The organism is Microseira wollei NIES-4236 (assembly GCF_020521235.1).
In the GTDB taxonomy this organism is placed as follows: Bacteria; Cyanobacteriota; Cyanobacteriia; order Cyanobacteriales; family Aerosakkonemataceae; genus Microseira; species Microseira wollei.
Map to the genome: position 1 here is coordinate 1 of NZ_BLAY01000017.1, position 57,671 is coordinate 57,671.

Annotated in this window: 40 protein-coding genes and 8 pseudogenes (1 of these 48 running past the window's edge); 14 read left to right on the forward strand and 34 right to left on the reverse strand. The window is 45.2% G+C overall.

The window, feature by feature from the left end; genetic code table 11:
* On the forward strand, window positions 1-196 hold a 196-nt coding region (locus MiSe_RS07490; protein WP_226576873.1), incomplete at its 5' end, for a hypothetical protein.
* A gap of 242 nt (window positions 197-438) precedes the next feature.
* Here MiSe_RS07490 and MiSe_RS07495 read toward each other — a convergent pair.
* Window positions 439-3,858, reverse strand: coding sequence for a CHAT domain-containing tetratricopeptide repeat protein (locus tag MiSe_RS07495; RefSeq protein ID WP_226576876.1), 3,420 nt, complete (start codon window positions 3,856-3,858; stop codon window positions 439-441).
* 94 nt (window positions 3,859-3,952) lie between these two features.
* Here MiSe_RS07495 and MiSe_RS07500 point away from each other — a divergent pair, with 94 nt between their 5' ends.
* The 3 genes from MiSe_RS07500 to MiSe_RS07510 all read left to right on the forward strand — a co-directional run bounded on the left by MiSe_RS07500 (window position 3,953) and on the right by MiSe_RS07510 (window position 7,244).
* On the forward strand, window positions 3,953-6,211 hold the full coding sequence (locus MiSe_RS07500) for a caspase family protein (protein WP_226576880.1): 2,259 nt from the start codon (window positions 3,953-3,955) through the stop codon (window positions 6,209-6,211).
* Window positions 6,212-6,582: 371 nt separating this feature from the next.
* The gene (locus tag MiSe_RS07505) at window positions 6,583-6,816 is read left to right on the forward strand and encodes a DUF433 domain-containing protein (RefSeq protein WP_226576883.1); all 234 of its coding nucleotides are present in this window, start codon (window positions 6,583-6,585) and stop codon (window positions 6,814-6,816) included.
* On the forward strand, window positions 6,813-7,244 hold the full coding sequence (locus MiSe_RS07510; RefSeq protein ID WP_226576886.1) for a DUF5615 family PIN-like protein: 432 nt from the start codon (window positions 6,813-6,815) through the stop codon (window positions 7,242-7,244). Before MiSe_RS07505 ends, MiSe_RS07510 begins: the two co-directional genes overlap by 4 nt.
* 40 nt (window positions 7,245-7,284) lie before the next feature.
* On the opposite strand, the gene MiSe_RS07515 is transcribed toward MiSe_RS07510, so the two are convergent.
* The 3 genes and pseudogenes from MiSe_RS07515 to MiSe_RS07525 form a co-directional block, all read right to left on the reverse strand.
* Complete coding sequence (locus MiSe_RS07515) at window positions 7,285-7,614, reverse strand: XisI protein (RefSeq protein WP_226576889.1); 330 nt, start codon at window positions 7,612-7,614, stop codon at window positions 7,285-7,287.
* Window positions 7,602-8,018 (reverse strand): annotated as a pseudogene (locus tag MiSe_RS07520) (XisH family protein). Before MiSe_RS07520 ends, MiSe_RS07515 begins: the two are co-directional and overlap by 13 nt.
* A gap of 15 nt (window positions 8,019-8,033) precedes the next feature.
* Window positions 8,034-8,285 carry a hypothetical protein gene (locus MiSe_RS07525; protein ID WP_226576893.1) on the reverse strand — a complete coding sequence of 84 codons (252 nt, stop codon included), beginning with the start codon at window positions 8,283-8,285 and terminating at the stop codon, window positions 8,034-8,036.
* A gap of 409 nt (window positions 8,286-8,694) precedes the next feature.
* Between MiSe_RS07525 and MiSe_RS07530 the strand changes: the two genes are divergently transcribed.
* Window positions 8,695-9,243, forward strand: coding sequence for a hypothetical protein (locus MiSe_RS07530; RefSeq protein WP_226576896.1), 549 nt, complete (start codon window positions 8,695-8,697; stop codon window positions 9,241-9,243).
* A 136-nt stretch (window positions 9,244-9,379) separates the two neighbouring features.
* On the opposite strand, the gene MiSe_RS07535 is transcribed toward MiSe_RS07530, so the two are convergent.
* The 8 genes from MiSe_RS07535 to MiSe_RS07570 all read right to left on the reverse strand — a co-directional run bounded on the left by MiSe_RS07535 (window position 9,380) and on the right by MiSe_RS07570 (window position 15,122).
* Complete coding sequence (locus MiSe_RS07535) at window positions 9,380-9,706, reverse strand: XisI protein (RefSeq protein WP_226576899.1); 327 nt, start codon at window positions 9,704-9,706, stop codon at window positions 9,380-9,382.
* Window positions 9,697-10,296, reverse strand: a complete 600-nt coding sequence (locus MiSe_RS07540) for a XisH family protein (RefSeq protein WP_307731248.1) — start codon at window positions 10,294-10,296, stop codon at window positions 9,697-9,699. The genes MiSe_RS07535 and MiSe_RS07540 overlap by 10 nt, the downstream gene beginning before the upstream one ends.
* Before the next feature lie 48 nt (window positions 10,297-10,344).
* Entirely contained in the window at window positions 10,345-10,512 is a 168-nt protein-coding gene (locus tag MiSe_RS07545) for a type II toxin-antitoxin system HicB family antitoxin (RefSeq protein ID WP_226576902.1), read from the reverse strand.
* A gap of 31 nt (window positions 10,513-10,543) precedes the next feature.
* Window positions 10,544-11,686 carry a pentapeptide repeat-containing protein gene (locus MiSe_RS07550; RefSeq protein ID WP_226576905.1) on the reverse strand — a complete coding sequence of 381 codons (1,143 nt, stop codon included), beginning with the start codon at window positions 11,684-11,686 and terminating at the stop codon, window positions 10,544-10,546.
* A 117-nt stretch (window positions 11,687-11,803) separates the two neighbouring features.
* Window positions 11,804-12,076 (reverse strand): hypothetical protein, encoded by a 273-nt coding sequence (locus tag MiSe_RS07555; RefSeq protein ID WP_226576908.1) that lies wholly within the window; start codon window positions 12,074-12,076, stop codon window positions 11,804-11,806.
* Window positions 12,077-13,034: 958 nt separating this feature from the next.
* A complete protein-coding gene (locus MiSe_RS07560) occupies window positions 13,035-13,997 on the reverse strand; it encodes a methyltransferase domain-containing protein (RefSeq protein ID WP_226576912.1) in 963 nt (320 codons plus the stop codon).
* A gap of 279 nt (window positions 13,998-14,276) precedes the next feature.
* A complete protein-coding gene (locus tag MiSe_RS07565; protein ID WP_226576915.1) occupies window positions 14,277-14,513 on the reverse strand; it encodes a hypothetical protein in 237 nt (78 codons plus the stop codon).
* A gap of 336 nt (window positions 14,514-14,849) precedes the next feature.
* Window positions 14,850-15,122 carry a hypothetical protein gene (locus tag MiSe_RS07570; protein WP_226576918.1) on the reverse strand — a complete coding sequence of 91 codons (273 nt, stop codon included), beginning with the start codon at window positions 15,120-15,122 and terminating at the stop codon, window positions 14,850-14,852.
* A 442-nt stretch (window positions 15,123-15,564) separates the two neighbouring features.
* Between MiSe_RS07570 and MiSe_RS07575 the strand changes: the two genes are divergently transcribed.
* Together MiSe_RS07575 and MiSe_RS53705 are read left to right on the forward strand one after the other, a co-directional pair.
* Entirely contained in the window at window positions 15,565-16,131 is a 567-nt protein-coding gene (locus MiSe_RS07575) for a Uma2 family endonuclease (protein WP_226576921.1), read from the forward strand.
* Between the two features lie 13 nt (window positions 16,132-16,144).
* Window positions 16,145-16,549: pseudogene (locus tag MiSe_RS53705) on the forward strand (transposase); the annotation flags it as partial.
* A gap of 190 nt (window positions 16,550-16,739) precedes the next feature.
* Here the strand turns inward: MiSe_RS53705 and MiSe_RS07585 are convergent.
* The 5 genes and pseudogenes from MiSe_RS07585 to MiSe_RS07605 form a co-directional block, all read right to left on the reverse strand.
* The gene (locus MiSe_RS07585; protein ID WP_226576928.1) at window positions 16,740-18,083 is read right to left on the reverse strand and encodes a serine hydrolase; all 1,344 of its coding nucleotides are present in this window, start codon (window positions 18,081-18,083) and stop codon (window positions 16,740-16,742) included.
* 749 nt (window positions 18,084-18,832) lie between these two features.
* A pseudogene (locus MiSe_RS07590) lies at window positions 18,833-19,111 on the reverse strand (zeta toxin family protein); the annotation flags it as partial.
* 80 nt (window positions 19,112-19,191) lie between these two features.
* Window positions 19,192-19,437 (reverse strand): annotated as a pseudogene (locus tag MiSe_RS07595) (ClpB D2-like domain containing protein); the annotation flags it as partial.
* Between the two features lie 23 nt (window positions 19,438-19,460).
* On the reverse strand, window positions 19,461-20,639 hold the full coding sequence (locus MiSe_RS07600) for an FAD binding domain-containing protein (RefSeq protein WP_226576934.1): 1,179 nt from the start codon (window positions 20,637-20,639) through the stop codon (window positions 19,461-19,463).
* Window positions 20,640-20,644: 5 nt separating this feature from the next.
* Window positions 20,645-21,289 (reverse strand): DsbA family oxidoreductase, encoded by a 645-nt coding sequence (locus MiSe_RS07605; protein ID WP_226576937.1) that lies wholly within the window; start codon window positions 21,287-21,289, stop codon window positions 20,645-20,647.
* A gap of 128 nt (window positions 21,290-21,417) precedes the next feature.
* Between MiSe_RS07605 and MiSe_RS07610 the strand changes: the two genes are divergently transcribed.
* A complete protein-coding gene (locus tag MiSe_RS07610; RefSeq protein ID WP_226576940.1) occupies window positions 21,418-22,350 on the forward strand; it encodes a LysR family transcriptional regulator in 933 nt (310 codons plus the stop codon).
* A gap of 112 nt (window positions 22,351-22,462) precedes the next feature.
* Window positions 22,463-22,549, forward strand: a pseudogene (locus MiSe_RS50810) (XisI protein); the annotation flags it as partial.
* A 26-nt stretch (window positions 22,550-22,575) separates the two neighbouring features.
* On the opposite strand, the gene MiSe_RS07620 reads toward MiSe_RS50810, so the two are convergent.
* The 15 genes and pseudogenes from MiSe_RS07620 to MiSe_RS07680 form a co-directional block, all read right to left on the reverse strand.
* Window positions 22,576-22,971, reverse strand: a complete 396-nt coding sequence (locus MiSe_RS07620) for a pepsin/retropepsin-like aspartic protease family protein (protein ID WP_226576943.1) — start codon at window positions 22,969-22,971, stop codon at window positions 22,576-22,578.
* The gene (locus tag MiSe_RS07625; protein ID WP_226576946.1) at window positions 22,964-23,188 is read right to left on the reverse strand and encodes a hypothetical protein; all 225 of its coding nucleotides are present in this window, start codon (window positions 23,186-23,188) and stop codon (window positions 22,964-22,966) included. The genes MiSe_RS07620 and MiSe_RS07625 overlap by 8 nt, the downstream gene beginning before the upstream one ends.
* Before the next feature lie 122 nt (window positions 23,189-23,310).
* A pseudogene (locus MiSe_RS07630) lies at window positions 23,311-23,436 on the reverse strand (type II toxin-antitoxin system PemK/MazF family toxin); the annotation flags it as partial.
* Between the two features lie 2 nt (window positions 23,437-23,438).
* Window positions 23,439-23,657: a hypothetical protein gene (locus MiSe_RS07635; protein ID WP_226576954.1), complete on the reverse strand. Its 219-nt coding sequence runs from the start codon at window positions 23,655-23,657 to the stop codon at window positions 23,439-23,441.
* A gap of 131 nt (window positions 23,658-23,788) precedes the next feature.
* Window positions 23,789-26,413 carry an ATP-dependent chaperone ClpB gene (clpB, locus tag MiSe_RS07640; protein WP_226576957.1) on the reverse strand — a complete coding sequence of 875 codons (2,625 nt, stop codon included), beginning with the start codon at window positions 26,411-26,413 and terminating at the stop codon, window positions 23,789-23,791.
* A 354-nt stretch (window positions 26,414-26,767) separates the two neighbouring features.
* Window positions 26,768-27,190, reverse strand: a pseudogene (locus MiSe_RS51980) (Uma2 family endonuclease); the annotation flags it as partial.
* 110 nt (window positions 27,191-27,300) lie between these two features.
* Window positions 27,301-27,477, reverse strand: a pseudogene (locus tag MiSe_RS53710) (Uma2 family endonuclease); the annotation flags it as partial.
* Between the two features lie 313 nt (window positions 27,478-27,790).
* Entirely contained in the window at window positions 27,791-28,396 is a 606-nt protein-coding gene (locus MiSe_RS07650) for a sensor histidine kinase (protein WP_226576961.1), read from the reverse strand.
* 267 nt (window positions 28,397-28,663) lie between these two features.
* Window positions 28,664-29,833: a sensor histidine kinase gene (locus tag MiSe_RS07655; RefSeq protein WP_226576964.1), complete on the reverse strand. Its 1,170-nt coding sequence runs from the start codon at window positions 29,831-29,833 to the stop codon at window positions 28,664-28,666.
* Window positions 29,823-29,951, reverse strand: coding sequence for a hypothetical protein (locus MiSe_RS50815; protein WP_264196378.1), 129 nt, complete (start codon window positions 29,949-29,951; stop codon window positions 29,823-29,825). The genes MiSe_RS07655 and MiSe_RS50815 overlap by 11 nt, the downstream gene beginning before the upstream one ends.
* A gap of 151 nt (window positions 29,952-30,102) precedes the next feature.
* A complete protein-coding gene (locus MiSe_RS07660) occupies window positions 30,103-30,702 on the reverse strand; it encodes a Uma2 family endonuclease (RefSeq protein WP_226576966.1) in 600 nt (199 codons plus the stop codon).
* Between the two features lie 395 nt (window positions 30,703-31,097).
* Window positions 31,098-32,486 carry an ATP-binding protein gene (locus MiSe_RS07665; protein ID WP_226576969.1) on the reverse strand — a complete coding sequence of 463 codons (1,389 nt, stop codon included), beginning with the start codon at window positions 32,484-32,486 and terminating at the stop codon, window positions 31,098-31,100.
* 3 nt (window positions 32,487-32,489) lie between these two features.
* Window positions 32,490-37,886: a trifunctional serine/threonine-protein kinase/ATP-binding protein/sensor histidine kinase gene (locus MiSe_RS07670; RefSeq protein WP_226576972.1), complete on the reverse strand. Its 5,397-nt coding sequence runs from the start codon at window positions 37,884-37,886 to the stop codon at window positions 32,490-32,492.
* 58 nt (window positions 37,887-37,944) lie between these two features.
* Window positions 37,945-38,112, reverse strand: a complete 168-nt coding sequence (locus tag MiSe_RS07675; protein WP_226576975.1) for an ATP-binding protein — start codon at window positions 38,110-38,112, stop codon at window positions 37,945-37,947.
* Window positions 38,113-38,166: 54 nt separating this feature from the next.
* Entirely contained in the window at window positions 38,167-38,307 is a 141-nt protein-coding gene (locus tag MiSe_RS07680; RefSeq protein WP_226576977.1) for a hypothetical protein, read from the reverse strand.
* A gap of 536 nt (window positions 38,308-38,843) precedes the next feature.
* Here MiSe_RS07680 and MiSe_RS07685 point away from each other — a divergent pair.
* Entirely contained in the window at window positions 38,844-39,068 is a 225-nt protein-coding gene (locus MiSe_RS07685) for a hypothetical protein (RefSeq protein ID WP_226576980.1), read from the forward strand.
* A gap of 116 nt (window positions 39,069-39,184) precedes the next feature.
* Here the strand turns inward: MiSe_RS07685 and MiSe_RS07690 are convergent, their stop codons facing one another.
* Window positions 39,185-39,343 (reverse strand): hypothetical protein, encoded by a 159-nt coding sequence (locus MiSe_RS07690; RefSeq protein ID WP_226576983.1) that lies wholly within the window; start codon window positions 39,341-39,343, stop codon window positions 39,185-39,187.
* Between the two features lie 172 nt (window positions 39,344-39,515).
* On the opposite strand from MiSe_RS07690, the gene MiSe_RS07695 reads away from it, so the two are divergent.
* The 4 genes from MiSe_RS07695 to MiSe_RS07710 all read left to right on the forward strand — a co-directional run bounded on the left by MiSe_RS07695 (window position 39,516) and on the right by MiSe_RS07710 (window position 55,908).
* The gene (locus MiSe_RS07695; protein WP_226576986.1) at window positions 39,516-41,555 is read left to right on the forward strand and encodes a serine/threonine-protein kinase; all 2,040 of its coding nucleotides are present in this window, start codon (window positions 39,516-39,518) and stop codon (window positions 41,553-41,555) included.
* 209 nt (window positions 41,556-41,764) lie between these two features.
* The gene (locus MiSe_RS07700; RefSeq protein ID WP_226576989.1) at window positions 41,765-47,191 is read left to right on the forward strand and encodes a trifunctional serine/threonine-protein kinase/ATP-binding protein/sensor histidine kinase; all 5,427 of its coding nucleotides are present in this window, start codon (window positions 41,765-41,767) and stop codon (window positions 47,189-47,191) included.
* A 378-nt stretch (window positions 47,192-47,569) separates the two neighbouring features.
* The gene (locus MiSe_RS07705; protein ID WP_226576992.1) at window positions 47,570-53,008 is read left to right on the forward strand and encodes a trifunctional serine/threonine-protein kinase/ATP-binding protein/sensor histidine kinase; all 5,439 of its coding nucleotides are present in this window, start codon (window positions 47,570-47,572) and stop codon (window positions 53,006-53,008) included.
* 236 nt (window positions 53,009-53,244) lie between these two features.
* Window positions 53,245-55,908, forward strand: coding sequence for a PAS domain S-box protein (locus tag MiSe_RS07710; RefSeq protein WP_226576996.1), 2,664 nt, complete (start codon window positions 53,245-53,247; stop codon window positions 55,906-55,908).
* A 362-nt stretch (window positions 55,909-56,270) separates the two neighbouring features.
* Here the strand turns inward: MiSe_RS07710 and MiSe_RS07715 are convergent, their stop codons facing one another.
* Window positions 56,271-57,671, reverse strand: partial view of an ATP-binding protein gene (locus MiSe_RS07715; RefSeq protein ID WP_226577000.1) — the 3' end only. 2,007 nt of this gene lie beyond the right edge of the window; 1,401 of the gene's 3,408 nt are visible here — the last part of the coding sequence; the start codon falls outside the window, past its right edge; its stop codon occupies window positions 56,271-56,273.

Below are 57,671 nucleotides of genomic sequence, written 5' to 3' on the forward strand. Positions count from 1 at the left end.
GTCTGCTGCCGTGCCCCTACCACCTACCAATGCAACCGGACATGATATTACAGCAGTTTTCCATGGGTTGCAACACAGTTATTGTTGTAGGGGCACGGCAGCAATCAGCGCCCAAAACATGAAGGTTGTCTGCTGCCGTGCCCCTACCACCGATTTTGATCGTTTAGTAATATCATGTCCGTTGAATTGCCCATAATAAAAAAACCTCACCGCGTCGTTGCGCCCGCCCGGTGTTCAGTTTATTTATACTCACCTACTTACGGGCAGAATGCCCACCCCACAAGAATTTCAGCTCTCTTGTGGGGTGGGCGGGACGCCCGCTTTGTGTTCAGTTTATTTATACTCACCTACTTACACATCAACATATAGAGATTGTAGGGGCGGGTTTTACGAGATATCTTTGCTAACGGCGCAAAGGATAAATAAACCCGCAAGGGCTTACTTTTGCGATTCTGCCCCCATGGGAGTCCAATCACCAGAAGGAATAAAAGACGCCCAATAATAAGGATGCTGATACTTTTCACTTCGCAACATTTCTAACTGAATCTCACGCAACGCAGAAGAACGCCCTTCATTATTCAACAAACGGCGATAATAACTCACCATTAAATCCTTAGTTCCCTCATCATCAACTTTCCACAAACTAAACACTTGACTTTCTGCACCCGCTATCACAAAAGCACGCCGCAAACCAAAAACACCCTCACCATTCGCCACATCTCCCACACCCGTTTCGCAAGCAGATAACACCACTAACTTCGTACCCCATAAATTCAGTGCAGCAGCTTCCATCGCCGTTAAAACACCATCTTCATCGCCACTTTTGCGGATGTTGAAACCTGCCATCGCTAAACCCGACCTCAGTAACGGGTTTTCTTGATTTCCTGCCACCCGACGACGGGGTGTAACGCTAAAATCCGGTTCCACCCAAAGACTTCGACTCAATCCGGTTGACGGTGCGACTAATTCCACATCTTCTAAGAAAAAGCCGTGGGTGGCAATGTGCAGAATCCTGGGGTTTTTGACTTGTTTGAGGGCGTTTTCTGTGGCTTGGGAACCTGTTAATTGTTGTACACCAGATAGCAGGGGTGCAATAGCTTCGGCTTCTTTGAGCGTACCGGGTAAAGCGCCGAATTGGATTTGGGCTAAATCGCTGGAACGTCGGCTATTATTACCTCGGTTGGCATTAGCGACTTGCACCGATGGATTGCCGGGGTTACTATAATCGGGATTAGCTAAAAGGATAGGATTAGAACGACTGGCAACGGGATTTTGTAAGCGCAATAAGTCACGTCCCGAACCGAGATAAGTAATCGCATAGTTTTCGACTAAATAGCGGTTATTTTCATCCACTAAAGCGGCGAAAGGAATTAGGTTAAGTTGGCTATCGGGAGAAATTAGAAGTGTGCGAGTATTGCCCAAACGCTGACGAATGGGTTGCATGAGTTTTTCATCGAGACTGCGGGCAATTTTTTGGATAGTGGGAGATTGAGATTGCAAAGCTTGGCGAAATTCGGCAACTGATTGGTCGATGGGTTCTGCTTCCCCTAAATCCACCCATTGAATGTTACCGTTAGCGTTGAGAATATAAGCGACATAACGAGGGTTTCCTAATTTGAGACTTTTAGCATCACGAGGATAGTAAAAGACTAATTCGACTAAAGCAGCATTTTGAGGAATGAGTTGCTGGATTGCTTCAATGGTTGCAGGTTGAGAAACCTTGCGGAATTCGGCTGAACGACGAGATAATTCGGCTTCCTGTTTTTCCGCTTGGGTTTTCAGGGCAGCAACTTGGTTGCGATATTGTTCTAAGGGAAGATTTTTGGGTTTATTGAAAATCAGGGCAGCTAGTTGAGTGCGAGTGGCGGCGAGTTGGTCAAGTAACTTTTGGTTTTCTGGGGTGAGGTTTTGACGCAGAATGATGAGACTATCGGTGAGAACTTCCAGGATGCGACCTTTGCGGCGTAATACTGTGGTGAGGGCGAGGCGTGCAGCTTCCGGGTTGTTGGGTGCGTCTTTGATGTGCAGAGAGACAGTTGCGTTTGTTTTCCTAGAAAAGGTTGTCATGTAGGCACGTTTTTGAGATTCTGAGCCAATGGTGAGGTTGACAGCAAGCTGCTGTTCTTCGATATTTACACCACGAGTCAAAAATGCCACTGCACTGGTGATATCTCCTTGTGCTTGGTACAGTGTTGACAGGTTGTTGAGGGTTCTGGCAATATCGGGATGTTCTGACCCAAGCACTTTCTCCGTAATTTTCAAAGAACGTTGATAGAGAGGTAAGGCTTGACTGTAATTGCCCATTTGTTGGTATAACGTTGCCAGGTTGTTCAGCCTAGTGGCGACATCGGGATGCTCTGAACCAAGCGCTTTTTCCCCCATAACCAGAGAACGCTGGTACAGGGGTTCAGCTTGGGCGTAGTTTCCCATATTTTGGTACAGTACAGCCAGGTTGTTGAAGCTGAGGGCTACGCTAGGATGCTCAGAGCCAAGCACTTTTTCCTTGATAGACAGAGACCTTTGAAAAAGGGGTAAAGCTTGGGCGTATTTGCCCATATCTTGGTAAAGTAGAGCTAGATTGTTGAGGCTGTTAGCCACGTTAGGATGCTCAGAACCAAGCGCTTTTTCATAGATTGCTAGAGAACGTAGAAAAAGAGGTAAAGCTTGGGCGTAGTTGCCCATATCTTGGTACAGGTTTGCCAGGTTGTTGAGGCTGCGAGCTACATCGGGATGTGCTGAACCAAATGCTTTTTCATAAATAGCTAGAGAACGTTGGAGAAGGGGTAACGCTTGGGCATAGTTTCCCTGTTTTAAGTAAAAGTTTGCCAGGTTGTTGAGGCTAGTGGCTACATCAGGATGTACTGAACCAAGAGCTTTTTCCAAGATTGCTAGAGAACGTTGAAGAAAGGGTTCAGCTTGAGCATAGTTCCCCACATCTTGGTATAGTCCTGCCAAGTTGTTGAGACTAGTAGCTACAAGAGGATGCTCAGAGCCAAGTAATTTCTCATAAATAGCTAGAGAACGTTGAAGAAAAAGTTCAGCTTGGGCGTAGTTTCCCATCTCTCGGTACAGGTTTGCCAGGTTGTTGAGACTTTCGGCTATATCAGGATGCGCTGAACCATGAATTTTCTCCCGCAGTGCCAGGGAACGTTGGTACAGTAGTTCGGCTTGGGAGTAGTTTCCCATCAGTTGGTACAGTATTCCCTGGTTGTTTAAACTGGTAGCTACATGAGGATGCTCCGAGCCAAAAACTTTTTGCAAGATTGCCAGAGAACGTTGAAAAAAGGATTCGGCTTGGGTGTAATTGCCTGTATCTCGGTATAGTGTCGCCAAGTTGTTGAGGGTAGTGGCTACTTCAGGATGATCAGAGCCAAGTACTTTCACATAGATTGCAAGAGAACGCTGGAAAAGGGATTCTGCTTGGGTGTAGTTGCCCATGTTTCGGTACACTTCTGCCAGGTTATTGAGGCTGATACCCACATCAGGATGTTCGGCACCTAACATTTTTTCCCCAATAGCAAGAGCGCGTTGGTACAAAGGTAAGGCTTGAGAGTAGTTTCCCTGTTTTAGATATAAGCTAGCTAAGACGTTAAGGATTTTTGCCACATCAGCATTTTCAGTTCCCAAAGCTTTTTCAAAAATCGCTAGAATCCTTTCAGCAAGGGGAATGGCTTCTGCATATTTTCCTTGTTGGTCAAGCTGAATCACCTTTTGAGCCAGACCTATAGCTTCTATCATTTCAGCAGACTGTTCGGCTGAAGGTATTGGCATTTGAGCCAAAATCCCACCAGGAACACCCGTTACAATACCCAGTGTGGCGATCAGGGCAGTTGTCCACAGCAGCATTCTCTGGCTCATAATGTTTCCCTGTCGTGAGTTAGGCTATTTCTAGAAATTATTGCCTTTTAGCTGATAGTGCGCCGCTAATTCCACATATCTTAATCATGCCCCTATGAAACGCCGTCACTTCTTTCAATTCGCTGCATCTACCCTCACCACTCTGGGATTAAGCCAACTCGATATTCAACGCCAAAGTTGGCGCTATGCCAAAGTGTTGGCACAAAGCACGCCTCGGAAACTGGCGCTGTTGGTGGGAATTAACAACTATCCTGATTCACCCTTAAACGGTTGTATAACCGATGCCCACTTGCAACGAGAATTATTAATTCACCGCTTTGGTTTTAATCCCAACGATATTCTTTTAGTCACCGATGAAACGAATATTAAACCCACCCGTGCAGGCATCTTACAAGCTTTTGAAGAACACCTAATTAAACAAGCCAAACCAGGTGATGTGGTGGTTTATCATTTTTCCGGGCATGGTTCGCGAGTCTTTGACCCCGATAGCGGTGCATCTGACCAATTAAACAGTACTTTTGTGCCTATTGACCGAGAAAGTTCCCCATCTGGGGAGAAAACAATTGTCTCCGACGTGATGGGGGAAACCCTATTTTTATTAATGTCTGCCTTACCAACCGAAAATGTCGCCGTAGTTCTCGATAGCTGTCATTCCGGTGGCGGAAAACGAGGCAATTTGACGATTCGTGCCATCATTGGCGGCTCAAAAGTTAACCCTAGCCCGATGGAACGCAGCTATCAAGACCAATGGCTTTCTCAACTGGGAAAAACCAGGGAATGGTTGAAACAAGAACGCCAAATAGGAATTGCCAAAGGTGTCGTCATTGCTTCGGCGGCGCGAAATCAATTAGCTGCCGATACGCCTTTTGATGGCTTTTCCGCCGGAGCGTTTACTTACGTCTTAACTCAATATCTTTGGCAAACAACCTCTGATGAACCAATTAGCAACATTCTGGCAAATGTAGCTCGCAGTACCACCCGCATTTCCACTACCCGACAAATCCCAGAATTTGAAGTTAAAAAAGATAGCAATAACGAAGCAAAACCCGCTTATTTCACCAACCATCAACTCCCCTCAGCGGAAGCAATAATTACCAAAGTAGCAGGTAAATCTGTCGAATTATGGTTGGGAGGAATTGACCCCCAATCTATCGCCGCATTTAACAAAAATGCTCTATTTTCTATTTTAGACGATCGAGGTAAGAACTTGGGAACTGTGCGATTAGACTCCCGCAATCCTAATAATGGATTAATTGCCCAAGCAACTCTAGTCGAAACTTCCCAACCCAATGGGATTAAACCCGGTTTAATCTTGCAAGAACAAGCACGGGCAATTCCCAACGATTTAAAGTTACGCATTGGATTGGATGAATCTTTAGGCGCAGATAAACCAACCGCATCCCAGGCACTTTCTCGCCTGACTCGCATCGAACCGATGCCTTTAGGACAAACTGAAGTGCAATATATCCTCGGTCGCATGACTGAGGCCAATTATCAAGAACTTCAACAAAAAAAAGTTGCCGATCTTCCCACCGTTGGCAGTTTGGGTTTATATGCACCCGGTTTAGATTTAATTCCCGGTTCCTTTGGTGCAGCTAATGAAAATGTTACCGCTGCGATTGAAAGATTAAAAGCAAAATTACGCTCCTTATTAGCAGCCAGATTAGTTAAATTAACCCTAAATGCCGATTCATCCAAATTGAAAGTTTCGGCATTGATGAAAATATTAGATTCCCAATCCGGACAACCCATTGATGTGGCGGCAAGTGCCTTTACTGTTCGAGGAAGTACTAGGAATGCGTCACAAGTACCAGCTAATATTAAACCAAATACAGTTGAAATTGAAGGGGGAATACCCAAATTACCTTTAGGAACTCGCGTGCAATTTTTAGTCGAAAATAAAGAAGATACAGACCTATATGTGAGTTTATTGGTGATTACTCCAGAAGGCGAAATGATCGTTCTATTTCCTAATACTTGGGCGGCGACAACGGACGCAGCGTTAATTAAAGCGGGAGAAACGCGACAAATTCCAGAAGCGGGAAAAGATCCGTTTAGAATTACCGTTGGTAAGCCATTTGGAACGGTAGAAGTATTGATAATTGCCAGCGCTACACCCCTGCGAGAAGCTTTGAAGAAATTGCAGGCTATTGCTACAAGTCGCGGACAACGAGGTGGGCCATTGCCTTTAGAATCCGATGCTGCTGGGGTAATTGATGATTTATTAGGCGATTTTGACAGGGGAACTCGTGGAAGTCGCAGTCTTTATGCCTCTTTTGACCCTACTGTGCGCGCAGTGAATACGGCACAGTTGGCAGCAATGTCGATTACATTTAAAGCGGTGGAAGCTTGAAGCTAACCGGAAGGTGAGTTTAGCTGCTGCTTAAAACGCGCCGACAGAAATGAAGTCCGCCTGCGCGGACTGGGAGGGCGATCGAGGTTTATCCACGATTGGAGGTAGGGCAATTGGCGATCGCCCCTACAAGATTGAATTCCGTTGAATTGTATACAATCCCCAATTTGTTTTAGGACATTTCTGTTTTCATGGATGAATGGGTTATACCAAATCCGCTTCCATCACCCCCGTGCAAGCCGAACGACTCGCATTCGCGGCTATACAAACTTTGACCGCCTGCGCGGTCTATAAAATAAAGGGGGTAATCCATCCGGATTTGGTATTAGAGCGATTTCAGTTATAATAAGTTAAGGTATTGGATGAAAAAGATGATCGATCGAACAGCCTTACTCAACCGAATTACTCAAACTCCTGGAAAATGCGGCGGTCGTCCTTGTATTCGCGGGATGAGAATTCGCGTAAGCGACATCTTGGAAACCTTAGCAGATAATGTCACTCCCAGCGAAATTCTAGCCGACTTTCCCGATTTGGAACCCGAAGATATTCAAGCTTGTTTGCTATTTGCCTCTCTCCGCATTGACTTTCCCAAGATTGCAGTATGATATTCTGGCTCAATGCTCAATTGCCTCCGAGTTTGGCAACCTGGTTAACCGAATCCTTTGGAGTCAGTGCGATAACACTGAAAGATTTAGGGTTGCGAGATGCGTCAGATGTTGAGATATTCAATGCGGCTCGTGCGAACGGTATCGGCACAGTTGTTGTCACCAAAGATCGCGATTTTATCGATTTAGTCGTGCGCCTCGGCACTCCACCTCAAATTCTTTGGTTGACTTGCGGCAATATGACAAATCGCGATGTGCAGAGTATTTTTAGTCGTGCGTTTCCCGATGCACTGGAACTTCTGAAAGAGGAGAAAGCATTGTGGAAATTGGGAGATGATTCTTTGCTCATTATTCCCATAGGTAGCGCGATCGCTGGCGAACCTGTTCCTGTATATCTTCTGGAATTTTACGACGAGATATTAAAATAATGAAGTCCGCCTGCGCGGAATGGAAGGCAATCGAGGTTTTTCAACCAACGGCAAACTCAGTAAATTCTCGCTTATAAGGAGCCTGAAATGCTAAAACAATATCATTTTTTGGAACTCCGGCTGCTACTAACTCATTAGCAATTCCCACTTCTGTTCCATCTCGTTCGATCCAAATCTTGCCATCTTTAATCTGAATATAAACGATACAGCCAAAAACTCGATTCAACTCCAACCAACCTAAATTCAAGACGAGATAGCGATCGCGATCTGAATCGAAAATCAGTTGAATTTCAGTTTTCCCTTTTTTTCTAGAACCAAAGTTATCTTCGAGTATCTTTTGCACTAATTTACCGTAGTTTAATCCTTCCATAAAACAATCTCCTCTTTATTGCGATCAAAAATCAATAAATTGAGTTGATGTTCGGCGATAATACGCTGGATAAAGGGACGAGAAAAAAATTCAGTATAAATATCGCTCGATATGGCTAAATACAACAAGCGATCTGGTTCAGTTTCTCTCAATGCCGATCGATAGTTGAGAGACTATCCTAAAGCCAGATGAAACTCCGTCACCGTTGAGCTTCCGATAAACGATTTAATTTCTACTGCTATTTTGCGATCGTTTTTTGTAGCGGCTATAACTTTCTCAGCCGCTAAATCTATTTTTAGATCGACATCATCAATACTAATATATAAAGGCTCGTCAGTCACGATCCAACCGTCTTTTTCTAGTGCCGATCGAACAATATTATGGTAAAAGTCTCTAGCTGACATATAAAAACTCGATTGTTATAAATTGCGAATCGTTCGATTAACAAAACTCAAATAATCATCAATCTCTTCATAGCAGTCTAATTCTTTTTCCTCGTCTGGCGTGAGTGCTGTTTCTTGCTGCTTTTCGAGTAATTCTTCAATTCGATTTTGCAACCAACTAGAGGCGCGAAAAATCAAAACACCTTCTTCTAATTCGATTTGCACTACACCCTCTACAGGAACATTAACAGGTAGGCTGTTGAGTTTCGGAATAATTAGGGCGTTCATTATCGATGACTTGAACGGTTAGTTCTGATTATAACACGATCGGGCTGGTGAATGGAGTTCGTGCCGAAAGAAACGAATTCCACCTGTGCGGATTGGAAAAGCAATCGGTATTTCACAACCCGTTTCAACGGGTTTTAGTTCTTAGCACCGAATTGATTCGGGTGCTTTTTTGCCAGTACAATGTAGCTATTCCTCCAGTGGCGATCGCATGGATCTCAACCTCCAGAAAGAAGAATTCAGTTACGCTCATACAGCGGATTGCAAGTCAGTGAGGTACAGCCTTTTGGCGCTTCGTTTGTGTAGCGGCACCCTTAAGAGTGCCGCTACACAAACGAAGCGATTTCGCTGTACTTCACTCGGCTGCAAGCCGCTGTATCTATGCGATCGCGCTGGAACGAGGAGATATCTTATGAAACCCACTATTCAGAATATAGATCTACTGTTAGGACTCAATCCTTTAGAACTAACTCGTTATTTAAGGCAAACGGGTTGGCAAGAAGCAGAAAAACTGGGAGAAAAAGCAGCGATTTGGAAGCTGAACGATAGCCGCGAACGCGAGTTTGAAATTCTTTTACCATTACAGCCAGAAATTCCCGGCTTTGCCTTACGTATTTACGAAGTCATTCAAACCTTAGAAATCGTAGAAAATCGTTCGTCTTACCAAATTATCGGAGATTTAGTCACCGAAGCCCCTAATATTCAAATTCAAGGAGTTATTACTCAGATTGAAATCCAAAACGATCGCCCGATCGTGACGGTGATGGGTTGTGCTGTGGGAAAATTCCGGCAAATTCAATTGCAATTAATGCCAGCCGATTTACCGCTAGCGCTGAAAGCCGATCGAGAACGCTTACCTGTTGAGTGTACGGGAGATTTAATCAAACAAGGCGAGCGGTTTGTTTTAAACAATATTATAGATTTTGGGTTATATGAAGAGAGAGAAAAGCAACTTGCTTAATCGATGCTGCTGAATGTAATTCGCACCGACAAAAACGAAGTCCGCCTACCCTGGGGGAACGCTACGCGATCGCAGACAGGGAAATGCGATCCAGAGTTTATCATCCACATCCATTGCAACGGGTTTGTATTCGATTTCAACTCACAGCATACTCTGTAAACTGACGTTTGAACGGGGAATGAAACCCAATGACAATCCGATCTTTAGGAACGCCTAATTCAACTAAGCGCTCGGCAATCGATCGTTCGGTATTATTTTGTTGAATGTAAATTTTACCGTCAATCAAATCGAGATGCAGCGGACAACCATAAACCCAATGACCGTTTGTCCAGCCGACTTGAACTAAAAGATAGTGATGGCGTTGGGTATCGAAAATAGTCTCGCTCGAAACCGCACTCGACTTGTGAAGTTCGGCTTGCTCGCAAATCACTTTTTGGATAATTTCACTATAGTTTATCTCCATAGTACAATCTCCTCAACTTCTGGATCGTAAACAATTAACTTTAATTGATGTGTAGCGATCGCTTTTTGAGCAAATCGACGACTCAAGAAACTTTCATAAGCATCAAGCGACACTGCCAAATACAAGATTCTTTCCGGTTGTATCTCTGATAGTACCATAGGATAGTTAAGACACTGACCCAGTGCTGTGTGAAATTCAGACACGGGTGAATCGCTGAGAAAAGACTTAATTTCTACAGCTATTTTATCTTGACCTCGTTCGGCGGCAATCAGCCGTTCTGCACCCAAGTCTACATAGAGCGGAACGTCTTCATATTCGAGAGATAGAGGATCGTCTGTAATCTGCCAACCCTCTTTTTCTAAAGCAGCCCGAACAGCATAATGATAGACATCTCTAGCAGGCATATTGATTAATAATTTCTCTCGTTGTAGGGGAGGGATTTGGTCAGCAGTTAAGGTGACAACTTTACCGTCTTGCCAAATACTGATTGATTGTCCCAATCTTCGGTGCTTTTCTATTGCTTCAGCTATGGCAATTTTCACACCAGCGTCAATTTTTTTTCGTAATTCTGTCAATTTTTGTTCATTCATTTTTTACCTCTCCTCGCTGTCAGGTATGCGATCGCCAGAATCGTTTTGTCAGTCGTTATCTTCTACTTCCAACAACATTTCAATCACTTCGCGCAAATTTTCTCGTAACTCATCCAAGGTTTCTCCTTGAGAATGCGCTCCTGGAAATCCAGGAACGTAGCCAACATAGAGGTTGGTGTCAAAATCTCGCTCGACGATCGCAGTAAAAATTTTCATAACTATTTGTACCCCCAATATTTAGATGATATTACCTCTGACAACCCTGATTTGATACCGTGCCATCAGGCATTGTTGCGCGACACAGATTGGCTTGATATAAGATGGCGTTTTTTAGGTTAGCATTGCTTAAATTAGCACCGCTGAGGTTGGCGTAACTTAGATTGGTTACAGGATAGATAAATATATAACCACTGTCTGTCCAGACCTCCTCCTTTTTGTCACTTAAATTTGCACCTTTCAAATTAGCATCCTGTAAGTTTGCTCCCACTAGATCGACCCCCTCGATTCCAGCGCCGCTTAAATCTGCATTGCTGAGATTAACAAATCTTAAATCCGTTTTTCTGTCCCCACTCGAACTAAGTTGAGCGTTGCGAAGGACTGCATTGGCAAGATTTGCTCGCTGTAAATTGGCTGACTGCAACTGAGAACGCTCTAAATTGACATTCAACATAGAGGTTCGGATCAGCTTGGCTTGGTTGAGCTTTGCATTGGTCAAATTTGCACCATCCAAGATTGCACCGACCAAATAGGCGTTTTCCAAGTTGGCTCTTGATAGGTTTGCGCCTTGTAAGTTTGCACCTTCTAGATTGGCATCGAATAAATTAGCAGACGCTAGATTGACCGATCTCAGATCGCAGCGGATGCAGGTTTTGGTTTTGAGTAGATGATTGATTTGCTCTGAGCTTGCTGTTTGCTCGCTCGCGGAACTGGTTTGCAGTGGGACTATCTCGCTGAATGAAACTCCAGAGGAATTTCGCAGCTGATCTATGATTTGCTGGTGTAGAGAAACAACTTCCTGCTCATACTTTGTCGAGGCATGGAGAAAGTTGGTGCGGTTTGCTCTCGTCTTGGGTTCGGTGATAAACCCAAAGTATATATACCCGTAGTCTCGACCGCGAGCGACCTTGAATACTTGCGAATTCAGAGAAAAAATATGACGGATTGGAACTCTAATTGTTTGATATTTCAGACTAATTACAACATCCTGGGACACTACGCTAACTCTGCAACTCTGTTCCTCACGATCTCCTAAAGCGAGAACACAAGTAAATTCTTTACCTGGAAGTTCTGGAGGTTCGCTTGGATCGCTAGCCGAGCCTTGAGCATAAACAAGCTTAGTCAAGAGTATGGAGAGCAGGAGTGCAAGAGTGCCTAGAATTTTTTGCTTCATAACATCACAACTTAATTAATTTTGCAATTAAGGCCCATTCAAGGCTTGATATCAGAAACCGGGTTTCTGCCTAGATTTCTTTTATAGAAACCCGGTTTCTTTGCGCCTATCCTGATGTTACTGTCCCGACTTCGGAGTCGATGAATCGGTAGATCCTGGTTTCCGATAGCGAATCAAGATACTCATCATCCGATCCGAATTGGGTAATGGCGTCAGGCGACTCCATTCATCTACTTGAGCAAATCCCATTGTGTAAAACTTGCGGATTTCTGCCATCACTCCCTCGCGGGAACTGATAATCAGAAACTCTACCTTTTCCCGTTCCGGTTCAAAGGCGTCAGAAAAAGGACGCACAGATCCGGTAGAGTCCGACAAAAACTCTTCTGCCATGAGATATTCTCCTGTTTTTTGGATTGAAAACCAAAAAATCTAGCCACCCCGCAGGCAGCGCAAAGCAAGGTGGCTACAGAGAAATGTTAAAATTCTCCATTAGCCTCCAGACTGGGCTTACAGTGTGGGGGTCAAGCTGTCCATTGCCGTTGGTAGCGGCATTGGGCAGCGATACTAGATTTTTGGGTGGACAAGGGTTGCTGTCGTTGAACTCGAGCAACCTTAAACAGAGACAATAGCGGCATTGGGGACATCTGTCAAGATACTCGTGGCGTTGCGTTACCAAACTTTAGGGAAAGGCGAATTGATTTGAGATTTGAGATTTTAGATTTCAGATTGAGTTATATCATGTCCGTTGAATTGCCCATACACACTACCGCATCGTTGCGTAGGGGCACGGCTAACTTTAAAGTTATCTGTTTTTGGAAAGTATCTATGATGTTCCCTACTCCCAATCATGGGTAATCGACCGGACATGGTATCATATCATGTCCGCGAGAGATCGGTAGTGTATGGATGGCTAATTGCTAATTGCTAATTGCTAATATAGTATTTTTCCTGACATTAGCCATTAGCGATTAGCTATTAGCAGTTACACAACCGTTGCTACCGGACATGATATCAAAGATACAAAAGAAACCCGGTTTTTTAAAAAAACCGGGTTTCTTGTGGGTGTTTTATCAGAAAAATGTTGCGTTATATCGTTTCTGGTTGTATCGAAATTACAGCCGTAGGGGCACGGCAGTTGAGGAACTTGGCGCTGGCGACAAAGCTTACTGATGTTCCCTACTGATGATTCCGATGCAAACGGATTTGATATTACACTTGGTTAACGCACCCTACTGTTTAGGATTGAGTTGTTAGCAATTGTGCAGGTAAGCGCTTGAAGGACAGGCGTTCGTTTTCTACATCGACAAAGATAGTGTCGCCGTCGTTAAATTCGCCGCGCCAAATGGATTTAGGCATGACCTGGAATGGATTGAGTGGATGGCGCAAAACAAGATCCGTCTAATCGTCGCCTTGCGATCCAGTCAGTGGCACCTGCGACCCGCGCCGCGTCCAGGATGCCGCGCTGAGAGTTGTTATGATTTCGTCGTTTCACCAGATTCCGGAGGCGGTTGCCGGAGTTGTAAATGAAGTAGATGAAGTCTCCCAGAAAGGTAAGTGGTCGAGTCGCTTTGTTGCCCATATTAAGAATTGCCCGAAAACCGCTGTATCCTTTACCCGGCCAGATATGGATAATCTCAAAATCGGCCTGAGTCAGTAGCTCGAAGACCCCCAATGGGGACATGTGGAAGAAACTGTCGTCGTGCCAGGGTTCAAGAAAAGACACGTTGCCCAAGTAGTAGCCTCCTGGCTTCAGAACCCTTGCTACCTCTTGGGCAACGAGATAAGGACATGCCAAATGTTCCGTTACGCCAGCCGAATACACTATGTCGAAGGTGCGCTGATTAAAAGGGAGGAAATGACAGTCGCAAAGCAGATCTGGGCCGCCATGGAGTTGGAGGTGCTGATCGACCCGAGTCTTTGAAATGTCTATCCCTAAGTATCGAAACTGTTTAGATTCGAGGAATGACCTCATCTGCCCTCCGCCACAACCGATTTCTAGAATCGACGATCCCGAGGGTAGTCGATCAAAAATGTCGAGATGCGCCAAGTCAAGGTGATACGGTTTATCTGAACCGGCTGCACCACACCGAGGTGGATATGAGAAGCAGCCAGTCAATTGCTCTCCATTAGTCGAACGACTTTGGGGGAAATCGAACGAGAGCTTCCGGGAAGCGGTTGTCGGAATCAGGACTGGGGTGCCATCGGATTCGGAGTAATCAGCTCCGCAATGGGTGCAGTGGGTAAATGACTGCAGAGGAGTTCTGCACGCCGGACAAACCAGCAAGCTCAACAATGCGCTGCGATCGATCATACGAGAACTGCCTCATCATACTAATCAAACGAGTACTCCCTCACCGAAAACGCGCACGAATGCCCCTGGCTTTAGACATGGGGAGGATGTGCTACAGCGATTTTAATCGCAGTCAACACTGGATCTTATGATATTACAAAATCAATTGGCAGCCAAAACAGCTTCAAGCCAAACAAAAACCCTTTCATTTGTCACCCAAATAACACTGGTAGTATTGGCTACAGACTCAAGGTTTTTATTGTCTAAATTTGAGGATCTTTGGCAGCTTTACAATGCCTGCTAGGGCGAGGCAAAGCAGCCAGTACAACAGCAACCAGACCGCAGCAGAAATATTTCTTTGAAGCAAGTATTTGCCGAACTAACTACTGAAACTGAAGGGTTTATCGGTAACCAATAGACTTCTTTAGAAACTACTCTCAAAGGCGGGCAGAATGCCCACCCCACAAGAGTTATTGCAGAGATATAATAAACAGCAGCTAAAAATAGAAACCGGGTTTCTGCGTAGATTTCTTTCATAGAAACCCGGTTTCTTGGCGCCAAGTATCAAACCCGCTAGGGAATAATATCGTGTCCGCTTGAATACCCATAGTTAGAACTGACGCGGTGATGCGGTGACAAGGGAGAGCGGTGAGTTTTAATTAAGGGTGAAAAGCCTGACATCATATAAATTCCAAGGGCTAATAGCTCAAGTCCGTTAAAACAAACTGGTTTGATGGCATTTAGTCGGTTTTAACCGACTTGTAGAGACGTTACATGTAACGTCTCTACAATCCGGAAATTTATGGCCGGGCGGGTTTGATACGGCGTAGATTTCTGGAATAGAAACCCGGTTTCTTTACGTTAATCCCGATTTTATCGTCCCGACTTCCGACTCGATGAATCGGTAGATCCTCCTTTGCGATAGCGCACCAAGATGCTCATCATTTTATCGGTATTGGGCATGGGCGTTATGGGACTCCATTCATCAACAGGCGCAAATCCCATTGTGTAAAACTTGAGGATTTCTTCCATCACCCCCTCGCGGGAACCCACAATCATAAACTCGATCTTTTCTCGTTTCGGTTCTCCTGCGTCAGAAAAAGGACGCACAGATCCGGTAGAGTCCGACAAAAACTCTTCTGCCATGAGATATTCTCCTGTTTTTTGGATTGAAAACCAAAAAATCTAGCCACCCCGCAGGCAGCGCAAAGCAAGGTGGCTACGGAGAAATGTTAAAATTCTCTGTTAGCCTCCAGACTGCTCTTAACAGTGTGGGGGTCAAGCTGTCCTTTGCCGTTGGTAGCGGCATGGGGCAGCGGAACTAGATTTTGGCTGGACAAGGGTTGCTGTAGCTGAACTAGAGCAACCTTAAACAGAGACGATAGCCCGATTGGGGAGAACTGTCAAGATACCCGTGGCTTTGCGTTACGAAACTTTACTGAGCTTAGATTTCAGATTTTGAGGATTGCACTGTGCGATCGCTAATTTTACACTCTTGCGATCGCTTCAGTTCTCGATTGTCGATCGTGAGAACGCATCCAGATCGATTGTATTATAATGAATTCAACCTCGAAATGGAGTAAAAATTATGACTCCTGGAGTTTCAGAACAAGTCAGATGGACGATCGACGATCTAGCAGGTTTCCCAGATAATAACAACCGATATGAAATTATTGATGGAGAACTCTTTGTGACGCGATCGCCTCATATTGCTCATCAATTTGTTACAGGTGCGGTGTATGCAGAACTGAGAACTTGGTCAGTTCAAAATAAATTGGGAATGGCGGCGATCGCGCCCGGTGTGATTTTTTCAGAAGTAGATACAGTAATTCCTGATGTAATTTGGATTAGCAGCGATCGCCTGACTCAATTGCTAGATGAATCTGGACATTTAACAGGTGCGCCGGAACTCGTTGTCGAAGTGCTATCTGAATCAGTCGCCGATAAAAAACGCGATCGAGAAACGAAACTCAAACAGTATTCTATATATGGCGTTATCGAATATTGGATAGTCGATCGATGGCTCAAATCGATCGAGGTTTATCGCCGCGAGAATGGCATTTTGAAAAAAGTTCTGACTTTGTGGGAAGGCGACGATTTAACCAGTCCGCTGTTACCGGGATTTTGCTGTCGGGTTGGGACGTTATTTGCTTAAAGTATACTAAAACCTGACAGAAGTTTTCTGTGACGTTGATGATTTTTGTCAATTGTTTGAACCCTTACTAGCACAAATGTTATTACCAGAAGTGGAGGGTCAACACCTCCCAAAAACTCGCTTAACCTTGAGCGAAATCATGACAATTCTGATCGGATTTCATGGTTCACGTTACCGAACATTTAAAGACTTTTACCGATTACAAGTAATGCCATATTGGTCAAAAGCCATGCCTAATTTGGTTAGCTATAATCGTTTCGTCGAGTTAATGTCTTATGCTTTGTTAGCACTATGTTGTTACTTTGAGTATGGTTGTAAAGGGGATGTAACGGGAACAAGCTTTATTGATTCTACTGCTTTAAAAGTTTGTCATAAAAACCGAGCCAATAGCCACAAAGTCTTTGCTGGCATAGCTGAAGGGAGTGATATCATGTCCTTAAGATTACCCATAATTAGCAGCCGGGACACGGCATGATTAACGTTATCTGTTTGTCCGAGATATCTATCATGCCGTGTCCCTACGCAACAACGGGGTCAGTTTTTTATTATGGGCAATTCAACGGACATGATATGAGTTGCCACTGTCAGTGTTGTGGCGATCGCTGATCTTAAGAGGGTGTTTCTTTGGAGACAATCCTGGTTGACATGTGGTCTCTTCCACCTTGATGTAAGACGACACGCGATGCCTTACCGGTTTCATCTACCACAAATGTTAGTTGAGCATCCACCACTTTGAAAAAAAACTCTGTTGCTGACTCTGGGAAAATTTCTACTCGTTCCTGTCCTGTTAACTGAGTAAAGATGCGTTGCGCTTCGGTCGTCACCGTCAAAATCACTCCAGGAGTAAGCTCGTAATCCCCCACATATGACTGATAAAGGGCAGGATCAAGCTCGACCGCTCGGCGTTGTTTGGGTAGTTTGTACGGTTCACCCCATAAAATCGCGGCTAAATCATTGCTAATTTTCCCGACTGGAGCTGTTACCAGATTGCTCAGGACAATGATTACCATTTGTTCACTGGGAAATCTGGCAAGGCTGGTGGTGAAGCCGTCAATCCCTCCCTCGTGTGCTACTCGATCGCGTTCATAAAGGCGATCGATCACCCAGCCATAGCCATAGAAGGCATCGCCATCTTCTTCACCTATTCTCACTGCTGGGGCAAACATCGCGTGTCGAGAAGTTTCGCTCAAGATAGCATCGCTGTAAAGTGCTTGATCCCACTTGTAAAGGTCTTCGACGGTGGAGTACAGCGCCCCTGCCCCGACTGGGATGGACATATCCAGGAATTCGGCGTGATAGTACCCTGCCTCAGCAGGTCTGTAGCCCGAAGCTCGGTGAGACAAGATTGGCTCCGATCGGTCATATCCTGAGTCTGTCATGCGAAGCGGCTCAAAGATGCAGTGTTGTAAGTAGTCAGCGTAGGAGCGATCAGAAACGGTTTCAATTAGCTTGGTCAGTACCGCATAACCAGAGTTGCTGTAGCTGTGGCGATCGCCCGGTGTGAACTCCAATGGCTTGTTGCTGAACCAGGTAATCACCTCATCAAGTGTCATCGCCTTCCGTTGTTGTTGGACATAGTCAGGAAAGCTGGTGTAGTTGGGAATTCCAGCCGTATGAGTGAGCAAGTGATGCACTGTAATCTGCTCAGATTGAGGATAATCGGGCAGATAGGCTGAAAGGGGACTGTTCACTTCCAGCAAGCCCTGTTGTTGCAGGTGCAAGATGGCAGCGGCTGTAAACTGCTTGGTGACAGAACCGAGGCGGAACTTAGTTTGAGGTGTATTGGCAACGCTATGTTCAAGATTTGCCATGCCATAGCCCTGGCTCAACAATACCTCGCCTGCACGGGCAACCAACACAGATCCCATGAAGAAACCCGTTTCTAAATAAGCTTGAAGATAGGCTGCCATCTCGCTGGCAATGCCCTGGTTATTTGCCTGCTCTGAAGTCATTATAAAACCACCCCTTCACCTAAAGGACAGCATACTGCTCATCCATTCTAATCTCGTTTTGACCAGTAAATGAAGTCCCCATCTTCAGGGGATTTTTCACCCTTAACGTTAAAGTATCCACTTACTGAAAATGTCCATTTGACCGAGGGAAATGCTCTATCTATAACCTTTATGTAGAATGATGCGGGTATTTTCACACTTTCGTGTTATCTTGTGTCGTTATCCACTCTTGATTTTGAGTAGTCGGTGTTGGACGCTTACCTTGTGGTATTTTTCACAGGACGCAGCGATCGCCTAATACGCTTAAATTTCCCATCGAGATCACGTTGCTCAGTTTACTTGCGTCCATAAGCATATTAATTCCTCTCCATAGGCTTGTTCTCTCGATCGAGGGGTGGGATTTGGTCAGCGGTTAATGTCACAACTTTACCGTCTTGCCAAATACTGATATGATGTCCGGTTGATTACCCATAATCAGAAGCCGGGACACGGCACGATCAAAGTTATCTGTTTGAACGAGAAATCTATGATGCCGTGTCCCTACACAACAACTCTGTGAGGTTTTTTTATTATGGGCAATTCAACCGACATGATATCACTGGTGATGCAACCTGATTTATTTATATTATTGGTGATTTGCCGGACATCATATGATTGATTGTCCCAATCTTCGGTGTTTTTCTATTGCTTCAGCTATGGCAATTTTCACAACCGCGTCAATTTTTTTTTGTAATTCTGTCAAAGAATGTTCATTCATTGTCTGTTGATGTAATTTGGTTCCAGATTTCAGGGGCATAGATGGTTAATTGCTGATTTATGCTTGATGCAGCTACCAATCTAGTTTCAGGGTTAGAATTATCATAAACTATCCAAGTATCGCATAATGGTAAATATAACTCAATTAGATTTTTTCTGCCTCTTTCATAACGACGACGGATGACATCTTCGGGGATATTATGACCTCCACTTTCTACTCGTCTCTTTACTCGTTCAATGGCTAACTCTGGACTTTGCAACCAAAAATAAATCTCCAATCACAAAAACATCAGGCATTTTTCCAATCTAATAAAAAAGCGACAGATTTTACTCTGTCGCTTTTGATTAAAAATTAGCTCGATTGAATTGTCAACACTTCAGATGGCAAGCGTTTGAAAGCTAGTCGTTCGTTTTGAACATCGACAAAAACGGTATCGCCTTCGCTAAATTCACCGCGTAAAATTGCTTTAGCAATTTGGGTTTCCAATTCCCGTTGAATTGCGCGCTTTAACGGACGCGCACCGAAAACGGGGTCGTATCCTACTTCTGCAAGGAAGTCTAAAGCTGTGTCGGAAAGTTTGAGGGAGATTTTGCGATCGCCATTGGGAGATCTTGCTGTTTTTAAGTCGCTTGCTCTTGGGTTGCATTCTCGCCAAATCGACCTGTACCGTAGGTAAATTGAGAGCGATCGCCCAACGATTGACCATATTTCATTAAATGTAACCCGTAGGCGAGTTGCTTTGGTTCCCAAGCATCTAGAGCTTGAGGAACATTGTGGTGATGTTTAACTAGAGCATCAGCCAGAGCGATCGCATTTCTTGCTGCTTTAGAGGTACTTGCTGCCGTATGGGGACGGGGAATAAAGGCTGCATCGCCAATCAACGCCACTCGCCCAAATATCATTTGAGGAACTGCTAGATCCAAAATTGCTTGAACAAATGGCTCCTTTGTTGCTGCAACTAACTTTTGAAACGGGGGAGCCAGCACAGCATCAGCATACGCTCGCATTTCTTGCTCGATCGCAGGTGATAATAGTCCGGGTGGAATGGAATAATCGCGGTGTCTACCGTCTTTATCTGTCAGGATGCGAGGCAATTCTGTTGCTTCATCATAATTGACATACCAAACCCAGTTAAAGCGGCGTTCTCCCGGCAATAACGACTCATTCTCACCGGGAATAACATATTGCAGAATGTGAGAGTTGGGAAATTGGAAAAACACAAATCGTTCTGTAAATAAAGCAGCCGCATTCGAGTCGATATCCGTTTCGTCAACCAGACCTCGGTAGCCAACATATCCAGCATATTGATAGCGGTAGTTTGGTAAGAGACGTTGACGCACGGTTGAATTCGGGCCATCTGCACCAATTAATAACTCTCCAGTGACAGAAGTTCCATCTGCAAAAATTGCGGTGACTTGTTCATCGGTTTGCTCAATATCGGTTAAGAGTTTTCCTGAATGGTAATGCTCTGCTGGAAAATGTCGCCGCATAGAACCATAAAGTAGATTCCAGGAGGTTAAAGTTTGACCCATGGACATTTGTTGGACAATGTTGCCGTCGCGGTTCAAGTAATAGCGATCGCGCGCTACAACACCCAGCGAATCATCAGAAATTCCTGCTCGTTGAAATGCTTCGATTACATCTGGTTGCAGCACAATGCCACCGCCGCGACTATCGAGAGCGTGAGACGAACGTTCGTAAATATCCACCTCCCAACCAATCGAGCGCAGCATAATTCCAGTAAACAAACCGCCTAACGATCCGCCAATAATAATGGCGCGTTTCTCTGTGAGTTTCATGATGATTAAACCCTCTCTAATTCCTTCACAGCAGCTTGCAAAGCGGCGAGAAAAACCTCAACAGGTTGACCGCCAACTAAAATCTCTTTGCCGATACGAATCGTGGGGACACTGTGAATTCCTTGAGCGATCGCCCGCTGTTTCAATGCTGCAATTTCCTCAATGCCCTCACGGGACAGGAGAAATGCCTTCACTTGCTCAACATCAAGATTAATTTCACTCGCCAACTGTGTCAGAGTTTCAACATCGCCAATATCGCGACCTTCAGTAAAATAAGCTCTGAGAATGCGTTGAGCCATTTCAGTTGCCTTGCCAACTTTGCCAGCGAACCTGGTTAAGCGATGAGCTTTCAATGTGTTTGGCGTGACCTTCATCAAGTCATAGCGAAACTCGATTCCGTTGGCTTGACCCACCTGCACCGTTTTTGCATCTAATTGCTGCGAATACTCCCAACTGCCAAATTTATTAGTGCGGTAAGTCTGACGATTCATGCCTGCTTCGGGCATATGAGGATTTAGCTCGAATGGATACCAAATCCGCTCAATTGCAACAGGCGTATTTAGTTGCGCGATCGCTTTCTGCAAGTTTGTGTCTGCCACTAAACACCAGGGACAAATAAAATCTGATGTCATTGCGATCGTTAATGTCATGGTTGCCTCCTTTTGAAACAGGCGAATTGCTACAGTTCAACCATAACTTTATTCACAAAGAATGATAATATAGGCAAAACGCAAAAAACCTTTGCGTTAAATGCAAAAATCAAGCATTTTTCAACCCGATGGATCAATTTGCTGCGATGCGTGCCTTTGTAAAAGTTGTGGAAACAGGTGGGTTCTCAGAAGCCTCCCGACAGCTTGATTTGGCAGTTTCTTCCGTCACCCGCCAAGTAAATTCACTCGAAGAAATGTTGAACACTCAGTTACTCAACCGCTCGACTCGCAGCATTACTCTCACGCCGCAAGGTCGCCAATATTACGAGAAAGCGGTAAGAATTTTACAGGATGTGGAGGAAGCAAACGCCTGTGTGATGGAAGGCTCCGATGTTCCGCGAGGATTGTTAAAGGTGAGTATGCCAGTTGCGTTTGGACGGCTTCACGTCGCACCAATCCTGCGCGATTTTCTGGCGCAATATCCCGAAGTTAAATTGGAACTGCGATTGAGCGATGGATTAGCCAATTTAGTAGAAGACGAGTTAGATATGGTAATTCGCATTGGCAATCTCGATCGCTCTGGTGCTACCCTAATTGTTCGCAAACTTGCCTCCCATACTCGCCTTGTCTGCGGCAGTCCAGACTATTTCAAGCAATACGGCAAACCAACCCATCCGAATGATTTGGTCGATCGCAATTGCTTGTTATTTGCTTATTCTACAGGAGGTGCTGTGTGGCGATTTCAACAAGACGTCCAGATGTATGAAGTAAAAGTAAATGGCTCTCTCACAGCAAACAATTCAGAAGTGCTGCGCCAGTTGTGTTTAGACGGTGCTGGACTGATCTTGATGCCAACGTGGTTAGTGGGTGAAGATATTCGCGCTGGAAGATTACAAGCCGTGCTAACCGATTTTCAGGTGCATCCTCAAGTCGAAATGGATATGGGCATTTATGCACTTTATTTGCCGAATCGTAGATATTCGCTGCGAGTCAAAACGTTCATCGACTTCCTAGTAAAGCGATTCGGTAATCCACCTTACTGGGAAGAAACTGCAATTTAAGAAAGTTTAGATGACAAATTGCAATCGAGTCTTTAAAGAAAGCGATCGCGCTCATCTTTCCTCATGACCTAAAAATTATAGTTTACGATCCCAATACAGAGGAGATTACACAATGGAAACATTAGAGAAGTATCGTCAAATTGTGAGGGATTTACTCAACTCCCATGCCACAACCAATGATCCTGATATTGAGTGTCAGATTATTTTTGATACAGAACGCGATCGCTATCTACTTTTAGATAGAAAGAAACAGACCTCAAACTCAAAGAAGAAATTGGCCTGTCCTAAAATCAGAGGTACATTGGTTGCTTTTGTCCAGGCAAATGCCAGGTGAACCGTTGGGAATGAACTGACTTGAGCATCAATAACGATTGCACGAGCTTCAAATCGAGCTAAGTTCCCTGTCAATACAACCGAGAGCATCTCGTTTTCCCAGATTAAACCCAGTTGTAGTCCTAACTCGTATGGCAAAACATTGACGCTTGCGCCTGTATCTAATAAGCCTTCGACGTTGAGGGATTTACCATTAAAACTGAGCGTCAAAGGCAGATACGCCATCCGATCGACCATGCCAAGGCTACTATCAATGATTTTGTAAGGGAATTTTTGAGCATCAACCATTTTGTTCCTGTTGCTTTGTAGCCAGAAGATTCATCAAAACATTGGCAGCTTCAGAGCAATTGTAGGGAGACCAAACAGGATACTCCTGGTTCGCAATAAAGAAGTTTGAGTTTGGTTCTTCTTCTTTGACAAGTTCTGCTGCAATAAACTGCATCAGCCGAAGCTTGTCGATTTTTGGAAGCTCCTGGATTTGTGACATGAGTTCAGCCAATGGCATTTGAGCATCTCCTCGTCTGAGATTCGGTGAAAAAATTGAGGATGCTAGCTTGTAGCAGAAGGGAGCTATAACTAGCATCTGTCTATTTTACCAATTGCTTCGTGGGTTGGTTCAGGATCGTGTCCCACTATCACATCGGGACGGGTTGCATGGTAAGTGCTTGACGACAGAACTACAGCAGGACGACGTTTAATACCAGTGACGCCTGGAAAATCGACTGTGACGACATCGCCGGGATTGAATGTCACTATTACATCTCCTCGCTGTCAGGAAAAAGTGTCGTTGCATACTGCAAGGAAAAGGTTGTTACATCAAGTTGATCTTGTTGAGTCCAAGTACCGCTTTGATCGATAACAGGTTCATTTTGCTGTAGCAGATCGTTAAGAATAAGAGTTGCTAAGCGTAATCGCTCATTCGGTGACAACGTACTAACGATCTGGGTGTATATTTCAATAGCAGTAGTCGGCATATCGGAATCCTCCCGCTCTTTATACTAACTCAAAAATACTAAAGAAACCCGGTTTTTTCAAAAAAACCGGGTTTCTTGTTCGTTTTCCAGATCAAAATGGTGCGTTACACTGCGTTAACGCACCCTACGGTTTAGGATTGAGTGGTTAGCAATTCAGCAGGTAACCGCTTGAAGGAAAGGCGTTCGTTTTCTACATCGACAAAGATAGTATCTCCATCGTTAAATTCGCCGCGCAAGATTGCTTTGGCAATTTGGGTTTCCAATTCCCGTTGAATTGCACGCTTTAAGGGACGCGCACCGAAAACGGGGTCGTATCCTACTTCTGCTAAGAAGTCTAAAGCAGCATCGGCAAGTTTCAAGGAAATCTTGCGATCGCTCAACCTTTTACCCAATCTTTCCACCTGCAATTGCACGATTCGCCGCAATTCTTGCTTTTGCAATCCGTGGAAGATAATCAACTCATCAATGCGGTTGAGGAATTCCGGACGGAAGTTGTTTCGCAGCGCATCCATTACCCGACTCCGCATTTCTTCATAGCGAGAATCATCCCCGGCAATATCCAAAATGTACTGCGATCCGATATTGCTGGTCATGATAATGACGCTATTCTTGAAGTCTACGGTATGTCCTTGAGCGTCGGTAACGCGACCGTCGTCAAGTATTTGTAGCAAAACGTTAAATACATCCGGGTGCGCTTTTTCGATTTCATCGAACAGTATCACCGCATAAGGACGACGGCGAATTGATTCGGTTAATTGTCCGCCTTCTTCGTATCCAACGTATCCGGGAGGCGCACCAATTAAACGGGAAACCGCATGTTTTTCCATGTACTCGGACATATCAATTCGCACTAAAGCTTCTTCGGTGTCGAACATATATGCGGCGAGTGCTTTGGCTAATTCGGTCTTGCCAACGCCCGTGGGGCCGAGGAAAATAAAGCTAGCAATCGGTCGATTTGGATCGGCTAAACCAGCACGAGAACGCTGAATTGCATCTGCTACTGCGGTGACTGCTTCATCTTGTCCCACGACGCGACGGTGCAATTCGTCTTCCAAGTGCAGCAGTTTTTGCATTTCGGATTCGACTAATTTGCTAATCGGTATTCCCGTCCACTTGGAAATAATTTCGGCAATATCTGCTTCGGTGACTTCTTCCCGCAGCAAGGATTTACCGCTGGTTTGGGTTTGGGCGATTTGGGTTTCAGTTGCTTCTAATCGCCGTTGCAGTTCGATTAACTTGCCGTATTTTAATTCAGCGGCGCGGTTGAGGTCGTAGTTGCGTTCTGCTTGTTGAATTTCCAAGTTAACGCGGTCGATCTCTTCCTTAATCGTCTGAATTTGACCGATCGCGTCTTTTTCAGACTGCCACTGTGCGTTGAGGGTGCGTTGTTCTTCTTTGAGATCCGCGAGTTCTTTTTCCAATCTTTCTAGACGTTCTCTGGAACCGCGATCGCTTTCTTTTTGCAAAGATAGCTTTTCCATCTCCAGTTGCAGGATCTTGCGGTCGATTTCGTCGAGTTCTTCCGGTTTGGAAGTAATCTCCATCTTTAACCGCGCCGCCGCTTCGTCTACCAAGTCAATCGCTTTGTCGGGGAGGAAGCGATCGCTGATATACCGCGTAGACAATGTAGCTGCTGCTACCAAGGCACTATCGGAAATTTTCACCCCGTGGTGAACTTCGTAGCGTTCTTTCAACCCGCGCAAGATAGAAATGGTATCTTCCACGCTGGGTTGATCGACGTAAACTTGTTGGAAGCGCCGTTCTAGGGCCGCATCTTTTTCCAGATACTTGCGATACTCATCTAAGGTTGTCGCACCAATGCAACGCAACTCGCCTCTCGCCAACATGGGTTTGAGCAAGTTACCCGCATCCATTGCACCTTGGGTTGCACCCGCACCGACAACGGTGTGAATTTCGTCAATGAACAGAACGATATTACCGCCGGATTCGGTAACTTCTTTCAATACCGCTTTCAGACGTTCTTCAAATTCACCTCGATACTTCGCACCCGCAATCAACGCACCCATATCGAGGGCGATTAATTTGCGGTCTTTTAAAGATTGGGGAACATCGCCGCTGACGATGCGCTGCGCCAATCCTTCGACGATGGCGGTTTTACCCACACCTGGTTCGCCAATCAGCACCGGGTTATTCTTGGTGCGACGAGAGAGGATTTGAATTGTGCGGCGAATTTCGTCATCGCGTCCGATTACCGGATCGAGTTTACCTTCCTTTGCTAGTTGGGTGAGGTCGCGACCGTATTTTTCTAGCGATTCGTATTTTCCTTCCGGATTTTGATCCGTCACTTTTTGTCCCCCACGGATTTGAGCGATCGTGTTCTTCAGCTTGGCTTCATCTAGTTTAAATTCTTGCAATAAGCCTTTACCGAACCGATCGTCCTTGGTATACGCCAGCAACAGGTGTTCGATCGAGATAAAATCATCGCCATATTCTTTGCGATATTCTTCGGCGCGGTCTAGCAGCGTATCCAGACTGCGACCGAGATAGATCGAGTTAATTGTACCGGAAAGCTTGGGTTGGCGCTTGATGAAGTCATCTGTGCGATCGCGCAGGCGTTGCACATTTACCCCAGCTTTGTTAAAAATACTGCTAGCCAGCCCTTCTTGTTCCAACAGCGCTTTCATCAGGTGTTCGCTTTCCAGCTGTTGCTGCGAGGCAGCTTTAGCCATATCTGGGGTTTTAGCGATCGCTTCCCAAGCTTTTTCGGTAAATTGATTTGGATTATTCGGTTGCATGGAATAGACTCCCCTTTCTATACGCCATTTTTCTAACTACAGCCATTGTAGGGAACCTGGTGCGATCGCAAGATCGGTGTTCACCCCTTCTGTAGCGGGTATTACCGTCCGGGTATGGCTAATTGCTAATTGCAAGCTTGCTAATTGGTACAGGACTTACGGTTGGGCGACCTATCACCTTTGTTTCTGCGTATACCCCTGGTTTCAAAGCGACTATTTTTTATAGAAACCCGGTTTCTTTGTCTCAGTTTTGCGGGTTTCTTTAGATCTCTTGGGCGACCGAGAAACCCGGTTTCTGCGTATACCCCTGGTTTCAGGGCGACTATTTTTTATAGAAACCCGGTTTCTTTAGATCTACTGATTCTGGAGTGCCTGCTGAAAAGTTTTGAGCGCATCGACGTGGTTAACCATATTGGTGCAGCGTAACAATAACTCAAGATTTATTCCTGGTAATTCCTCACTTTTATCAATCTTTTCATAGTGCAATTCGTTCCCCTCTCCCCGCAGATGATAGACCTCAAGTACGCCATCATCCCAAAACCATACTTCAGGAATCTTTAGCCGTTTGTAGGATGCCAATTTGTTGATGCCGCCACTGGTAAAGACGACTTCAATCGCTAAATCGGGACGCGATCGCCCAGGGGCAAGTTTATAGGATTCATCAGCTTCTCGCTTGACAGCGCCAGCTTCGCTTTCGAGGGTCATCGAACGGGTTGGGGTGAAGTCAAACCCTGCCATTAGCAGGTAAAGTTCCAACAATGCAGCGATCCTTTCTTTATAGCGGATTGCCAATGAGTGAGGTACAGCCTTCAGGCTTTGTATAGCGGCACCGTTAACGGTGCCGCTATACAAACAAAGGTGTACCTCATACGAGTGCAATCCGCTGTAACTGTTTGGTGTGTTTCACCTGATATCTGTCTAATCTCCAATATTCCATCCAGAAAAAAGAGTCGGTATCCTGGACGGTCTAGCAATTGCTCAACCGCTTTGAACTCCCGCCAAGTCAACCCCTCAAATAAGAGGGGTGTTACTTTTTTGGGTTTGGCTAAAGTTGCTATTGTCATAATCTACCCATTTGCTGATTCGCAATTTAATGCAAAGTTTACGCTCTACTACTTATAGTATCTCGTCTTGCTTCCCCTTGTCGGGAGCGTCAGTTTATCCGTTCGCGGGTAACAAAATTCCGAACCTTCTTTAGCCGAGGGACATTGATATCATGTCCGTTGAATTGCCCGTAATAAAAAAACCTCACAGAGTCGTTGCGTAGGGACACGGCATTATAGATATCTCCGACAAACAGATAACGTTGATCGTGCCGTGTCCCGGCTGATGATTATGGGTAATCGACCGGACATGATATGACCTATTAACCTCCGATTATCGTATCGGAATTTCGATGGTAAACTTTGTCCGTTCTCCTGGAGTTGAATCGCAGTACAGTTTGCCGTTGTGTTTTGTGGTGACGATCTGATAGCTAATCGAGAGTCCGAGACCCGTACCTTTGCCGACGGGTTTGGTGGTGAAAAAGGGAGCGAAAATGCGCGATCGCAAGTTTTCTGGAATCCCAATTCCGTTATCAGCGATGATAATTTTAATCCGTTCGAGATCGATCGCTTCAGTATGTATCCAAATCCTATGCGGATGAGGCTCGATTGCTGCTAAGCTGCGCCCTTGGTTCGATTGTTCGATTGCATCAATCGCATTAGTTAAAAGATGCATAAACACTTGATTAAGTTGTTCCGCATAGCATTCGATTAAAGGTAGATTGCTGTAATCTTTGACTACTTGAATGGCAGAACGAGTGGGAGTTTCTTGGAGGCGATCGCGCCAACTCAGCAGCGTACTATCAATGCCTTCATGGATATCGACCGCGTACTCAGATTTATCTAAACGCGAGAAGGTGCGGACCGACCGAATAATTTCCTGAATGCGGGTTGTTCCGACTTGCATCGACTGTAAGATCTTGTCCAAGTCTTCAGTCATAAATTCAAGCTCGATCTCTTCAATTCGGGATTGAATGTCTGGAGGGATTGGAGTTACATACTGTTGGTAGGCTTGTAGTAAACCTAATAGATCCTGATAATAACTCAAGTTGCTAGTTATCTCTCTGGGAGCGGCTAATGGCTAATGGCTAATGGCGAAATTGGTAAAAATCCAAGATTAGCAATTAGCCATTAGCAATTAGCCATTAGCAATTAGCAATTAGCAATTAGCAATTAGCAATTAGCAATTAGCAATTAGCAACTTGCGTTAATAGTTACTGACATGAGATATATTGCCGTGAATAAAACCGACATGACCACCAATTTCCTGGATAATTCCTATCACTAATTGCCCCAAACTGGACATCTTTTCATTCTGAATCAACTGTAATTGAGTTTTCTGTAACTCCTGCAAAGTTTGCTCTAGTTGTTGTAACTTGATTTGAGCTTGTGCTTCACTCGCTTGCAGATTTGTTTGGATGCGATCGCGATCGTTAATCACCTGACACAATTCATCATTGACGCACTTTAGCTCGCGATGGGTGTAAGTATAGTCAAGAATTAAGCCAGTTAATGGAACTAGATAGGCAATTATCTTGAGGAAATTCGCTATGTTGAAGCAATCGTCAAATAGTGCCGACTCACCAAACGCCATATAAATTTGAGTTGCACTATTCGGGATTGTACTGACAATCAGCGCATGAGCAAAGAGACTCGGATACTTGCGGTAAAAAAGTGGATAAATAAATATACCCGAAATTGCAAATAACACCAGTGAGATAACATCCCAGGGGCGAGCGATCGCCCCATGAGAAAACATCGTTTGTGGCAAAGTTTCCTGAAGCGTACAAAAATAGATGACACTGTATACCAGAATGCCAAAGCCAAGGCTGACACCGCTAACCATTGCGACACTGCGCTGCCAGCGATCGGGGTTGATTAATAACAATAATCCAACTCCTAACATTGTCAGCAAGGCATTTCCCAGTCGGCATAATGCCCAAGTAAAGGGAATCAGATCGCTGGTTTCAGATGCTGCATCAATCAAGCGATCGGCAGCTGTGTGAAAGGCATCCATTATCCCCGCACAAAGCAATGTCACACCGAGAATTGGGGTAATGACATCTCGCTTGATTGTGAAGTGAGAAAATGCCAAGATCGCGGTGAAAATTGTCGCACAAAAAGCGATCCATTCCAAAATTGTCTGAATAAAACTGCCTGCTAATGTGCGATGCATTGCATCTAGCAATTGGGGCGATCGCATCGTGGGAACTGCGTCCAAATCGAGTCCAAGTTCGATAGCGCTGAAACTCACGCCCATCCAATTCAGGCAAAAGGGTAAAAGACAAATAACTACAACTGCCCAAATGACAGCACTTGGTAGTTTCGTAGGTTGTGTTTGTTGCTGCGGGTTTTCGGTTGTAAAACTATTGTTCATGGTTTGGCTTTTGCTGGTTCGGTTGGGTTAATAATTCCTCAATTTCTTCAAACCGAAACTGTTCGTAAAGCTGAATAATCTGCTCGGCAAACTTGCTATATTTTGGCTCAGTTTGCACCAGGTTTTCAAGCTGTTCTAGCAGCCGGGTGAGTTGAGCGTTTTGAGTGAATTATAGGAGTTGGGCGCTCTCGGCGCTGGAGGGGAAAATTACCTCGCCAGTATCTCCAGTATCTGTTGTAGAAGTTTGCATAGAAACCCGGTTTCTAGATCTACTGGTTCTGGAGTGACTGCTGAAAGGTTTTGATGGCATCGACGTGGTTAACCATATTGGTGCAGCGTAACAATAACTCAAGATTTATTCCTGGTAATTCCTCACTTTTATCGATCTTTTCATAGTGCAATTCGTTCCCCTCTCCCCGCAGATGATAGACCTCAAGTACGCCATCATCCCAAAACCATACTTCAGGAATCTTTAGCCGTTTGTAGGATGCCAATTTGTTGATGCCGCCACTGGTAAAGACGACTTCAATCGCTAAATCGGGACGCGATCGCCCAGGGGCAAGTTTATAGGATTCATCAGCTTCTCGCTTGACAGCGCCAGCTTCGCTTTCCAGCGTCATCGAGCCGGTTGGGGTGAAGTCAAACCCTGCCATTAGCAGGTAAAGTTCCAACAATGCAGCGAGCCGTTTTTTAACCGTTTCGTGTGTTTCACCTGGCATCTGTCTAATCTCCAATATTCCATCCAGAAAAGAGAGTCGATATCCTGGACGGTCTAGCAATTGCTCAACCGCTTTGAACTCCCGCCAAGTCAACCCCTCAAATAAGAGCGGTGTTGATTTTTTGGGTTTGGCTAAAGTTGCTATGGTCATAATATACCCATTCGCTGATTCGCAATTTAATGCAAAGTTTACGCTCTACTACTTATAGTATCTCGTCTTGCTTCCCCTTGTCGGGAGCGTCAGTTTATCCGTTTGCGGGCAACAAAATTGTGAAAGTTGTTCCTTTGCCCAGTGTAGAATCGACAGGTTCATCCGTCCCCAGTGTGCTAAAAGTTAAATTGAAATCTTGAAAGCCTTACTGGAAAAGGATTTTATATTTTCAATCTCTATTTGAAACCGATCCCTTGTCCAGTAAGGCTTTGGCCTATGAAAAATCGTGGCTTTGGAACTAGAGATCTACCAAGAAACTTTGGTGATGGCAAGGACCTGCGTAAGTCCTGGCACAGTCACAGATCCATGAGCCAATTTGGCGCACAAACAGGGGTTTATCCGTTCGCGGGCAACAGGATGGTGAACTTTGTTCCTGCACCTGGTGTAGAATCGACCTCGATGGCTCCTCGATGTTTATCTACTACGATTTGATGTGCGATCGCCAATCCCAAACCCGTTCCTTGACCGACACTTTTTGTGGTGAAGAGGCGATCGAATATCTTCGCTTTTACCTCTTCGGGGATACCCATCCCGTTATCTTGAATCCGAATGACGACCGCAGATTCTAAAACTTCTGTGCTAATCTGAATGCAAGGCTGAGAAACTTTCCACTTTTCGGCTTTTTCATCGATGGCGTCAATCGCATTTGCCAGAATATTCATAAACACCTGATTTAACTGTCCCGCAAAACATTTCACTGGAGGGATTTTACCGTAGTTTTTGATGACGGAGATCTCCGGACGAGTTTCATTTGCCTTGAGGCGATGTTTCAAGATTAAAATTGTGCTGTCTAACCCTTGGTGCAGATTGAAGGATACGGGAGTATCGCTATCGGCACGGGAAAAGGTGCGTAAACTGTTGCTGATATTGCAGATCCGATCGATTCCTTCTTGCATAGAACCCACTAATTTGGGTAAGTCTTGCCGGATAAACTCCAGGTCAATCTCTTCTATCCGATCTTGAATTTCCGGAGCGGAATGGGGATATTTTTCCTGATACATATCGAGCAATTCAAACAGATACTGGATGTAATCCAAAGCTGGTTGAATGTTACCACTGAGGAAGCCCACTGGATTATTAATTTCGTGGGCAACGCCCGCCACCAAGTTGCCCAAGGCTGACATTTTTTCTCGCTGAATGAGTTGCAGTTGAGTCTGTTGCAGTTGCTGATTTTGCTGCTCGATTAGTTTGAGATCTCGGTAGGCACGCAGGACAGAAATAACCGCAGTAATCAATTTTTGGCGCGTTAACTCTACCTTCAGTTTGTAATCGTTGATATCGTACTTGAGGATAACCGATTCTTCGGGGGCATCCCCCGGTTGCCCCGTGCGTAAAATAATCCGCACTTGCCGATTTTGCAATTCTTCCCGAATGTACTGCACCACCAGGAGTCCGGCGTCATTCGTCTCCATGACCACATCCAGCAAAATAAAGGCAATGTCAGGATGTTCGACCATCATTTGTTTGGCAGCTTTACCAGAGTAGGCAGATAGGATATTCAATCCTTTGCCTTCAAAGGTAAATCCTTTGAGGGCGATCGCCGTGGATTGGTGAATGGCAGGTTCATCATCGACAATCAAGACTTTCCACTCCCCCTCTAGATCAGGGTTTGAGTTGGAAACTTCTGCCACTGCGGAATCATCCAGCAACAGCATTTCATCATCTTCTACAAGCATCAGCACCTCATCTGAAATGGTGGTAGTAGGATCGGATAAACTCGACATAACTTAAAGACTCCAGGGCAACTGAATCGCGAACAGAGTTCCTTGCCCCACTGTACTCTCAACCTCGATTGTCCCACCAAGTTTCTGGGTGACGAGGTTATAGACAATGTGTAAACCGAGACCGCTGCCACCGCGATCGCGCGCGGTGGTAAAGAAAGGATCGAAGATTTTACCCAGGTTTTCTGGAGGAATGCCGCAACCATCATCCCTGTAGGTGAGAATGACCGACTGTTCGCTTTGTTGAATGCCAATTTGTAACTGTCCCGCTTCGCCAGTGGGATAGGCATGAAGTAGGGAATTATTCAGCAAGTTGGTAATCAGTTGGGCGATCGCGCCGGGATAACTGACAATTGTGATGCTGTCATCCCCCGTCAAAGTCAGCGTATGTTGAGCTTGGCGCAGTTGGGGACCCAGACTGACGAGCAGATCTTCGAGATATGATTTGAGGGCAATCGAACGCTGTTCTAAGTGGGTTCGATCGACGGCGACTTGTTTGAAGCTTTGAATTAAATCTCCGGCGCGTTGCAGGTTGGTTAGCATCAAACTGGCGCTGTCTTCCGCCGTTTCGAGGTAGTTGGTGAGAACGGATTTTTTCAGCTGTCCTCGATCGATTTCGGCTTTGAAAGCTTGGGTGGCTTCGACTAGGGTAGAAGCTAGGGTAATGCCGACACCGACGGGAGTATTGATTTCGTGGGCAACGCCTGCCACCAGTACCCCCAGAGCTGCCATTTTTTCCGCTTCCACGAGTTGTTTCTGGGTAGCTTTGAGGTCATCGAGGGTTTGGGAGAGTTCGCGGGTGCGATCGATGACTTTTTGTTCCAGGGTGTTGTAGAGGGTGGCGTTTTCTAGGGAAATGGCAGCTTGGGTGCAAAGTAAGTGGAGAATTTCCACGCGCTCGCGGGTGAATGCGTTCCTAGAACTGGAGTTTTCCAAATACAAAATCCCAATTAATTTGCCTCGATCGACGATCGGACTGCACAACAAACTTTGGGGCGAATGTTGTTCAAAATAGGGGTCGGCAGCGAATTTGGGGTCGGTGACGCGATCGCACAGTTCGGGTTGCCTGGTGCGGGAGACTTGGCGAATGATGGAGACAGGGAGATGGTTGCAAGTATCGAGGGGTTGGGATGCGATCCGTTGTACGGTTTGAGCGATGTACTCGATCGCCACAGTCAATTCGCCCTCTTGGTTTAATATGAGGGCGGCTTTGTCTGCGCCTGCATTTTCCACCATCACTTGCATGATAACGGCGAGGAGTTTGTCCAGGTGGATTTCGCTGTAGAGAGCTTGAGCGGCTTTGGTGAAGGTGCCCAAATCCAGCAAGTTGGAGATGGAAGTGCCGCTCAAGGTGGCGGTTTGGTGGATGGAAACCAGGGTACTGAGGCAGTTGGTCGAGGGTGTGGATACCGATTGCAGAATCGGGCGCAATAAGTGGGGATAGCGGGTTTCTAGGTCATCAGTTTTGGCTAATGCTCCCCAACGAGCGTAGCAGTAATAAGCTTCAAGCATGTAGCCTGCGGCGACTTTTTCTTTACCCCAATCGAGGTAAAATTTAGCTGCTAGCTCGTTAGCTAAGGCTTCTTCTTGGATGTATTCGTTGGCTTTGGCTCCGGAGATAGCGCGATCGTACAGGTCCATCGCTTCTAGCCGATTACCAGAAATTTGCTGGAATTGAGCTTCTATCAAATCAGCTTTGTGCGACCAATTGACAGCCGCATGACCAGCAAACCGACGGATTTTTTCTCGAGCGACAGTCACCTTTTCGAGGCAACGATCTTGTGCTTCAGCAGAAAGGTTGGGATATAGCGCTAATCCCACGAGTGCATCGTAGAAATAAAACATATTTCCTGGTACAAACGATGCAATAGCGCGATGAAATTCAGCTACTTTCTCTAAGTGAGTTAGAGCTTCTTCATGGCGAGCGAATAAATAACAACCAATTGCCTTAAACAAATGTGCCACCGCAATCCCGTGGGCATCTTTAATAGCATATTGTTGTGGCAAATCTACTGTTTCATCGTAAACTTCACCCATCAGTTGACAAGGCTCGTCGGAATGTCCTAGCAAATTCAGCACGTGCTGATGATAGGTTTGATTCCAACGCAGAAAGACGGGTTGTTTGAGTTGGGCGATCGCCTGACTATAGATAGCCATCGACTCCGCTAGATCGGATAGTTCAGCGCCCGCAAAATAAGCTGTGTAACTATGCACCTGAGCAAAAATGGCGGTTGTTTCTAGATCTCCTGTTTCTAGTCCGATCTGATAACCCACTTGTAGATCGCTTAAAATGCTTCGCCAGTTTTCTTTCCAATGTCGCACACCCCCGTGGAAGCGAGATAGGGTTTTAGCCTGCACAGGCAAACTGGGTAATTTTTCTAGAATTTCTAATGCCAACTGACCAAAGGCATAACCCAGGTCAATCTCTCCTACTGCACTACACAAAATCATGCCGTAGGTGACATACCCTGGTGCTGAAAAAGCTGTGTTGCCTGTTTGAATAGACAGGCTAACCATTTTAAAAAAGATAAATGGCATCAGGTGAGGGGCAGCAAGCACCACCACGCCAGCTAATCGAAATAAGACCCGCATGGCTGCTAGGAGTCGGGGTTCTGTCATGATGGGCAGGTGAATTAATTCTGCCACTGGGCGATCGCCGAGAGCCGCATTGATTTGGGCCAATCCACGCCCAAAATCTTCGGGTGTGGGTTGGGTGAGCAATGCAATTCCTAATTGTTGCAGCGTTGTACATCCCAACTGAATGGCTTCCTGGAGTTGGCTTTGAGCAACGTGCGCTTGAATTTGAATTTCATAGAGGGGAATGCGATCGAGCAGCGATTCAACCCGTTCCAGAGCCAGGGTAAGCCAGCGTTCTGTTTCAGCAAAATCGCCGACAAGACAGGTATTACTGGCGAGTTCAGTATGAAGCGTCAGAGTGAAATCGTAGTGCTGTTGCCAACTGTTTTCTGGCAAGAGATCGCTACTCAATACTAGATAACTCAAGGCAGTTTGGTAAGCAGTTGCAGCTTTGGCTTTTTGTCCGGCTTTGAGGTTGAGCTGCGCCAGTCGCTCTCGCGAGGAAGGCTGCTCAACCAAATGAATGGCTTGGTTTAAATGATTGACAATTTCAAAAATCCGCTCGTGGCATTCCTGCTCGGAGCAGTTATCGAGAAACAGTCTGCCAATGGTTTGATGGACAGTTGCCTTATCAGTATCAGGAATTAGAGAATAGGCAGCTTGTTGGACGCGATCGTGCAAGAATTTATAAGAAACGGGAATTTCACTACTGCGTTCGCGTAGCATCGGCTTTGCCGAATCGCTGCCATCTGAGTCATTCGCTTGAAAGAATTTGTAGGTTTCACTAATGGGGAGAATCAATCCTTCCTGTAAGGCTTTCCAAAGAGCTGTTGCCGCTTCGGTTTCCGATTGTTCGGAAACGAGCGCCAAAGTATTCAAATCGAATTGGTTGCCAATACAAGCTGCCAGTTTCAACACCTCCTGCGTCTCTACTGGAAGTTTCTGCAACTGCAATGCCATGAACTCCACTACATCGTCGGTTAATGCCAACTGCCGCACCGCAGCCATGTCACATTGCCAGTAACCCAATTCTGGCTGGAACTCAATCCAACCGTCCTCATGCAGCGCTTTGAGAAACTGGGTCATAAAAAAGGGATTCCCTTGGGTTTTCCGATACACCAATTGCGTCAGGGGTTGCGCTAATTCATCGGTGCAACTCAGAGTATCTGCTACCAACTGATTTACCGTTGTTTCTACCAAGGGTACTAGAGTAATCGTATGGACGTTCGCGCAGCGTTCCCGCAGGGAAATCGCTTGGGCTTTCTGAATTTGTTCCAGCGTCAACATTAAGGGATGCGCCGGAAACACTTCATTGTCTCGATAGGCTCCCAGAATCAGTAAATATCCAGAACTCGCTTCACTCATTAATAATTGCAGCAAGTTCAGGGAAGCCGAATCAGACCATTGTAAATCGTCCAAAAACATTACCAAGGGATGTTCTGGCGTGGTGAACACTTGGATGAATTTCTGAAACAGTAAATTGAAGCGATTTTGAGCCGCACTCCCGGAGAGTTCCGGCACGGGTGGCTGTTGCCCGATAATCCGTTCTAATTCGGGAATCACATCTACTATTACCTGTCCGTTTTCGCCCACTGCGGCGAGAATTTTGGCTTTCCAGGTCGCCAATTGGACATCGCTTTCGCTCAATAATTGTCCCATCAAATCGCGGAAGGCTTGGACGAAGGCAGAAAAGGGAATGTTGCGCTGGAACTGGTCGTACTTGCCTTTGATGAAGTAGCCGCGTTGGCGCACAATCGGTTTGTGGACTTCGTTGATCACCGCCGTTTTCCCAATCCCGGAAAATCCCGCAACTAGCATTAGCTCAGTGTTCCCTTGGGAAACTCGTTCAAAGGCATTTAACAACGCTTGTACTTCTGTTTCCCGACCGTAGAGTTTTTCGGGAATATTGAAGCGATCGCTGATATCTTGCGTCCCAATCTCAAATGGCTCAATAGTGCCCGTTTCTTGAAGTTGATGCAAACAAATCTCTAGGTCATACTTTAAACCCAACGCACTCTGATAGCGATCTTCGGCATTCTTCGCCATCAGTTTCATGACAATAGCTGAAATCGCTTCTGGAATGTGGAATTCCCTAAGAGAAGGTGGCTGCTTGGCGATGTGGCAATGCACCAACTCCATCGGGTCATCCGACTGGTAGGGCAATTGTCCGGTCAACAATTCAAATAACGTCACTCCCAAAGCATAGAAATCACTGCGGTAGTCGATGCCTCGATTCATCCGTGCGGTTTGTTCTGGGGAAATATATGCCAGCGTTCCTTCGAGTCGATTGGGATTTTTGATTTCTGGCGTTTCTTTGGGCAATAGTGAGGCAATCGAAAAGTCGATTAATTTAACTTGTTTTGTATCTGGATGGATCAGAATGTTGGCGGGTTTGATATCTTTGTGGATGACGCGATTCTGGTGTAGATTGTGCAGGATGTCAGCCAGTTGCAGAGCGATTTCTAATACTTGTGCGATCGCAAGTACCTGGTTGCGAACATAATCTCGCAGGGATACACCGCCAAAGTCTTCCATGACCAAGGCGTAGCTGTTGCGGTAAGGTTCTAAGTTGTAGGGACGGACAATTCCAGGAATGTCGAGGTTTTTGGCGTTCGCGTCAGCGATGCGGAGCATTATCGCGTACTGATTGCGAAACTGCAACAGATCGTGGAAGTTAGGATAGTCTTGTTGTAGCAGTTTGACCGCGACTGCCTGGTCATCCACCAATCTCACACCCCGGTAGACAACGGTTCTACTGCCACAATATAGTCGCTCGACTAAACGATAGCCAGGTAGAGCAACGGTTGTATTGAAGGTGGTGTTCATTGGTAGTGACCTCATTTGGCATAATATCAAAGTTATTATGCCCATGAGGCCAGTGGCGCTAACACATCGGCAAAATCAACACAAACTCAGTTCCTTTGCCAACTTCAGAATTGACTGCGATCGTGCCGCCATCTTTTTCTACCACAATTTTACCGGCTTCCGCGAGTGGGGAAGGGAGGCATATCGCTAATCCCAATCCCGTTCCTTTACTCAGATCTTGCACCATTCTCAACCTGCCTTGAAACCCTTGTTTCTTGATGAAAAATCTAGGCTTTCAAGTTTAGCTATTTGCCAGAAACTTTGGTGTTAGCCCTGGTGCAATATCTGAGAGTTGACTGCGTTCTTTTTCAGAACGTTCCAGTTTCTGCCGCCAGCGAATTTTTTTCTCCAATTCTTGAGTTTGTAAATCCTGGCTTTCCATTTACCAATTACCAATTCCCAATTCCCGCTGTCAAAACTTATAACTAACGCAAGTTGCTAGTTATAAACAAGGGCGTTGCCAGCTTGCTAATTGCCAGCTTGCTAAGCTTGGATTTTTACCAATCTCGCCAGCCATTAGCCAGCTGCTCCCAGAGAGATAACTAGCAACTTGAGTTAAGAGAATCTGACCCTACTCAATTCGTTGCTAAAGAGCAGATCTTAGACTTTCTTACCTTTATCTATCATGACTTCCGCCAACCTCTCAGTCAGAGCAATATGGCTCTCCAAATCCGAATAGGGGCCAAACATCCAGAAAAAACACTAAAATATATTCAAATAGCTGAGGATAATGCTTTCGCTTTGCTCTAGATTATCAACGATTTTTTGGCTCTACTTAACCTAGAATTTGGGACGATTCATTTAAACTGTAACCCGTTCAATCTGGGGGAATTTTTGAGGAGAATTCAAGACTGTCACTCTGAGCAGCACAAAAAATTGGATCTTCAGATTTACATGTCGGCGAATTCTCAAAAAATTATGATTTATTACGATGGCTATAGACTCGAGGATATATTTTTTAAATTGCTTAATAGCGCTGTTAATTTTACAATAAAAAGTGGCATAATTGTCGCAATAAAAATAAACAAAAAAGGTGATAATTGCCAACAAGCTATTTCGCCAACTGGTAGAATTACAAGTCATAGATGGAATACAGGTGAATACATAACGCAAGTTGCTAGTTATAAACAAGGCGCTTGCTAATTGCTAATTGCGAGCTTGCTAATATAGGATTTTTACCAATCTCGCCATTAGCCATTAGCCATTAGCCGCTGTGAGAGAGATAACTAGCAACTTGAGTTACATATCAAAAAGAACATTTATTCCAACTCTCTGGTAAAGGTCGATACAACTGGGCATACTGGGAGTTGGGATTGGCAACCTGCCAAAGATTGGTGGAAGCGATGGGGGGTGATATCGTTGACCGTTGCATCGGAATTACGACCTGTAGGGGCAATTAGCAAGCGAGCAATTAGCAATTAGCAATTACGTTAAAAGGCCATATAAATTTTAGAAAAAATTTATAATACCTGGGAATTGATAAAATGAAATCAAGCAGGGGTAAGAAATTAAAGGCAGAGCCAAACAAAGGCTCACAACTGTTTTGAGAAGTTATACCATAGAACGATCGGCGTTTATCTTGACCAGGTTATGATCTACTGCCTCAATCCCAAGTGCAAAAAACCGAAAAACCCGGATGGGACGGAGATTTGCCAAGCTTGCTCGTCAAAACTGCTGCTCAAAGAGCGATACCGAGCGATCCAGTTTCTCGGCGATGGGGTGTTTAGTAGAAGCTTTGCAGCTGAAGATATAGAGCAAAGGAAAGTCCCTTGCGTCATCAAGCAATTTGCGCCCTTACCGCAAATACAAGGCCATTCTGAAGCAATGGCGAAAGCAACCCAGGTGTTTGAACAAGAAGCCAAGCAGTTGCTGGAACTGGCGGAACAGTATCCCCAGATACCAACGTTGTTTGACTACTTTGAGCAAGATAAGTACTTGTATGTAGCAAAGTATTACATAGAAGGGAAGAATTTAGCGCAGGAATTGCAGGCGCAGGGAGCGTTTAGCGAACATCAAGTGCGGGAATTTTTGTACGATGTGCTGCCAGTGTTGCAAGTGCTGCACAAGCGGCAGATCGTTCACCGGGCGCTCAAGCCAACGAATATAATTCTAAAAAAGAGCGATCGGAAATTCGTCCTGATCGATATCGGCATCTCGAAACAGCTAGCCGACACCCGACTAACCAAAACAAATTTAAGAGCAAGCACCGAAGTTTATACGCCTATAGAACAGATACGGGGGGGCAAAGCTTACCCAGCGAGCGACCTTTACAGTTTAGGCGTAATCTGCATTCAGATGCTCACGGGGGCGCAGGTAGATGACCTGTACGACCCCATAGAAGGTCGATGGATGTGGCGAGAATATATCAGAAACGCGGGGACGGATATTAGCGACTCGTTGGCACAAATTTTAGACAAGATGCTGCAAGATTCAATCAAAGACCGCTATCAATCGGCATCTGAGATTCTGAAAGAATTTTATACTGGAGCAATACCGAAGACAACGACAAGCGATCGCAGCCAGTCTTCCACACAGGAACCGGAAAAAAAGGCCGCCCGCTGGCAATGCATCCACACCATCGCCGGACATTTAGACACCGTAACCACTGTTGCCTTTAGTCCGATCCCCCCTCACCCCCCTTCCCCAGGGGGGCCAGGGGGGATCCACCCTTCCCCAGGGGGGCCAGGGGGGATCCACCCTTCCCCAGGGGGGCCAGGGGGGATCCACCCTTCCCCAGGGGGGCCAGGGGGGATCCACCCTTCCCCAGGGGGGCCAGGGGGGATCCCCCCTTCCCGAGGGGGGATTTTAGCCACCGGGAGTGCCGACAATACGGTCAAAATTTGGCAATCGGATACGGGAAAGCTGATTCGCACGTTGTTAGGGCATTCGGATACGGTGAATTGCATTGCGTTTAGCCCCAATAGTACTCGTGGGGAAACGCCGCCTTTAATTGCTTCCGGCAGCGGCGACAAAACGATTAAAATTTGGCAGTTAGATACGGGCAAGCTAATTCACACCTTGACGGGGCATTCGGTGACGGTATTTTCCATCGCCTTTAGTCCGGATGGGGAAATGCTTGCCAGCGCCAGCGGGGATGGTACAATTCGCCTGTGGCATCCCGGCACTGGCAAACTGCTCAACGTCCTCGCCGGACATTCGGACTTTGTCGAGTCGGTGGCGTTTAGTCCATCGGGCGATCGCATCGCCTCCGGCAGTTGGGACAATACGATTAGAATTTGGCAAGTCAGCACTGGCAAACTGCTTCACACCATCAAAGGACATACTGGCGGCGTTTGGTCAGTCACCTTTAGTCCCGACGGTCAGACCCTCGCCAGCAATAGCGGCGATAACACGATCAAACTTTGGCATCCCGAAACCGGCACGTTGAATTACACCTTGACAGAAAATTCCGACTCCGCTTGGTCGGTTATCTTCAGTCCCGATGGTCAAACCCTCGCCAGCGATAGCGGCAACGACACGATTAAAATTTGGCACCTGCCTAGTCGGAAAGTGCGAACCACCCTCTCTGGACATTTATCCCAAGTGCGGTCAATTGCCTTTAGTCGCGATGGAAAAATGTTAGCCACCGGCAGCGACGACAAAACGTTCAAAATATGGCGATTTGAGTGAGAGGGAGCAAAAGGAGCAGGTCAGCTCAAGAGCAGGTCAGCTCAAGAGCAGGTGAGAATATACATTCTTTTGCCCCTTTTGCTTTTTTTGCCCACCTGCCCCTTTTGCTCCCCTGCCAAGATTTCCTGTTGATGTTCGTTTGAAAATTGAGCGGGGAACTATAGCATGTGATACCCTGCCCTCCAATTACAAAAATAGACCAATAAACCATGCTAGAAACCCTGAGAATTCCCGGCTATGAGTTAACCGAAGTTGTTCGCGAAGGCGCAAATAATATCATTTGTCGCGCAATTTGGCAACCCGATCGCCAGCCGGTTATCCTCAAAATCCTTAAAGAAGAATATCCCACCCTCGAACAAATTACCCGGATCAAGCACGAATACAAAATCGCGGAAAATTTAGACGCAGCAGGCATTGTCAAAATCTATCGCCTGGAAAGTTATCAAAACCGTCTCGCACTGGTATGCGAAGACTTTGGCGGACAGTCGCTCAAACAACTGCTTGAAGGTGAAAAGCTTTCCCTCATTTCCTTTTTAGGCATTGCCGTGCAACTGGTGCAAGCTTTAGCATCCTTGCATCAGCAACAGATTATTCACAAAGATATTAAACCTGCCAATATTATTATTAATACCGCTAATGGAATTGTTAAAATTACCGACTTCAGCGTTGCTTCCCGCCTATCAAAAGAAACACCCCAACTGAGTAACCCCAATTCGTTAGAAGGGACGCTTGCTTATATGTCTCCCGAACAAACAGGGAGAATGAATCGTGCCGTTGATTATCGGACTGATTTTTATTCTTTGGGCGTAACTTTTTATGAAATGCTGACGGGAGAATTACCCTTTAAAAATAACGACTTCCTAGAATTAGTCCACTGTCATATTGCCAAACAACCCGTGGCGATTGAGGAATTAAATCCGGAGGTGCCGCGCGCGATCGCATCCCTAATCGCCAAACTGATGGCAAAGAACGCCGAAGACCGCTACCAAAGCGCCGCCGGACTTTTAGCTGACCTGGAATATTGTCTGGTTCAACTCAAAACTAACGGCAAGATTGCGAATTTTATTCCCGGACAGCTAGATTGTTCTGCACAACTGCTAATTCCCCAAAAACTTTACGGACGGGAACAGGAAGTTGAGGAACTGTTAGCTGCGTTTGAGCGCGTTGCAGGAGAAGAGGACGCGGGGACACGGGGACAGGGAGACGCGGAGATAGAATCCAAAATCCGCGAGGGCAAATCCACAAGCGAAATGATGTTGGTATCTGGATATTCCGGTATCGGCAAATCATCGCTAGTTAATGAAATCCATAAACCCATTGTCCGGCAGCGGGGATACTTTATCAGCGGTAAATTTGACCAATTCAAGCGCAACATTCCCTATGCATCTTTAATTCAGGCATTTCAATCTTTAATCGGGCAGTTACTAACCGAAGATGCAGCTTCTTTACAAGCATGGCGCGACAAATTGTTAGCCGCATTGGGGAGCAACGGAAAATTAATTATTGACGTAATTCCTGAAGTTGAACTAATTATCGGCAAGCAGCCAGAAGTCCCCCAACTAGGGGCAACCGAATCCCAGAATCGGTTTAACCGAGTTTTTCAACAATTTATTGGTGTTTTCAGCCAAAAAGAGCATCCGCTAGTTATCTTTTTAGACGACTTGCAGTGGGCAGATTCTGCTTCTTTGAAATTAATGCAACTGCTGATTACCGATCCAGAAAGTCAATATTTGCTGTTGATTGGAGCTTACCGGGATAACGAGGTCAGCGCTACCCATCCCTTGATGCAAACGGTGGAGGAAATTCAAAAAGCCGGGACAATTGTTAATAACATAGTCGTGAAACCGTTAAACTTAACTCACGTTCATCAAATAATTAATGACGCCCTTAACGAAACCGACAAAGTAAAAACGCAAGAACTCGCCTCGCTTTTGTTTAACAAAACCGCTGGTAATCCCTTTTTCCTGACGCAGATATTGAAGACATTGGATCGGGAGAAGTTACTTACCTTTGATTTTGTTAAAGTTTGCTGGGAGTGGGATATTAAGAAAATTCAAGCATTTGGCATCACCGACTTGAGTGTGGTTGAATTGATAGCTCGCAATATTTGCCAGCTGCCCCAGGGGACTCAGGAGATACTGAAACTGGCAGCTTGTATAGGCGATCGCTTCAAATTAGACGTACTTGCCACCACCAGCGAAAAATCCGCAGCCGAAGTCGCCAGCGATTTGTGGTCAGCCTTACAACAAGGGCTAATTTTACCCTTAAGCAACAACTACAAAATCCCCTTATTATTTGGATCGGAAGAACTCCAGCGTTTCAGTTTTGATGACTCCAGATTAGAATATCGCTTCCTGCACGATCGCGTCCAGCAAGCCGCCTATTCCCTGATTGGAGAAGACCAAAAGAAAGCCACCCATTTGAAAATCGGTCAATTACTCCTACAAAACACCCCAATTGAGGAAATAGAATCGAATATTTTTGATATTGTCAATCAGTTGAATGTCGGAATTGACACGATTATCCAGCAGTCAAACAAAGATGAATTAGCCGGATTAAACTTAATAGCCGGACACAAAGCAAAGGCTGCTAATGCTTACGAACCAGCGATAAAGTATTTGAAGGCAGGCATAGAGCTTTTAAGTGCTGATAGTTGGCAAACCAACTATGAATTAACCCTGGCACTTTATGAAGAAGCTACAGAGGTATCCTACCTGATAGGTGAATTTGAACAGATGGATCAAAAAGCTCTAATCGTCCTGGAAAAAGCCAAAACTCTGCTCGATAAAGTGAAAGTTTATGAAGTAAAAATACTCAGGGTTATGGCGCAAAACAAACCCAAAGAAGCCGTTGAAATAGGATTGCAAGTGCTGCATCTTTTGGGGGTGAGTTTTCCCGATTCGCCTGGTGAGGCAGACATTATTACAGCCTTGGAATACACAGATTCACTCATTTCTGAAAATGGCATTGAGGACTTAATTAATTTGCCCGAAATGACAGATCCTTCAAAGCTGGCAGCCTTGCGTATCTTGTTGAGCATATCCGCTGCTGCCTACTTCTCCTGTCCGCCACTGTATCCGTTGATTGTATTAGCACAAGTTAATTTATCTATCAAACATGGAAATGCAAATTTATCTGCCTATAGCTATACTGGCTACGGACTAATTCTCTGCGCTGTAGTCCAAGACATTGAGTTGGCTTATAAATTAGGCCAATTAGCTTTGAATTTAATTACACGGTTCAATGCTAAGGAAGTGAAGGCTAAAACATTAACAAATGTTGCAACTTGCATCATCTCTTGGCAAGATCATGTGCGAGAAACCTTCTCAGTTTTTGAGTTGGCGTATCAAAGCGGACTGGAAACCGGAGATTTAGAATTTGCTGCTTATGCTGCATTTCTGCGATGTGCCTATTCCTATTTTAGCGGTCACGATCTAACGGAATTAAACCAAAAAATGGCTGATTGCCATCATTGTTTAATTCAAATAAAGCAAGAATTACAAGTGAATAATAATAGAATATTTCGACAGTCGGTCTTAAACTTGTTAGGGCAGGCGGAAAATCCTTGTCGTTTAATGGGTGAAGTCTACAACGAGGAGGGATCGCTACCGCTTCATCTGGAAGCGAATGCCAAAACCGCACTTCACTACTTGTATTTAAACAAACTTATCTTGTCTTATCTGTTTGGAGAGTATTCCCAAGCTGTAGAAAATGCCACGTTAGCAGAAAGCTATTTAGAGGGTGTCGCAGGGATGCTATTAGTTCCTGTCTTCCATTTCTACGATTCTCTGGTGCGACTGGCGGTGTATTCTGATGCTTCAAATACCGAGCCAAAGAGTATTCTGGAAAAAGTCCATGCTCATCAGGAAAAAATGAAAAAATGGGCGCATCATGCCCCGATGAATCACCAACATAAATACGATTTGGTAGAAGCGGAAACAGCGCGAGTTTTGGGTAATAATCTAAAAGCAATGGATGATTACGATCGGGCTATTAAAGCAGCGAAAGAAAACGGTTACGTCCAAGAAGAAGCCTTAGCTTGTGAATTAGCTGGGAAATTTTATCAATCTTTGGGGAAAGAGATAATTGCTCAGGCGTACCTCACCCAAGCTTATTATGCCTATATTCGGTGGGGAGCTTTAGCCAAAGTTAAAGACTTAGAATCTCGCTATCCCTACCTAGTAACTCGCACAAAAGAAACAACATCGAAAGATATCACCGTCACAACTACTTCAACAACTGTTGGAAATGCTTTTTCCCTAGATATATCAACAGTTGCTAAAGCATCTCAAGCTCTTTCTAGCGAAATTGTCCTAGCTCGCTTGCTAGAGAAACTCATGCACCTAGTCAGGGAAAATGCCGGCGCTCAAACAGTTTTCTTTATCGCCAAAACAGATAATCAATTAGTCATAGAAGCAACGCTTTCCGGGGAAAGACAAGTCACGGTATTGCAGTCGCTTCCCATTAGCGAATGCGACAATATCCCCAGAACATTAATTAACTACGTAGCGCGAACCCAAACTCCCTTAGTCTTAGATGACGCTACCGAGGTAGAACAATTCAACCGCGACCCTTATATTGTAGCGAATCAACCCAAATCTATTCTCGTATCGCCTATCCTTCATCAAGGCAACCTCACGGGGATTTTGTATTTAGAAAATAATCTAACGCGAGGTGCTTTTACCAGCGACAGGTTAAAAGTTTTGGGAGTGCTTTCTGCTCAAGCAGCTATTTCTTTGGAAAATGCCCGTTTCTATAACACGCTGGAAACGCGAGTCACCCAAAGAACCCAGGAATTGCAAACCGCCATAGAAGAACTGCGCTGCACTCAATTGAGGTTAATTCAAACCGAAAAAATGTCCAGTTTAGGACAACTGGTAGGGGGAATGGCACACGAAATTAATAACCCCATTAACTTTATTTATGGAAATTTACAACATGCGAACGACTATGCTCAGGACTTGCTAGAGTTACTGAGTCTGTACCAGAAATACTATCCCAATCCGCTCCCGGAGATAGTAGAGAAAGCTGAAGAAATTGAACTGGAATTTATTAAGAAAGATTTTACTAAAATCCTTGGTTCAATGGAAAGCGGAGCAGAGCGACTTCGGGATTTGGTGCTGAGCTTGCGAAATTTCTCTCGGTTAGATGAATCCGCTCGCAAAACGGTCAATATTCATCAGGGGATGGACAGTACTTTAACGATTTTGCATAAAAAGTTAGGAGATATTAAAGTCATTAAAGAGTATGGCAATTTGCCTTTAGTGAACTGTTATGCGGGAGAAGTCAATCAAGTGTTTATGAATATCCTGAGCAATGCCATTGATGCGTTGGAGCGAGGAGTAGGAAGTAAAGTAAACTCAACACAGGGTCCGACAATTCGGATTTGCACAGAAATAAAAGAAAGCAATCAAGTGGCAATCCGCATTGCTGATAATGGCGTGGGAATGAGTTCAGAGGTAGTGGATAAAATTTTCGATCCGTTTTTTACGACTAAACCTGTGGGGAAAGGGACGGGTTTGGGATTATCAATTAGTTATCAAATAGTGGTAGACCAGCATGGGGGACAGTTACTTTGTCAGTCTGCACCCGGAGAGGGGACGCAGTTTACAATTGTGCTGCCAATCGGTCTGTAGTCTAGAAACTTTTCCTAGAAACAAAGGTGATTTGGTCGAGAAACCGGGTTTCTGCGTTGATCTGTGATATCGTTGACCGTTGCATCGGAATTACGACCTGTAGGGGCTTTTCTGGCAATTAGCAATTAGCAATTAGCAATTACCCAGAAAGCTTATCATTCCGATGCAACCGGATTTGATATGATTGCCTTTCCCAACGATTTTTCCTAGAAACCCGGTTTCTGCGTTGATAGAAACCCGGTTTCTTTAAGAAACCGGGTTTCTGTGTTTGTTTCTGTGTTTCTGCGTTAGTTTCTGCCACAAGCTGGGAACTCTAATTGATAGGCAACTATATCCGCTTTGATCCAATTCCTCGTAGTTAAGGCAAGGTTTGCAGATATGAGCAACACTCTGGTTACGCTTCCAGGTTATCGGACTGTCGAACAAATTTACGCAGGGACTCGTACGCTGGTTTATCGCGGAATTAGAGAATCAGACTCATATCCCGTTGTTATCAAACTGTTGCGCTCTGAATTTCCCAACTTTAACGAACTCGTACAGTTCCGCAATCAATATACCATTGCTAAAAACCTCGATCTGCCAGGAGTTGTTCGCCCTTTATGTCTAGAAACATACCGCAATGGTTATGCCCTGATTATGGAAGACTTTGGGGGCATTTCCCTGAAAGACTATGTAGCTTTATTGGCAGCAGAGAGGCAAGAAGTATCCGGAAAATTACCAATTCCTGAATTTCTCTCCATCGCGATTCAAATTGTCTCCACTTTAGACTTGCTGATTCGCCACCGAGTCATTCACAAAGATATTAAACCTGCCAACATTCTAATTAATCCCACTACCAAAGAAGTCAAACTCATCGACTTCAGCATCGCTTCCTTATTGCCAAGAGAAACCCAAACTCTCACATCTCCCAATGTGTTGGAAGGGACTCTCGCTTACCTGTCTCCGGAACAAACGGGACGGATGAATCGGGGGATTGACTACCGCAGTGATTTCTATTCTTTGGGTGTCACTTTCTTTGAATTGCTTACCGGACAGTTGCCTTTTAGTTCGGAAGATGCGATGGAATTGGTTCACTGTCACATTGCAAAGCTTCCCCCATCCGTTCATAGTCTCAACGCCGATATTCCGTTAGTTCTTTCTGAGATCGTCAAGAAATTGATGGCGAAAAATGCGGAAGACCGCTATCAGAGTGCTTTAGGGTTAAAGCACGATCTGCTTTCTTGCCTTTATCAACTGAAAGAAACTGGCAAGATTGAAGGGTTTGAATTAGGGAAGCGGGATCTGTGCGATCGCTTCCTGATTCCCGAAAAACTCTACGGTCGTCAAACAGAGGTTGAAACGTTACTAACTGCATTTGAACGGGTCAGTTCCGGTGCAACAGAATTGATGTTAGTAGCGGGTTTTTCTGGGATTGGTAAAACCGCTGTCGTCAACGAAGTCCACAAACCAATTGTACGGCAACGGGGTTATTTTATCAAGGGGAAATTCGACCAATTTCAGCGCAACATTCCCTTTAGTGCATTCGTGCAAGCATTCCGAGATTTGATGGTTCAACTGCTGACAGAAAGTGACGCACAAATTCAACATTGGAAAACCAAAATTTTGTCAGCCTTGGGCGATCAAGGTCAAGTTATTATTGAAGTCATTCCCGAACTGGAACGCATTATTGGCAAGCAGCCACCCGTTGGAGAACTTTCTGGAACTTCGGCGCAAAATCGCTTTAATTTGCTGTTTCAGAAATTCATCCAAGTTTTCACGACAAAAGAGCATCCCCTAGTCATTTTCCTGGATGATTTGCAATGGGCAGACTCAGCATCTTTGAAATTGATGCAATTATTAATGAGCGAAACCGATACTCGCTATTTGTTATTAATTGGTGCGTATCGAGATAACGAAGTTTCCCCCGCCCATCCGCTGATTTTGACCTTGGGAGAAATTCAGAAAGCTGATGTTACCATCAACACCATTAACTTATCACCCCTCAACCAAACTGACTTAAATCACCTGATTGCTGACACCCTTAGTTGTTCGTCAGCACTCGCATTACCGTTAACGGAACTGGTCAATCTGAAAACAAAAGGTAACCCTTTCTTTGCGACGCAATTTATCAAAACGCTGCAGGAAGATGGTTTTATTACCTTTAATTTTGAGGCTGGTTATTGGCAGTGCGATATCGCCAAAATCCGCGAATTATCTCTGAATGATGATGTGGTTGAGTTCATGGCAATTCAGTTACATAAGTTGCCGGAAGTCACGCAAGAAGTGTTGAAACTCGCCGCTTGTATTGGCAACCAATTTGACTTAGGTACGCTCTCGATTGTGCATGAGAAGCCCCAAACCGAGACGGCGGCTGATTTGTGGAAAGCTTTGCAAGAAGGTTTAATTATTCCCGTTAGCGAAATTTACAAATTCTTTCAATATAGCGAGGGAGCAGCATCTAGTCAATTACCCATTACCGATTACCAATTACCCAGTTATAAATTCTTGCACGATCGCGTGCAACAAGCGGCTTATTCTCTAATTCTTCAAGATAAAAAACAGGCAACTCACCTCAAGATTGGTCAACTGCTGTTGAGGAATATTCTAAAAGAGGAACGGGAAGAAAAGATTTTTGAGATTGTCAACCAGTTGAATATCGGGGTAGAGTTAATCACCCAGCAAGCTGAGCGGGATGAACTGGCTCAGCTAAACCTGTTGGCTGGAGGAAAAGCTAAGGCTGCAACTGCTTATGTTGCTGCGTTGGAGTATGCAAATGTAGGAATCGGGTTGCTGAGGACAGATAGCTGGCAAAGTCACTATGAATTGACGCTGGCACTGTATGAGTTAGCGACAGAGGCTACCTACCTTTGTGGTTTATTTGAGCAGATGGAACAATTGGTTGAAACCGTGCTGCACCAAACCAAAACGCAGCTCGATCAAATCAGAGTCTATGAGATAAAAATCCAAGCCTATACATCACAGAACAAACTTTTGCAAGCGATCGCGATCGCACAACAGTTTCTATTCCAGTTTGGCATAAGTTTCCCAGATCAGCCAAACCAGAACGATATTCAGCAAGCACTGCAAGAAACCTCTACACTAATAGCTGGGAAAAATGTTGACGAATTGATAAACCTGCCGTTGATGACCTCGGCTGACAAATTGGCAGTTATGCGGATCGTATCAAGTGTGGTTCCAGCAATCTATATAGCAGCTCCTAAACTGTATCCACTGATGATTTTGTCGCAGATAAAATCATCGATTCAGTATGGTAATGCACCGTATTCTGCCTTTTTTTATGCGAGTTACGGTCTCCTTTTAACCGGCATACAGCAAGATATTGAAGCAGCGGATATGGTAGGCAGGTTAGCTTTAGGTTTGCTGAAAAAACTTGAGGCTAATGAAATTAAAGCGCGGACAATTTTAATTGTGGGACTCTTTGTTGTTCCGGGCAAATATCATCTAAGGGAAACCTTGCATTTTTTACAAGAAAGCTATCAAGCCGGATTGGAAACAGGAGACTTGGAGTTTGTTGGCTACTCGGCAAATGATTTCTGTCAGTATTCCTATTTGAGCGGTCAGGACCTGGGAATTTTAGAACAACAAATGAAGGCTTACACTCAAGTTTTAGTGAACTTCAAGCAAGTAACCGCCTTAAACTATTGCCAAATTTACAGACAAGCCGTTCTGAAGTTACTAGGAAAAACTGAGAATTATTGTGTTTTATTGGGTGCAGCTTTCAACGAAGAGAGATTACTATCTGTTTTCCTTGAAGCAAATGACATGACTGGACTTTATTGCTTCTATGTTCATAAACTCATGCTCTGCTACTTGTTTTGGGAGGGGAGCTTTGCGTTAGCAGAAACTGCGGCTAAAGCCAGACACTATTTGGCGGGAGGCATAGGGTATATCACCGTGCCTATCTTTCATTTTTATGATTCGCTCACAGCCTTGGCGTTGTACCCCGAAAACCAATCTGAGCAAGATAGTTTGCTCAAACAAGTGGCTGATAACCAAGCAAAGTTGCAGAAATGGGCAGATCATGCTCCGATGAATCACCTACATAAATTTTATCTAGTAGAGGCAGAACGGCATCGGGTGCTTGGGCAAAAAACTGAGGCGATCGAAATGTACGATCGCGCGATTAAAGGAGCGCGCCTAAACGAATACACCAATGAAGAAGCTTTAGCTAACGAACTGGCTGCTAAATTCTACCTAGAATGGGGCAAAGACAAAATCGCCCAAACCTACGCGATCGATGCTTACTACTGCTATGCTCGCTGGGGTGCAAAAGCGAAAGTTGAAAATTTAGAACAACGCTATCCTCACTTACTCGCCCCCATCCTGTTGCGGGAAAAAATTAGCCCCAATCCCTGTACAGCGAATAGCATCGCTTCTGAAACTTTCACTTCCACCAGTGCGGGTGTTTCGGCATTTTTGGACTTGACAACGGTGATGAAAGCTGCTCAAACTTTGTCTGAGGAAATTGTTTTAGAGCAGTTGCTTTCAACTTTGATGCAGGTGTTAATTGAAAATGCCGGCGCGGAAAATGGCTGTTTAATTTTGCCCAAGGATGACAACTTAGTAATAGAAGCGACTAAAACCAGTCGCAGTACTCAGGCTAATGTACTGCAATCTATCCCAGTTGAGTCTAGCTCTGTTGTTCCAGTTACAGTTATTAATTATGTTTGGCGCACGCAAAAAACCCTGGTAACAAACGATGTTACGACTCTTAACAGGTTCGCCTCTGACCCTTACATTATCCAGCGGCAACCTAAAAGTTTGCTATGCAGTCCGATTGTGAATCGCGGCAAGTTAATCGGGATTCTTTACTTGGAAAATAATTTGATAGCGGGGGCATTTACGAGCGATCGCATCAATATCCTCAACCTTCTTTGCACCCAAGCTGCTATCTCTCTAGAAAATGCCCGCCTCTACCAAAAATCCCAAGATTATGCCCAGCAGTTAGAAAAATCCCTGCAACAATTACAACAAACGCAACTGCAAATGATTCAAAGTGAAAAAATGTCTGCCCTGGGTAATTTAGTCGCGGGAGTTGCTCATGAAATTAATAACCCGGTTGGCTTTATTTCAGGCAATATTAACGAAGCAACGGCAACGGTTAAAGATTTAATCAATCACTTGCGACTTTATCAAGAAAAATTTGACAATCCGGGCGAGGAAATTGAACGGGATGCTGAAGATATCGATTTAGAGTATGCCTTGTCAGATTTACCGAAGATGCTTTCTTCGATGAAAGTAGGGTGCGATCGCATCCGCAATATCAGCACCTCTCTCCGTACTTTCTCCCGCGCCGATAGCACCTCTAAAGTCTCAGCCAATCTCCACGAAGGACTCGATACTACGTTGATGATTTTACAATATCGCCTGAAAGCAAAGGAAACCCGTCCCGGGATTCAAGTTATCAAGGAATATGGGAAAATCCCCTCAATCAAATGCTATTTTGGACAACTGAATCAGGTGTTTATGAATATTATATCGAATGCCATAGACGCGCTTGAAGAATCGAATCAGGGACGCAATTATGCGGCAATTGAACAGCATCCTAATATGATTACAATCAAAACAGAAATTGCTGAAGATCAGCAAAGTGTCGTTATTAAGATTAAAGACAATGGTTTGGGGATGACCGAGGAAGTTAAGTCACGCATCTTTGACCACTTATTCACTACAAAAGCCGTCGGTAAAGGTACTGGGTTAGGGTTATCAATTAGCCGTCAAATTGTGGAAGAAACCCACGGCGGTAGTTTAACTTGCGAGTCAGTGTTGGGAGAGGGGACTGAGTTTGCCATCCTGCTCCCCCTCGATCTAGCTTAAATTACTCCGCTGCCAAATTGTATATTATGAGACCTTACGCAAAGAAACGCAGAAACAAGAAACCGGGTTTCTATGCCGAAACCCGGTTTCTCAGATCGTCGTGCGTAAGTCCTCGTCATTTAAAATACCGTTAATTTCAGTCCTAACTTGGGAATTCTATGGCTGGGGCGTAGTAAATTACGTCACAGGGAGTAACCATTAATTGGTATCTCAAGAGCAAAGGAAAAGAATTAACTATGCCACAGGCCAAATCGCGGCGCCAAGATTTAATCGCTCTCCGCCAGCGTGTCGCTGAACTAGAACTAGAATTAGCGCAAACCCAGCAGCAGTTAACCGGGTGCCAATGCTTGCAGGCAGATGAAACCCTGAGGCTATACAAGTATGCGGTGGAAAGTTCTAGGGATGCGATTGGCTTTGCCGATGGTACAGGTAAGCATTTATACCAAAATTCAGCCTGGGGCAGCCTGTTTGAGTGCGATAACCCAGAGGATTTTTACGCCGCTGGGGGAATTCCGGCAAGGTTCGTTAATCGAGAAATTGCTGACGAGATGCGGCAAACTATGATCAAAGGGGAATCTTGGGCGAGCGAAGTGGAAATGCAGTCGTGCAAAGGTCGGCGTTTCCAGGCTTGGGCGCGATTCAATGGGATTCGCGATGAATCTGGCAGGATTTTAGCGCTAATCGGCACGATCTCGGACATTACCGCGCGCAAGCAGGCAGAGGAAGCGCTGCGGGTATCGCAAGCAAGGTTTGCAGGCATTGTAGAAATCGCCAAGGATGCGATTATTTCGGTAAATTCCAGCCAGCGCATTACCTTGTTTAACCAGGAAGCAGAGAAGATTTTCGGCTACACGGCGGCTGAGGTTTTGGGGCAACCCCTCAGTCTGCTCCTACCGCAGCGGTTTGCAGCAGCCCATGAAAAGCATGTGAGTAATTTTACTCAATCGCGCCCTATGGCAGAACGAAGCGAGATTTTTGGTCGCCGCAAAGATGGTACGGAGTTTCCGGCAGAAGCGTCAATTTCCCATCTGCAAATTGGGGACGAAACTATCTACACGGCGATTTTGCGGGATATTAGTTCGCCCATTGCGGCGGCAGCTGCCCTCGCCCAAAGCAATGCCCTTTTGCGAAGCGTGATGGAAAGCACAACCGATGCCATCTTTGTGAAAGACTTGCAAAGTCGGCACTTACTGATGAATTCCACCACGCTCGAACTATTGGGTAAATCTGAGGCAGAGGCGCTCGGTAAAACCACTGAGGAACTCTTTCCCCCCCATGTGGCTGATTCCTTGATGCAAGTTGACCGTCGCATCATCTCTTCGGGGGTAGGAGAAATGATCGAAGAAACGATCGTCGATAGGAATGGTATCCAACGCACGCTGCTGACAACCAAGAATCCCTGGCGCAAGGAAGACGGAACGGTGATGGGAGTGGTAGGAATTGCGCGAGATATTAGCGATCGCAAGCGAGGGGAGGAAGCCTTAAAAGCACAAGCGGGACTGTTGTCTTTTCGGGCAGAAGTTGATGCGATTCTGGCTCGCAGCGATCGGCTACAGGATATGCTACAGGAATGCACTGAGGCAATTGTCCAGCGTTTCGATGCTGCTTTTGCTCGCATCTGGACGCTGAATCAAGCGGAAAATGTGCTGGAATTGCAGGCGAGTGCGGGCATGTATACGCACATTGACGGCTCCCATCGCCGCGTTCCAGTAGGGATGTACAAAATTGGCCTCATAGCAGCAGAAAAGCAACCCCACCTCACCAATTCTGTGCTAGAAGATTCCCGCATCAGCAATAAAGAATGGGCGAAACGAGAAGGAATGGTGGCGTTTGCCGGATATCCGCTGTTGGTGGAAGATGCGCTTGTCGGTGTAATTGCCATGTTTGCGCGCCATCCCTTGTCGGAGTCCGTTTTAGAGACAATTTCATTAGTTGCCAATGAAATTGCGATTGGGATCAAACGCAAGCAAGCCGAATTGGCATTGCAAGCATCGGAAGCGCAACTCAGACAGCAAACCCAAAACCTGGAACAAACCCTGCGGGAACTCCAGCGGACTCAATCCCAGCTAATCCAAAGTGAAAAAATGTCTTCTCTCGGTCAACTGGTAGCTGGGGTTGCTCACGAAATTAATAACCCTATTAGTTTTATCTTCTGCAACATCACCCATGCCGACACATATACTCAAGACCTACTCCAACTAATTCAGCTTTACCAAAAACACTATCCTCAACCAGTTGCCGAAATCCAAGCGCAAGCAGAAGCAATCGACTTGGAATTTATCTTAGAAGACTTGCCCAAACTCCTCACCTCAATGAAAGTGGGTGCAGAACGCATTCAGCAAATTGTTCTTTCCCTGCGTACCTTCTCCCGCATGGATGAAGCACAGATCAAAGAGGTTAATATTCACGATGGCATTGATAGCACGCTGACGATTCTGCAAAATCGCCTCAAAGCCAAACCAGATTGCCCTGGGATTGAGGTAATTAAAGACTATGGCAATTTACCTTTGGTCGAGTGCTACGCCGGACAACTCAATCAAGTATTTATGAATATTTTGTGCAATGCAATTGATGCACTGGAAGAGGGTCATAAGTCACGAGTCATAAAGCATGGGAAAGAAGACCAATCCCCCATTCCCACAATTCGCATTCGCACTCAATTGATACAACCTAACCAGGTGATAATTCGGATCGCCGACAACGGGCCGGGAATGACGGAAACAGTTAGACAGCGCTTATTCGATCCGTTTTTTACTACCAAACCAGTTGGTAAAGGCACGGGAATGGGTCTATCAATTAGCTACCAAATTATCACCGAACGGCACGGCGGATCGTTGCAGTGTATTTCTTCACCCGGACAGGGAGCAGAGTTTGCGATTCAAATTCCGCTCAAACAGTGAACGGGATGCTTTGTTTGGGAATTGCTAATGGCTAATGGCTAATGGCTAATGGCTAATTGCTAATGGCTAATGGCTAATGGCTAATTGGTAATGGCTAATTGCTAATGGCTAATTGGTAATTGCCCCTATACAGACAGGACTTACGCAGCAACTCCAGATCTGGTGGAAATGGTGCCGTACTACATATAGAAACGTTGCCGTACAACACTCAGGACGCACCCTACATATAGAGACTACAAATCTCAACGCAGTCAGGGCAATTAGCAATTAGCAATTAGCAATTAGCAATTAGCAATTAGCAATTAGCAATTAGCAATTAGCAATTAGCAATTAGCAATTAGCAATTAGCAATTCCCAAGAAATCATTCCGATGCAACCGGATTTGATATGATACAGCGTTCCAGATAGATTTGAGCCACGTTATCCATCGGGTTTTGGCGTAAACAATCTGCAAAAAGTTGTGCTGCCTGACTGAATTTTTCCATATAGTAAAGCACCAAAGCTTGTTCAAATTTTGCTTTTGCAATCAACTTTCTTTCTTTTAATTCAGGCGGATCGGCATCGAAGACTTCAAACACCGACACCATCTCTGATTTTCCCTTTACTTTTACCCGATCGATCAGGCGCATCTTATAGTCAAGGGGATGGTGCAACTGCATAAAAGTATGGTGACTTATTAGTAAGGAGACTCCATAAGTTTTTGTCAATCCTTCAATGCGAGACGCTAAATTAACAGCATCGCTAATTACTGTGCCTTCCATACGGTTTTTTCCACCCACCGTACCCAGCATTAAACAACCTGTATTGATGCCAATGCCGATGCGGATGGGTTCCCGTCCCGGTCTTTGCCTGGTTTTATTATATTCATCCAGCAGTTGCAGCATCGTAATTCCTGCTTTAACCGCATCATCGGCGCTGCCGCTAAATAGCGCCATAATTGCATCGCCGATGTATTTATCAATAAAGCCATTATTTTGGATAATCGCCGGTTCCATGCGCGACAAATAGGCATTGATAAATTTGAAAGTATCCTCCGGTGTCATGGTTTCCGATCGCGTGCTGAAGTCGCGAATATCGCAGAATAAAACTGACATCTCCTTCTCAACAGCATCGCCCAATCGCACATCAATAATGCTTTCTTTATTTAAATGTTCCAGGAATTGATGCGGCACAAAGCGGCTGTAAGATTGGGTGATATTAGACAGGGTTAAATGGGTTTTAATTCTGGCTAGCAGTTCGTTTTTCGAGATTGGTTTTCTCAGATAATCATTAGCACCCAGGGATAATCCTGTTACTAGATCGTTGACTTGATTTTTGGCTGTCAACATCAAAATAGGTAGCTGGGAAGGGGAGTAATGCTCGCGAATTTTTTGGCAAACTTCATAGCCTGTCATGCGGGGCATCATTACATCTAGTAAGATGATGTCGGGGAGAAAACCCTGGTCAATGACTGCTAAGGCATCGATGCCATTGGCGGCTTGGGTAATGGCATAATTTTCCAAAGATAGATGGTTGATCAGCACTTGAAGGTTCACCGGCTCATCATCTACAATTAGAATTTTGAACTGTTGAGAATTATCAGGATTTTTAGGAAATGATTTTTCTATGGTTGGCTCTATATCTTGTTCTCGATCCAGCTTTAAACAGAGGGGTTGGTTGCAAGAAGAACAAGAGCGATCGCTCACCCCCATCTTCTCGCCGGAAATTGGCAGCGTAAAGGTAAACCGCGACCCAACACCAACGGTAGATTCAACCCAAATTTG

Excerpts from the sequence above, each read along its gene's own strand:
- MiSe_RS07495 (WP_226576876.1), bottom strand. The coding sequence starts at position 3,858 with ATGAGCCAGAGAATGCTGCTGTGGACAACTGCCCTGATCGCCACACTG.
- MiSe_RS07500 (WP_226576880.1), top strand. The coding sequence starts at position 3,953 with ATGAAACGCCGTCACTTCTTTCAATTCGCTGCATCTACCCTCACCACT.
- MiSe_RS07505 (WP_226576883.1), top strand. The coding sequence starts at position 6,583 with ATGATCGATCGAACAGCCTTACTCAACCGAATTACTCAAACTCCTGGA.
- MiSe_RS07510 (WP_226576886.1), top strand. The coding sequence starts at position 6,813 with ATGATATTCTGGCTCAATGCTCAATTGCCTCCGAGTTTGGCAACCTGG.
- MiSe_RS07515 (WP_226576889.1), bottom strand. The coding sequence starts at position 7,614 with ATGGAAGGATTAAACTACGGTAAATTAGTGCAAAAGATACTCGAAGAT.
- MiSe_RS07525 (WP_226576893.1), bottom strand. The coding sequence starts at position 8,285 with ATGAACGCCCTAATTATTCCGAAACTCAACAGCCTACCTGTTAATGTT.
- MiSe_RS07530 (WP_226576896.1), top strand. The coding sequence starts at position 8,695 with ATGAAACCCACTATTCAGAATATAGATCTACTGTTAGGACTCAATCCT.
- MiSe_RS07535 (WP_226576899.1), bottom strand. The coding sequence starts at position 9,706 with ATGGAGATAAACTATAGTGAAATTATCCAAAAAGTGATTTGCGAGCAA.
- MiSe_RS07540 (WP_307731248.1), bottom strand. The coding sequence starts at position 10,296 with ATGAATGAACAAAAATTGACAGAATTACGAAAAAAAATTGACGCTGGT.
- MiSe_RS07545 (WP_226576902.1), bottom strand. The coding sequence starts at position 10,512 with ATGAAAATTTTTACTGCGATCGTCGAGCGAGATTTTGACACCAACCTC.
- MiSe_RS07550 (WP_226576905.1), bottom strand. The coding sequence starts at position 11,686 with ATGAAGCAAAAAATTCTAGGCACTCTTGCACTCCTGCTCTCCATACTC.
- MiSe_RS07555 (WP_226576908.1), bottom strand. The coding sequence starts at position 12,076 with ATGGCAGAAGAGTTTTTGTCGGACTCTACCGGATCTGTGCGTCCTTTT.
- MiSe_RS07560 (WP_226576912.1), bottom strand. The coding sequence starts at position 13,997 with ATGATCGATCGCAGCGCATTGTTGAGCTTGCTGGTTTGTCCGGCGTGC.
- MiSe_RS07565 (WP_226576915.1), bottom strand. The coding sequence starts at position 14,513 with ATGAAAGAAATCTACGCAGAAACCCGGTTTCTATTTTTAGCTGCTGTT.
- MiSe_RS07570 (WP_226576918.1), bottom strand. The coding sequence starts at position 15,122 with ATGGCAGAAGAGTTTTTGTCGGACTCTACCGGATCTGTGCGTCCTTTT.
- MiSe_RS07575 (WP_226576921.1), top strand. The coding sequence starts at position 15,565 with ATGACTCCTGGAGTTTCAGAACAAGTCAGATGGACGATCGACGATCTA.
- MiSe_RS07585 (WP_226576928.1), bottom strand. The coding sequence starts at position 18,083 with ATGACTTCAGAGCAGGCAAATAACCAGGGCATTGCCAGCGAGATGGCA.
- MiSe_RS07600 (WP_226576934.1), bottom strand. The coding sequence starts at position 20,639 with ATGAAACTCACAGAGAAACGCGCCATTATTATTGGCGGATCGTTAGGC.
- MiSe_RS07605 (WP_226576937.1), bottom strand. The coding sequence starts at position 21,289 with ATGACATTAACGATCGCAATGACATCAGATTTTATTTGTCCCTGGTGT.
- MiSe_RS07610 (WP_226576940.1), top strand. The coding sequence starts at position 21,418 with ATGGATCAATTTGCTGCGATGCGTGCCTTTGTAAAAGTTGTGGAAACA.
- MiSe_RS07620 (WP_226576943.1), bottom strand. The coding sequence starts at position 22,971 with ATGGTTGATGCTCAAAAATTCCCTTACAAAATCATTGATAGTAGCCTT.
- MiSe_RS07625 (WP_226576946.1), bottom strand. The coding sequence starts at position 23,188 with ATGCCATTGGCTGAACTCATGTCACAAATCCAGGAGCTTCCAAAAATC.
- MiSe_RS07635 (WP_226576954.1), bottom strand. The coding sequence starts at position 23,657 with ATGCCGACTACTGCTATTGAAATATACACCCAGATCGTTAGTACGTTG.
- clpB (WP_226576957.1), bottom strand. The coding sequence starts at position 26,413 with ATGCAACCGAATAATCCAAATCAATTTACCGAAAAAGCTTGGGAAGCG.
- MiSe_RS07650 (WP_226576961.1), bottom strand. The coding sequence starts at position 28,396 with ATGACTGAAGACTTGGACAAGATCTTACAGTCGATGCAAGTCGGAACA.
- MiSe_RS07655 (WP_226576964.1), bottom strand. The coding sequence starts at position 29,833 with ATGAACAATAGTTTTACAACCGAAAACCCGCAGCAACAAACACAACCT.
- MiSe_RS07660 (WP_226576966.1), bottom strand. The coding sequence starts at position 30,702 with ATGACCATAGCAACTTTAGCCAAACCCAAAAAATCAACACCGCTCTTA.
- MiSe_RS07665 (WP_226576969.1), bottom strand. The coding sequence starts at position 32,486 with ATGTCGAGTTTATCCGATCCTACTACCACCATTTCAGATGAGGTGCTG.
- MiSe_RS07670 (WP_226576972.1), bottom strand. The coding sequence starts at position 37,886 with ATGAACACCACCTTCAATACAACCGTTGCTCTACCTGGCTATCGTTTA.
- MiSe_RS07675 (WP_226576975.1), bottom strand. The coding sequence starts at position 38,112 with ATGGTGCAAGATCTGAGTAAAGGAACGGGATTGGGATTAGCGATATGC.
- MiSe_RS07680 (WP_226576977.1), bottom strand. The coding sequence starts at position 38,307 with ATGGAAAGCCAGGATTTACAAACTCAAGAATTGGAGAAAAAAATTCGC.
- MiSe_RS07685 (WP_226576980.1), top strand. The coding sequence starts at position 38,844 with ATGATTTATTACGATGGCTATAGACTCGAGGATATATTTTTTAAATTG.
- MiSe_RS07695 (WP_226576986.1), top strand. The coding sequence starts at position 39,516 with ATGATCTACTGCCTCAATCCCAAGTGCAAAAAACCGAAAAACCCGGAT.
- MiSe_RS07700 (WP_226576989.1), top strand. The coding sequence starts at position 41,765 with ATGCTAGAAACCCTGAGAATTCCCGGCTATGAGTTAACCGAAGTTGTT.
- MiSe_RS07705 (WP_226576992.1), top strand. The coding sequence starts at position 47,570 with ATGAGCAACACTCTGGTTACGCTTCCAGGTTATCGGACTGTCGAACAA.
- MiSe_RS07710 (WP_226576996.1), top strand. The coding sequence starts at position 53,245 with ATGCCACAGGCCAAATCGCGGCGCCAAGATTTAATCGCTCTCCGCCAG.